Source organism: Streptomyces sp. NPDC058291 (genome assembly GCF_042880855.1).
Taxonomy (GTDB): Bacteria; Actinomycetota; Actinomycetes; order Streptomycetales; family Streptomycetaceae; genus Streptomyces.
The window spans coordinates 28,102-84,073 of sequence record NZ_JBHVYK010000007.1 but is presented as its reverse complement, the minus strand read 5'-3'; the positions used below and the strand labels follow the sequence as shown (position 1 = coordinate 84,073).

Annotated in this window: 53 protein-coding genes; 37 read left to right on the top strand and 16 right to left on the bottom strand. The window is 73.3% G+C overall.

The genetic code is table 11. The features are described from left to right. The first annotated feature begins 289 nt into the window (after positions 1–289). The 5 genes from ACFVYK_RS05600 to ACFVYK_RS05580 all read left to right on the top strand — a co-directional run bounded on the left by ACFVYK_RS05600 (position 290) and on the right by ACFVYK_RS05580 (position 4,975). Entirely contained in the window at positions 290–1,915 is a 1,626-nt protein-coding gene (locus tag ACFVYK_RS05600; protein ID WP_389768878.1) for a sensor histidine kinase, read from the top strand. Beyond that, positions 1,912–2,319 (top strand): roadblock/LC7 domain-containing protein, encoded by a 408-nt coding sequence (locus ACFVYK_RS05595; protein ID WP_256909876.1) that lies wholly within the window; start codon positions 1,912–1,914, stop codon positions 2,317–2,319. The genes ACFVYK_RS05600 and ACFVYK_RS05595 overlap by 4 nt, the downstream gene beginning before the upstream one ends. Further along, a complete protein-coding gene (locus tag ACFVYK_RS05590) occupies positions 2,316–2,774 on the top strand; it encodes a DUF742 domain-containing protein (protein ID WP_389768875.1) in 459 nt (152 codons plus the stop codon). Before ACFVYK_RS05595 ends, ACFVYK_RS05590 begins: the two co-directional genes overlap by 4 nt. Beyond that, a complete protein-coding gene (locus tag ACFVYK_RS05585; RefSeq protein ID WP_389768872.1) occupies positions 2,755–3,375 on the top strand; it encodes an ATP/GTP-binding protein in 621 nt (206 codons plus the stop codon). The genes ACFVYK_RS05590 and ACFVYK_RS05585 overlap by 20 nt, the downstream gene beginning before the upstream one ends. 76 nt (positions 3,376–3,451) lie before the next feature. Next, entirely contained in the window at positions 3,452–4,975 is a 1,524-nt protein-coding gene (locus tag ACFVYK_RS05580; protein WP_389768868.1) for a cytochrome P450, read from the top strand. Here the strand turns inward: ACFVYK_RS05580 and ACFVYK_RS05575 are convergent. Then, positions 4,969–5,961, bottom strand: a complete 993-nt coding sequence (locus ACFVYK_RS05575; protein ID WP_389768866.1) for an RluA family pseudouridine synthase — start codon at positions 5,959–5,961, stop codon at positions 4,969–4,971. The genes ACFVYK_RS05580 and ACFVYK_RS05575 overlap by 7 nt on opposite strands. Before the next feature lie 67 nt (positions 5,962–6,028). Here ACFVYK_RS05575 and ACFVYK_RS05570 point away from each other — a divergent pair, with 67 nt between their 5' ends. Next, positions 6,029–6,610 (top strand): GNAT family N-acetyltransferase, encoded by a 582-nt coding sequence (locus ACFVYK_RS05570; protein ID WP_389768863.1) that lies wholly within the window; start codon positions 6,029–6,031, stop codon positions 6,608–6,610. A 364-nt stretch (positions 6,611–6,974) separates the two neighbouring features. On the opposite strand, the gene ACFVYK_RS05565 is transcribed toward ACFVYK_RS05570, so the two are convergent. Continuing rightward, the gene (locus ACFVYK_RS05565) at positions 6,975–8,543 is read right to left on the bottom strand and encodes an amino acid permease (RefSeq protein WP_389768860.1); all 1,569 of its coding nucleotides are present in this window, start codon (positions 8,541–8,543) and stop codon (positions 6,975–6,977) included. Between the two features lie 216 nt (positions 8,544–8,759). On the opposite strand from ACFVYK_RS05565, the gene ACFVYK_RS05560 reads away from it, so the two are divergent. The 3 genes from ACFVYK_RS05560 (at position 8,760) to ACFVYK_RS05550 (ending at position 11,351) form a co-directional block, all read left to right on the top strand. Next, on the top strand, positions 8,760–9,383 hold the full coding sequence (locus ACFVYK_RS05560) for a PadR family transcriptional regulator (RefSeq protein ID WP_389768857.1): 624 nt from the start codon (positions 8,760–8,762) through the stop codon (positions 9,381–9,383). A 169-nt stretch (positions 9,384–9,552) separates the two neighbouring features. Next, complete coding sequence (locus ACFVYK_RS05555; protein ID WP_389768854.1) at positions 9,553–10,578, top strand: ATP-binding cassette domain-containing protein; 1,026 nt, start codon at positions 9,553–9,555, stop codon at positions 10,576–10,578. Next, the gene (locus ACFVYK_RS05550) at positions 10,575–11,351 is read left to right on the top strand and encodes an ABC transporter permease (protein ID WP_389768852.1); all 777 of its coding nucleotides are present in this window, start codon (positions 10,575–10,577) and stop codon (positions 11,349–11,351) included. The genes ACFVYK_RS05555 and ACFVYK_RS05550 overlap by 4 nt, the downstream gene beginning before the upstream one ends. A 137-nt stretch (positions 11,352–11,488) precedes the next feature. On the opposite strand, the gene ACFVYK_RS05545 is transcribed toward ACFVYK_RS05550, so the two are convergent. Beyond that, a complete protein-coding gene (locus tag ACFVYK_RS05545) occupies positions 11,489–12,346 on the bottom strand; it encodes a siderophore-interacting protein (protein ID WP_389768850.1) in 858 nt (285 codons plus the stop codon). A gap of 67 nt (positions 12,347–12,413) precedes the next feature. Continuing rightward, positions 12,414–13,319: a 5'-3' exonuclease H3TH domain-containing protein gene (locus ACFVYK_RS05540; RefSeq protein WP_389769023.1), complete on the bottom strand. Its 906-nt coding sequence runs from the start codon at positions 13,317–13,319 to the stop codon at positions 12,414–12,416. Between the two features lie 630 nt (positions 13,320–13,949). Here ACFVYK_RS05540 and ACFVYK_RS05535 point away from each other — a divergent pair. Together ACFVYK_RS05535 and ACFVYK_RS05530 are read left to right on the top strand one after the other, a co-directional pair. Then, a complete protein-coding gene (locus ACFVYK_RS05535; protein ID WP_389768847.1) occupies positions 13,950–14,546 on the top strand; it encodes a helix-turn-helix domain-containing protein in 597 nt (198 codons plus the stop codon). Further along, entirely contained in the window at positions 14,546–15,265 is a 720-nt protein-coding gene (locus ACFVYK_RS05530; RefSeq protein ID WP_389768844.1) for a helical backbone metal receptor, read from the top strand. Before ACFVYK_RS05535 ends, ACFVYK_RS05530 begins: the two co-directional genes overlap by 1 nt. Here the strand turns inward: ACFVYK_RS05530 and ACFVYK_RS05525 are convergent. Further along, positions 15,177–16,343: a TDT family transporter gene (locus ACFVYK_RS05525; protein ID WP_389768842.1), complete on the bottom strand. Its 1,167-nt coding sequence runs from the start codon at positions 16,341–16,343 to the stop codon at positions 15,177–15,179. The genes ACFVYK_RS05530 and ACFVYK_RS05525 overlap by 89 nt on opposite strands. A 76-nt stretch (positions 16,344–16,419) precedes the next feature. On the opposite strand from ACFVYK_RS05525, the gene ACFVYK_RS05520 reads away from it, so the two are divergent. Continuing rightward, positions 16,420–17,343, top strand: a complete 924-nt coding sequence (locus ACFVYK_RS05520) for a LysR family transcriptional regulator (RefSeq protein WP_389768840.1) — start codon at positions 16,420–16,422, stop codon at positions 17,341–17,343. A 101-nt stretch (positions 17,344–17,444) separates the two neighbouring features. Here ACFVYK_RS05520 and ACFVYK_RS05515 read toward each other — a convergent pair whose 3' ends face one another. Then, complete coding sequence (locus ACFVYK_RS05515; protein WP_389768837.1) at positions 17,445–18,209, bottom strand: gamma-glutamyl-gamma-aminobutyrate hydrolase family protein; 765 nt, start codon at positions 18,207–18,209, stop codon at positions 17,445–17,447. Positions 18,210–18,272: 63 nt separating this feature from the next. After that, positions 18,273–19,007 carry a FadR/GntR family transcriptional regulator gene (locus tag ACFVYK_RS05510; RefSeq protein WP_389768835.1) on the bottom strand — a complete coding sequence of 245 codons (735 nt, stop codon included), beginning with the start codon at positions 19,005–19,007 and terminating at the stop codon, positions 18,273–18,275. A gap of 146 nt (positions 19,008–19,153) precedes the next feature. Between ACFVYK_RS05510 and ACFVYK_RS05505 the strand changes: the two genes are divergently transcribed. From ACFVYK_RS05505 to ACFVYK_RS05495, 3 genes are read left to right on the top strand one after another with little or no spacing between them, the layout of a single operon-like run. Continuing rightward, positions 19,154–20,524, top strand: coding sequence for a glutamine synthetase family protein (locus ACFVYK_RS05505; protein WP_389768832.1), 1,371 nt, complete (start codon positions 19,154–19,156; stop codon positions 20,522–20,524). Positions 20,525–20,535: 11 nt separating this feature from the next. Further along, positions 20,536–21,909, top strand: coding sequence for an aldehyde dehydrogenase family protein (locus ACFVYK_RS05500; protein WP_389768830.1), 1,374 nt, complete (start codon positions 20,536–20,538; stop codon positions 21,907–21,909). Then, positions 21,906–22,688, top strand: a complete 783-nt coding sequence (locus tag ACFVYK_RS05495) for a 3-oxoacyl-ACP reductase (protein WP_389768827.1) — start codon at positions 21,906–21,908, stop codon at positions 22,686–22,688. Before ACFVYK_RS05500 ends, ACFVYK_RS05495 begins: the two co-directional genes overlap by 4 nt. A gap of 13 nt (positions 22,689–22,701) precedes the next feature. Here the strand turns inward: ACFVYK_RS05495 and ACFVYK_RS05490 are convergent, their stop codons facing one another. Then, a complete protein-coding gene (locus ACFVYK_RS05490) occupies positions 22,702–23,904 on the bottom strand; it encodes an amino acid deaminase/aldolase (RefSeq protein ID WP_389768824.1) in 1,203 nt (400 codons plus the stop codon). 280 nt (positions 23,905–24,184) lie between these two features. Between ACFVYK_RS05490 and ACFVYK_RS05485 the strand changes: the two genes are divergently transcribed. The 3 genes from ACFVYK_RS05485 (at position 24,185) to ACFVYK_RS05475 (ending at position 28,449) form a co-directional block, all read left to right on the top strand. Next, positions 24,185–26,158 carry a hypothetical protein gene (locus ACFVYK_RS05485; protein ID WP_389768821.1) on the top strand — a complete coding sequence of 658 codons (1,974 nt, stop codon included), beginning with the start codon at positions 24,185–24,187 and terminating at the stop codon, positions 26,156–26,158. Next, complete coding sequence (gene mycP / locus ACFVYK_RS05480; RefSeq protein ID WP_389768818.1) at positions 26,155–27,372, top strand: type VII secretion-associated serine protease mycosin; 1,218 nt, start codon at positions 26,155–26,157, stop codon at positions 27,370–27,372. The genes ACFVYK_RS05485 and mycP overlap by 4 nt, the downstream gene beginning before the upstream one ends. Positions 27,373–27,714: 342 nt before the next feature. Next, positions 27,715–28,449 carry an SseB family protein gene (locus tag ACFVYK_RS05475; protein ID WP_389768816.1) on the top strand — a complete coding sequence of 245 codons (735 nt, stop codon included), beginning with the start codon at positions 27,715–27,717 and terminating at the stop codon, positions 28,447–28,449. Between the two features lie 38 nt (positions 28,450–28,487). On the opposite strand, the gene ACFVYK_RS05470 is transcribed toward ACFVYK_RS05475, so the two are convergent. Next, positions 28,488–28,874: a DUF1844 domain-containing protein gene (locus ACFVYK_RS05470; RefSeq protein WP_389768813.1), complete on the bottom strand. Its 387-nt coding sequence runs from the start codon at positions 28,872–28,874 to the stop codon at positions 28,488–28,490. A gap of 371 nt (positions 28,875–29,245) precedes the next feature. Between ACFVYK_RS05470 and infC the strand changes: the two genes are divergently transcribed. The 9 genes from infC (at position 29,246) to ACFVYK_RS05425 (ending at position 39,349) form a co-directional block, all read left to right on the top strand. Beyond that, positions 29,246–29,971 (top strand): translation initiation factor IF-3, encoded by a 726-nt coding sequence (gene infC, locus ACFVYK_RS05465; protein WP_389769021.1) that lies wholly within the window; start codon positions 29,246–29,248, stop codon positions 29,969–29,971. A 107-nt stretch (positions 29,972–30,078) separates the two neighbouring features. Beyond that, positions 30,079–30,273 carry a 50S ribosomal protein L35 gene (gene rpmI / locus ACFVYK_RS05460; RefSeq protein WP_003977225.1) on the top strand — a complete coding sequence of 65 codons (195 nt, stop codon included), beginning with the start codon at positions 30,079–30,081 and terminating at the stop codon, positions 30,271–30,273. A gap of 96 nt (positions 30,274–30,369) precedes the next feature. Further along, positions 30,370–30,753, top strand: coding sequence for a 50S ribosomal protein L20 (gene rplT / locus ACFVYK_RS05455; RefSeq protein ID WP_057580434.1), 384 nt, complete (start codon positions 30,370–30,372; stop codon positions 30,751–30,753). Between the two features lie 219 nt (positions 30,754–30,972). Continuing rightward, positions 30,973–31,833, top strand: a complete 861-nt coding sequence (locus tag ACFVYK_RS05450) for a TrmH family RNA methyltransferase (RefSeq protein WP_389768811.1) — start codon at positions 30,973–30,975, stop codon at positions 31,831–31,833. Between the two features lie 54 nt (positions 31,834–31,887). Next, the gene (locus ACFVYK_RS05445) at positions 31,888–33,003 is read left to right on the top strand and encodes an ATP-binding protein (RefSeq protein ID WP_389768809.1); all 1,116 of its coding nucleotides are present in this window, start codon (positions 31,888–31,890) and stop codon (positions 33,001–33,003) included. 150 nt (positions 33,004–33,153) lie between these two features. Then, positions 33,154–34,275: a phenylalanine--tRNA ligase subunit alpha gene (pheS, locus tag ACFVYK_RS05440; protein WP_389768806.1), complete on the top strand. Its 1,122-nt coding sequence runs from the start codon at positions 33,154–33,156 to the stop codon at positions 34,273–34,275. Next, on the top strand, positions 34,275–36,797 hold the full coding sequence (gene pheT / locus ACFVYK_RS05435; protein ID WP_389768803.1) for a phenylalanine--tRNA ligase subunit beta: 2,523 nt from the start codon (positions 34,275–34,277) through the stop codon (positions 36,795–36,797). Before pheS ends, pheT begins: the two co-directional genes overlap by 1 nt. 557 nt (positions 36,798–37,354) lie before the next feature. Then, positions 37,355–38,695 carry a transcriptional regulator gene (locus tag ACFVYK_RS05430; RefSeq protein WP_389768800.1) on the top strand — a complete coding sequence of 447 codons (1,341 nt, stop codon included), beginning with the start codon at positions 37,355–37,357 and terminating at the stop codon, positions 38,693–38,695. A 123-nt stretch (positions 38,696–38,818) separates the two neighbouring features. Further along, on the top strand, positions 38,819–39,349 hold the full coding sequence (locus ACFVYK_RS05425) for an NUDIX hydrolase (protein ID WP_389768798.1): 531 nt from the start codon (positions 38,819–38,821) through the stop codon (positions 39,347–39,349). A 21-nt stretch (positions 39,350–39,370) separates the two neighbouring features. On the opposite strand, the gene ACFVYK_RS05420 is transcribed toward ACFVYK_RS05425, so the two are convergent. Together ACFVYK_RS05420 and ACFVYK_RS05415 are read right to left on the bottom strand one after the other, a co-directional pair. Then, positions 39,371–39,628 (bottom strand): hypothetical protein, encoded by a 258-nt coding sequence (locus ACFVYK_RS05420; protein ID WP_389768795.1) that lies wholly within the window; start codon positions 39,626–39,628, stop codon positions 39,371–39,373. Positions 39,629–39,833: 205 nt separating this feature from the next. Beyond that, positions 39,834–40,691 carry a 3-hydroxybutyryl-CoA dehydrogenase gene (locus ACFVYK_RS05415; RefSeq protein ID WP_389768792.1) on the bottom strand — a complete coding sequence of 286 codons (858 nt, stop codon included), beginning with the start codon at positions 40,689–40,691 and terminating at the stop codon, positions 39,834–39,836. Positions 40,692–40,874: 183 nt separating this feature from the next. Between ACFVYK_RS05415 and ACFVYK_RS05410 the strand changes: the two genes are divergently transcribed. Next, entirely contained in the window at positions 40,875–42,095 is a 1,221-nt protein-coding gene (locus tag ACFVYK_RS05410) for a glycoside hydrolase family 10 protein (RefSeq protein WP_389768790.1), read from the top strand. Positions 42,096–42,312: 217 nt separating this feature from the next. Here the strand turns inward: ACFVYK_RS05410 and ACFVYK_RS05405 are convergent, their stop codons facing one another. After that, positions 42,313–42,516 carry a DUF1918 domain-containing protein gene (locus ACFVYK_RS05405; RefSeq protein ID WP_389768787.1) on the bottom strand — a complete coding sequence of 68 codons (204 nt, stop codon included), beginning with the start codon at positions 42,514–42,516 and terminating at the stop codon, positions 42,313–42,315. A gap of 87 nt (positions 42,517–42,603) precedes the next feature. Continuing rightward, positions 42,604–43,530: a DMT family transporter gene (locus ACFVYK_RS05400; protein ID WP_389768784.1), complete on the bottom strand. Its 927-nt coding sequence runs from the start codon at positions 43,528–43,530 to the stop codon at positions 42,604–42,606. Between ACFVYK_RS05400 and ACFVYK_RS05395 the strand changes: the two genes are divergently transcribed. The 3 genes from ACFVYK_RS05395 to ACFVYK_RS05385 all read left to right on the top strand — a co-directional run bounded on the left by ACFVYK_RS05395 (position 43,529) and on the right by ACFVYK_RS05385 (position 46,152). Next, positions 43,529–44,983, top strand: a complete 1,455-nt coding sequence (locus ACFVYK_RS05395) for a PLP-dependent aminotransferase family protein (protein WP_389768781.1) — start codon at positions 43,529–43,531, stop codon at positions 44,981–44,983. The genes ACFVYK_RS05400 and ACFVYK_RS05395 overlap by 2 nt on opposite strands. A gap of 27 nt (positions 44,984–45,010) precedes the next feature. Then, the gene (locus ACFVYK_RS05390; RefSeq protein ID WP_389768778.1) at positions 45,011–45,448 is read left to right on the top strand and encodes a GNAT family N-acetyltransferase; all 438 of its coding nucleotides are present in this window, start codon (positions 45,011–45,013) and stop codon (positions 45,446–45,448) included. Positions 45,449–45,552: 104 nt separating this feature from the next. After that, positions 45,553–46,152 (top strand): histidine phosphatase family protein, encoded by a 600-nt coding sequence (locus ACFVYK_RS05385; RefSeq protein ID WP_389768775.1) that lies wholly within the window; start codon positions 45,553–45,555, stop codon positions 46,150–46,152. A 6-nt stretch (positions 46,153–46,158) separates the two neighbouring features. Here the strand turns inward: ACFVYK_RS05385 and ACFVYK_RS05380 are convergent, their stop codons facing one another. Beyond that, positions 46,159–46,638, bottom strand: coding sequence for a DUF6314 family protein (locus tag ACFVYK_RS05380; RefSeq protein ID WP_389768773.1), 480 nt, complete (start codon positions 46,636–46,638; stop codon positions 46,159–46,161). Positions 46,639–46,774: 136 nt separating this feature from the next. Here ACFVYK_RS05380 and ACFVYK_RS05375 point away from each other — a divergent pair, with 136 nt between their 5' ends. From ACFVYK_RS05375 to ACFVYK_RS05350, 6 genes are all read left to right on the top strand, one after another. Continuing rightward, the gene (locus ACFVYK_RS05375) at positions 46,775–49,258 is read left to right on the top strand and encodes an alpha-L-arabinofuranosidase C-terminal domain-containing protein (RefSeq protein ID WP_389768770.1); all 2,484 of its coding nucleotides are present in this window, start codon (positions 46,775–46,777) and stop codon (positions 49,256–49,258) included. Between the two features lie 157 nt (positions 49,259–49,415). Continuing rightward, a complete protein-coding gene (gene argC / locus ACFVYK_RS05370) occupies positions 49,416–50,444 on the top strand; it encodes an N-acetyl-gamma-glutamyl-phosphate reductase (RefSeq protein WP_389768767.1) in 1,029 nt (342 codons plus the stop codon). 88 nt (positions 50,445–50,532) lie between these two features. After that, the gene (gene argJ / locus ACFVYK_RS05365; RefSeq protein ID WP_389768764.1) at positions 50,533–51,684 is read left to right on the top strand and encodes a bifunctional glutamate N-acetyltransferase/amino-acid acetyltransferase ArgJ; all 1,152 of its coding nucleotides are present in this window, start codon (positions 50,533–50,535) and stop codon (positions 51,682–51,684) included. Beyond that, positions 51,681–52,586 carry an acetylglutamate kinase gene (gene argB, locus ACFVYK_RS05360; RefSeq protein WP_389768761.1) on the top strand — a complete coding sequence of 302 codons (906 nt, stop codon included), beginning with the start codon at positions 51,681–51,683 and terminating at the stop codon, positions 52,584–52,586. Before argJ ends, argB begins: the two co-directional genes overlap by 4 nt. After that, a complete protein-coding gene (locus ACFVYK_RS05355; protein ID WP_389768758.1) occupies positions 52,583–53,782 on the top strand; it encodes an acetylornithine transaminase in 1,200 nt (399 codons plus the stop codon). The genes argB and ACFVYK_RS05355 overlap by 4 nt, the downstream gene beginning before the upstream one ends. Before the next feature lie 7 nt (positions 53,783–53,789). After that, the gene (locus tag ACFVYK_RS05350; RefSeq protein WP_389768755.1) at positions 53,790–54,335 is read left to right on the top strand and encodes an arginine repressor; all 546 of its coding nucleotides are present in this window, start codon (positions 53,790–53,792) and stop codon (positions 54,333–54,335) included. 396 nt (positions 54,336–54,731) lie between these two features. Here ACFVYK_RS05350 and ACFVYK_RS05345 read toward each other — a convergent pair whose 3' ends face one another. Then, positions 54,732–55,532 carry an FAD:protein FMN transferase gene (locus tag ACFVYK_RS05345; protein WP_389768752.1) on the bottom strand — a complete coding sequence of 267 codons (801 nt, stop codon included), beginning with the start codon at positions 55,530–55,532 and terminating at the stop codon, positions 54,732–54,734. Continuing rightward, positions 55,525–55,972, bottom strand: a 448-nt coding sequence (locus tag ACFVYK_RS05340; protein ID WP_389768749.1) for an FMN-binding protein, incomplete at its 5' end; no start/stop codon positions are given. The genes ACFVYK_RS05340 and ACFVYK_RS05345, both read right to left, overlap by 8 nt.

The following is a 55,972-nucleotide window of genomic DNA, read 5'->3' as shown; positions in this document are numbered from 1 at the left end:
AGCGGCCCGGCCGCGGCGGGTGAGCGCCGGTGGGCGGTCGCCTCATCCGTCCCGGTGAATCCTCGCGCACAACCGTTCGTCGTCACCGAGCGCGTTCGAAAGATTGCGGAACGTGCAAACGGTCGAGGTTACTCCACGTACAGGAGTGGTTTCAGGCGGTTGCCGAATATGACACGGCGATGATCCTGTCGGACTAAGCTCGCCCGCGGCGCACCGAGTTGAGGCGTATTCGTGCGCTTGTTCCCCAATATCCCGAAGATGCCGACAGATCCCTACAGAGGGTGCCCACATGGTGAGTGTTCAGTCCCCACCCGGTCGCCGAGAACTGCCCTACGCGCGCGTGCTGCTGCTCCCGGCGATACTGATGGCCGCGGCGACCGGAGCCGCCGTCGCCCTGGTGGCGATGCCGGCCCGGCTCGCCGTCGGCGTCTGCGGAGCCGTCGCGACGCTCCTGGTGACCGCGGCGGGAGCCGAGTCCGTCCGCCGCGGCAGGCGACTTCGGGAACTGCGCGCGAAGACCGACCGGCACATCGCCTATCTGGAAGGGCGCGTCGCCGACCACGCGGAGGAGAACCGCCGCCTCGCCCGGGAGCACGTGCCGAGCGCCGTGGCCTGGCTGCGCGCCGGCAATTCCCCCAGAGAGGTGATGCGCGACCTCAGTCAGAGCGATCCGGCCTTCCGCGCGCTCGACGACGCGCAGCGCGCCGTGGTCCGCAAGATCCTCGACATCGTCGACCACGAGGAGTCCCTGCGCGACTCCGCCCAGCGCTCCTTCGTCAGCATCGCCCGCCGCATGCAGGCCATCGTCCACCAACAGGCGGCGGAACTGCGGGAGATGGAGGAGGACCACGGACGCAACCCCGAGGTCTTCGACGACCTGCTGCGCATCGACCACGGCACCGCGCTGATCGGCCGCCTCGCCGACTCCATCGGCGTGCTCGGCGGCGGCCGCCCCAGCCGCAACTGGCCCCAGCCCGTCCCGCTGTACAGCGTGCTGCGCGGCGCCATGTCCCGGATCCTGGACTACCGGCGCATCCAGCTGGACTCCATCGCCAAGGTCAACATCCGCGGCCTCTCCGTCGAGCCGCTCATCCACGCGCTCGCCGAACTCCTCGACAACGCCACCCGCTACTCGCCTCCGAACAGCAAGGTGCACGTCAACGCCGTCGAGGTGCAGACCGGCATCGCCGTCGAGATCGAGGACGCCGGCGTCAGCCTCAGCGAAGAGGCCCGCGCCAAGGCCGAACGCATGCTGGAGCAGGCCATGGCGGGCGTCGACATCCAGGACGTCGGCGGCACCCCGCGGCTGGGCCTCGCGGTCGTCGGCCGTCTGTGCACGTCCTTCAACCTGCAGGTCTCGCTGCGCACCTCGGCCTACGGCGGCGTCCGGGCCGTCCTCATCGTGCCGAGCGAGATGCAGACCTCCGATCCCGCCCCCGGCTTCGCGCACGGCATCGGCGCCACCGCCGTGCCGCAGATCGACCTCAGCCAGATCGGCGAGGGCCCCAAGCGCCCGCCGAAGAAGCGCCGCCCCACCAACGCGCGCATCCCCGCCGGAGTGTCCCTGACCGACGACGAGGTCCCCGAGGTCACCGAGTGGACCGAGCAGGGCCTGCCGCAACGCCGCAGCAAGACGACGATCTCCATCGCCCAGCGCTACCGGGAGGCCTACGCCGCCCAGGACGCCGCACGCGAGGGCAAGCCCGACCCGTTCGCACGGCCCGAGCCGGAGCCGCAGCCCGAGCAGCCGAAGCGCGAGCCCGGCCTGGCGTTCGAGGCCTTCTGGGAGGGCCTGGTGAAGGCCGCCCCGCCGGGAGCGCACCCCACCGACTTCACCCGCAACCCCACCGCCTACCTGCACCTGCTCGAAGACAAGGCCGAGACCGAGGCCGACGATGAAGGGGACCTCACGTGATCCAGCAGCGCCAAAACTTCGACTGGCTGCTCAAGGAGCTCTATGACGGGGTCCCCGGCATCGAGATGATCGTCGTGCTCTCGGCCGACGGACTGCGCATCGCCCGCTACGCCGGCGACCCCGACGCCGCCGACCGGGTCGCCGCCGCCTGCGCGGGCCTGCAGAGCCTGGCCGCCGCCGTCGGCCAGGAGATCCACTCCAGCAGCGGCGAGATGGACATGGTCGTCATCGACCTGAGCGGCGGCTACTTCTACATGATGTCGGCCGGCGCCAACGCCTACCTCGCCGTCCTCGCCGACGTGCGCTGCGAGGCCGGCCGGATGAGCGGCATGATGCGCGACCTGGTGGTCCGCATCGGCGCCCACCTGACCAGCCCGCCCCGCCGCAACGGGCAGAGCGTATGACCCCTCCGCAACGCCGTCGGCGACAACCCCTCCCGCAGCCCTCCCCACCGCCCCCGCCGGTCCCGCAGGCCGCGCCGGTCCCGCAGTCCGCGCCGTCCCCGACCCAGGGCAAGGACGCGGGCGAGGGGGAGGGCAAGAACCCCGAGCGGCTGTACATCATCACGGGCGCGGACGGCGAACGCGCGCCCGTCGACCTCGTCACCCTGATCGTGGCGCGTGCCGAACCGCCCTCGTCGGCCACCCCCGAGCAGACGGCGGTGCTGCGGATGTGCGCCGCCCCGCTGTCCGTGGCCGAGATCTCGGCCTATCTGCGCCTGCCGTTCAGCGTGGTGACGGTGCTGCTCACCGAGATGCTGGCGGCCGAACTCGTCCAGGCGCGGGCCCCCATCGTCCGGCAGCAGCTCCCCGACCGTTCCCTTCTCGAAGCGGTGATGCATGGACTTCAACGGCTCTGACACGATTCCCGGCCCACGCGCCGAGGACCAGCTGCCGCACACCACCACGGCCGCGGCGAAGATCGTCATCGTGGGCGGCTTCGGCGTGGGCAAGACCACCATGGTCGGCTCCGTCAGCGAGATCAGGCCGCTGACCACCGAGGAGACCATGACCCAGGCGGGCATCGGGGTCGACGACAACTACGGCTCGGAGACCAAGACCGCCACCACCGTGGCCATGGACTTCGGCCGCATCCGGATCACCGAACAGGTCGTCCTCTACCTCTTCGGCACGCCCGGCCAGGAACGCTTCTGGTTCCTGTGGAACGGGCTGTTCGAGGGCGCGCTCGGCGCGGTCGTCCTGGTCGACACCCGCCGCATCGAGGTCAGCTTCGAGGTGATGGGCCGGCTGGAGGAGGGCGGCGTGCCCTTCGTCGTCGCCGTCAACACCTTCCCCGACGGGCCCCGTTACCCCCTCGACGACCTGCGGGCCGCGCTCGACCTGCCGCCCGAGATCCCGATCGTGGAGTGCGACGTCCGCCGCCGCGCCTCCAGCCGGGACGTCCTGATGACCCTCATGCGCTTCCTGCACTCCCTGGCCCTGAGCCGCAGCCTCACCTGACCCCGCCCGGCACCCCATCCATCGACACCCGATCCGGCGCGACACCGGATTCGGCACAGTTGCGGAGCGACCCCCTGTGACTCCCGAACACCCCGCCCCCACCGGCCGGCACGACCTCGCCCTCGACCTGCCGCCCGGCTGCCCCGCGCACGTCCGGGGCCCCGGCGGACTGGCCCGCCTCTACGGCCCCGGCGCCGAGGACCTGAACGAACTGTACGAGCGGCTGCGCGAGGAACACGGCCCCGTGGCGCCGGTCCTGATCCACGACGACCTGCCGATGTGGATGGTCCTCGGACACGCCGAGAACCTGCGCATGGTCCGCACGCCCTCGCAGTTCACCAAGGACAGCCGCATCTGGTCGCAACTGCTGCAGGGCAGGGTCCGGCCCGACCACCCGCTGATGCCGCACATCGCCTGGCAGCCCATCTGCGCCCACGCCGAGGGCGACGAGCACCGGCGGCTGCGGGGCGCGGTCACGGCGGCCATGGCGACCATCGACGACCGCAGCGTGCGCCGCTACATCAACCGCTCCAGTCAGCGCCTGGTCAACCGCTTCTGCGAGCAGGGCCGGGCCGAACTGGTCGGCGACTTCGCCGAGCACCTCCCCATGGCCGTGATGTGCCACGTCCTCGGCATGCCCGACGAGTACAACGACAAGATGGTGCACGCGGCCCGCGACGCCCTCAAGGGCAGCGAGACCGCCCTCGCCAGCCACGAGTACGTGGTCGGGGCCCTCGCCCGGCTCACCGCCCGCCGCCGCGCCGAGCCCGAGGACGACTTCACCAGCCACCTCGTCACCCACCCGGCCGCCCTCACCGACGACGAGGTCCGCGAGCACCTGCGCCTGGTCCTCTTCGCCGCCTACGAGAACACGGTCAACCTGCTCTCCAACGTGCTGCGCATGGTCCTCACCGACCCGCGCTTCCTCGCCCGGCTCAACGGCGGGCAGATGACGGTCGCCGAGGCGGTCGAGCAGTCCCTGTGGGACGAGCCCCCGTTCAGCACCATCTTCGGCTACTTCGCCAAGCAGGACACGGAGTTGGGCGGCCAGCGCATCCGCCGCGGCGACGGCCTGTTCTTCGCGCCCGCCCCCGGCAACGTGGACCCCCGGGTGCGCCCCGACCTCTCCGCCCACATGCGGGGCAACCGCTCCCACCTGGCCTTCGGCAGCGGTCCGCACGAGTGCCCCGGCCAGGACATCGGCCGAGCGATCGCCGACGTCGGCGTCGACGCGCTGCTGACGCGGCTCCCCGACGTGCAACTCGACTGCGCCGAGGACGAGTTGCGGTGGACGATGTCGATCGCCTCGCGGCACCTGGTGGCGCTGCCGGTCCGGTTCGAGCCCAAGGACCAGCAGGACGTCAAGCACAAGCCGAGCCATGCCCCGATCCCGCCGCAGCGCCCGACCCGGCCGGTGAGCGCGCCCCCGCGGCCCGCGCCCGAGTCCGTCCGCGAGCCGGTGGCCACCGCCTCGACGCCTGCGCCGACAGCGGCACCGACACCGGCACCTGCGTCCGCGCCGCCCGCCCCGCAGCAGACCGGACCGGCGCGCCGGCCGAACGCCTGGCGGCGCTTCCTGGCCTGGTGGCGCGGCTACTGAACGACCCCGCCCGGCCGCCGGCCGTCCGGCGGCCGGGAAGCGGCGGCCCAGCGCTCGTACGACGCCCAGGCGTCCAGGACGCGCCCGCTGCGCAGCCGGTGCTCCCTCCCCGTGACCGGATCGGTGAACTCCAGCTCCCGCGCCAGCAGTTGCAGCGGACGCCGGAAGTCGCCGGCCGGCACGGGGGCGGCCACCTCGGGGTACAGCGGATCGCCGAGGATCGGCACGCCGAGCGCGTTCAGGTGGACGCGCAGCTGATGGGTCTGGCCGGTGGCGGGCAGCAGCCGGTACCGGCCGAGCCCCCGCTCACCGTGCTCGACGAGCTCGACGCGGGTCACCGCGTTCGGCTCGCCCGCCACCTCGTAGGCGGCCAGGATCCCGCGTTCCTTGACGATCCGGCTGCGTACGGTCCGGGGCAGCGCCAGCCCGGGGGCGTACGGCGCGATCGCCTCGTACACCTTGCGCACCCGGCGGTCCCGGAACAGCGACTGGTAGGCGCCGCGCTCCTCGGGCCGCACGACGAACAGCACGAGCCCGGCGGTGAGCCGGTCCAGCCGGTGGGCGGCGCCCAGCGCGGGGACGCCCAGCTCCCGCCGCAACCGGGCCAGCGCGGTCTCCACGACATGGCTGCCGCGCGGGGTGGTGGCGAGGAAGTGCGGCTTGTCGGCGACGACGACGTGCTCGTCGCGGTACACGATCTCCAGCGGGAACGGCACGGGCGTCTCAAGCGGCAGCTCGCGGTGGTACCAGAGGAACGCCCCCGGCGCGTACGCCGTCCGCGCCGTCACCGCCCGGCCGTCGGCGTCGACGACCTGCCCGGCGTCCAGCATCGCGTCCACGATGCCGGCGCGCGCCGCGCCGATCCGCTCCACCAGGTGGTCGCGCACGGTGGCCCAGGAGCCCTCGCCCGGCAGTCGCACCCGCACCGGGTCGATCCCCTCGCGCTGCGGCAGGGGAGAGGGCGGGGGAGGCGTACGGCGTCTCATCGGGGCCAAGGGTACGGCGGCCGGAAACCCGGTTGACTCCTCGCCCGCCGTTGGCAGGATGCCGATCATGCCCTACACCGCCGGCCCCGTCCTGCCCGCCCGAACCCTCTCGGACATCGCGCAACCCGTTCTCCGCACCGGCGACGGGCTCCTCCTGCGCCCCTGGCGGGACGAGGACGCCCCCGCCGTCCACGCCGCCTTCCAGGACCCCGCGCTGCACCAGTGGCACGTCCGGTCCGCCGACTCCGTGGAAGAGGCGGCCGGCTGGATCACGCAGTGGCGCGCGGCCTGGGAGGAGGAGCGCAGCGCCCAGTGGGCCGTCGTCGACTCCGTCGCCGGCGAGCTGCTGGGCCGGGTGGCGCTGCGCGGCATCCTCCTCGACGAGGGCATCGCCGAGATCGCCTACTGGACGACGCGGGCGGCCCGCGGCCAGGGTGTGGCCCCCCGGGCCACGACCGCCCTCACCCACTGGGCCCTGGACGAGATCGGCTTCCACCGTCTTGAACTCACGCACGCCACCGCCAACGAGGCCTCCTGCCGCGTCGCCGCCAAGGCCGGGTTCGCCCTGGAGGGCACCAAGCGCAGCGCCGGCCTCCACCCGGACGGCTGGCACGACATGCACCTGCACGCGCGCGTGCAGGGCGACTGAGAAGGGCGCGCGCCTGCCGCTCCGTTGCGGACCTCGGCGTGACCTCCGGGCCTTGGCGTCGGTGCGGGACCCACCGGCTCCGAGCGCGGATCAGGGATGGTGTGGTAGCCGACGCGCAGCGCCGAGTGGGACGCGCCGTCAACGCGGTGGCGGGAGGGCCGTCCGATCGTCACCGTTCCCCGGCACATCTGGACGTCCGGGGGCCGACGCCTGGCGCGCCGGTGGGCCTCGGACCGCACGCCTCGTCGCGCCACGGCGGCAACAGGACTCGGATCGCTCGTCCGCCTGCTGCCGCCTGGCCTCCGAGGACGCAGGCAGCCGATGCCAGGCCGAGGTCGACACCAGGGCGTGACCGTGGGCGCGGTCAGGCGGATGCCACGGGCACCGCCGGGAGCGGTCCTCCCGAGGCCGCGTCCCCCCGTCGTGCCCTCACAGCCCGGTACAGGGCACCCGCTCCCACGGTGACCAGCAGGAACAGCACGGTGAACCACTGGAAGTACCAGTGGCCGCCCGTCGGGTCGTACACCGCCGCGCGGGGCCAGGCCAGGTTGACCGTCATCAGCAGGCCGTACAGGAGGGCGAGGGCGTTCACCGGGACGCCCCAGCGGCCCAGGGAGAACAGACGGGCGCCCGTCTCGTCGGCGCCGACCGGGGCGAATCCGCCGCGCAGCCGGCGCAACAGCAGCGGGCCGGTGACCATCGCGTAGGCCAGGTACAGCATCACGATGCAGGTGGTGCCGATGGCCAGGAAGGCGTCCGGCGAGGCGAAGTTCAGCAGCAGCAGGGCCGCGGCGAGGACGCCGACGACCAGCGCGGGGGCGCTCGGCATGCCGGTGCGGGGGTTCACGCGCGCCAGACGGGCGGAGAACGGGAGCTGACCGTCGCGGGCCATCGAGAACAGCATCCGGCAGGCCGCCGTCTGAATGGCGAGCGTGGCCACCGCGATCGCGACCACCACGTCCGCCAGCAGCGCCTTGCCGACCCCGTCGCCGAGGCTGCTGGTGAGGACGTAGCTGAGCCCGTCGACGCCGAGCCGTCCGTCGGTCAGGCTGGGCGCGGCCAGCAGTCCGCCCAGCACGATCAGCCCGCCGAGCAGGCCGGCCGCGGCGAGCGCCGTGAGGATCGTGCGGGGCGCGGTGCGCCTCGGGTGGTGCGTCTCCTCGCTCATCTCGCCCGCGCTGTCGAAGCCGATCATCACGTACGCCGCCGTGAACGAGCCCACGAGCAGCGCCCCGAACAGACCGCTCTGCGCGGCCCCCGCGGTGTGGAAGGTGATGCCCGGGGTGCGCTCGGAGTGGGTGAGCAGCAGGACGACGATGAGCACCGCGCCGATGATCTCGGCGGTCACGCCTACCCGGTTGATCACGGACATCACGCGGTTGTCCAGGACGTTCACCAGCGTCGTCAGCGCCAGCAGGAGGACGCCGAGCAGCGCCGCGTTGGCCGCGCCGTCCGACGAGGTGGGCGCCGGGTCGGAGCCGATCAGCTGGAATCCGGACCAGATGGCCGGCAGCACCATCTGCAGCGCCAGCGCGGCCGCGGCGACCACGACGATCTGCCCGATCACCATGATCCAGCCGGCGAACCAACCGAACGCGGGCGTCGACAGCCGCGAGGACCACTGGTAGACGGCGCCCGAGATCGGATAGCGCGCCGCCAGTTCCGCGAAGCACGCGGCGACCAGCAACTGGCCGGCCAGCACGGCCGGCCAGGCCCAGAAGAAGACGGGCCCGCCGAAGGCGTAGCCGAAGGCGAAGAACTGGAAGACGGTGGTCAGGACGGAGATGAAGGAGAAACCGGCGGCGAACGAGGCGTACCGGCCCAGGCTGCGGTGCAGTTCCTGGCGGTAGCCGAACTCGGTGAGCGAGCCGTCGCCGGAGTCGGGGGAGTGCGGCGGGTCGGGGCGTACGTCGGTGGGTGTCGTTGTCGTCACGGCGGAACCTGCCTTGGCCCAGGGGACGGTAATTCCTGTCGGGCGACAGAAATTAGGGACGCGCTGTTTCGTCCGCGTCACGCCGTCGTGTCCGGGGCGGGCCCAAGTCCTCACGCCGTCACCGAGGTCACCCGATCGCGTTATGTCGCGTCTCTTGTCTGGGTGCAAGGAACGCGATATGTTCGGCACCGGATATCCGGAAGCGAGGTGGTCGTCGTGGCGAGGAAACGCCGCAAGCTCAGCAACCCGTTGGCGCTCGCCGTGATGACGACGCTCTGGCAGAAGCCGATGCATCCCTACGAGATCGCCCAGACCTTGCGCAGCCAGGGCAAGGACACCAGCACCAAGACGAACTACGGCTCGCTCTACACCGTCGTGCAGAACCTGGAGAAGCACGGCTTCGTCGAGGTGACCGGGGTGGAGCGGCAGGGCAACCGGCCCGAGCGCACGGTCTACGGGCTCACCGACGCCGGGCGGGAGGAGACCGCCGAGTGGCTGTCCGACCTCCTCGCGATCCCGGCCGAGGAGTACCCGCTCTTCGAGACCGCGCTCTCGCTGATGGCGGCGCTGCCGCCCGACGAGGTGGTGCGTCTGCTGCAGGCGCGGCTGACGGCGCTGGAGCTCCAGGTGGCCGGCGGCCGAGGCGTGCTGGAGAAGGCCTACGAGACGGTGCCGAGGCTGTTCCTCGTCGAGACGGAGTACCAGTTGCACATGGTCGAGGCGCAGGCGCGATGGGTCGGCGGTTTCCTCGACGAGGTCAGGAGCGGCTCGCTGCCCGGAGTGGAGCAGTGGCACCGCTTCCACGAGACGGAGGAGTCGCCCCAGGAAGCCGGTAGCTGAGAAAGACCCCGGCAGGACTGCTGGAACAGTCCCGCCGGGGTCTCGAACCCCGAACCGAACCCGCCGTGAGGCAGCTCCAGGCCATCGAGGTGCGGCACACCCAGGATAGCCCGGTGCTCTTCAGGCGGATCAGCAGTCATGTCCGCTGACCCAGGAGAGCAGAATCGCCATGAGCACGACTCGTGCGCCCGCAGTGCAGGCGCGTCATCTCGTCAAGACCTACCCCGGTCAGGTCACCGCCCTGAACGGCCTCGACATCACCGTGGAGAGCGGCACCGTCTTCGGGCTGCTCGGCCCCAACGGCGCCGGAAAGTCCACCGCCGTCAAGATCCTCACCACCCTCGCCCGCCCCGACTCGGGCTCCGCCACCGTCGCCGGCCACGACGTGCTGCGCCACCCGGACCGGGTGCGCCGGGCGATCGGCGTCGTCGCGCAGAACTCCGGCGCCGACCCGGTCGCCACCGGCCGCGACAACCTCCGCCTCCAGGGCAGGCTCTACGGCGTGCAGGCGGCCGTCCTGGATCGCCGGGTGGACGAACTGCTCGAACGCTTCGCGCTCACCGAGGCCGCCCGGCGCCAGGTCAAGAGCTACTCCGGCGGCATGCGACGCCGGCTCGACGTGGCGCTCGGCCTGGTGCACCGGCCCGAGGTGCTCTTCCTCGACGAGCCCACCACCGGCCTGGACCCGCAGGTCCGCGGTGCGATGTGGGACGAGATCGGCCGGCTGGCCGACGAGGAGGGGCTGACGATCCTGCTCACCACGCACTATCTGGAGGAGGCCGACCGGCTCGCCGAGCGGGTCGCCATCGTCGACCGGGGACGTGTCGTCGTCACCGGCACGCCCGACGCCCTCAAGGGCGAACTCCGCGGCGACGCGGTGCATGTGGAACTGCGCACCGCCCTCGGCGACACCGGACGCGTGCTCGTGGAGGGCGCCCTGAGCGCTCTGCCGGGCGTGTCCGAGGTGATGGTCGACGGGCCGCGGATCAGCGTGCGCGCCCAGGACGGAGCGGCCGCGGTGCCCGCCCTGCTCGGCGCGCTGGAGCGGGCCGGGGTCGCCGTCGCCACCGCGACCGTCGCCCGGCCCTCGCTCGACGACGTCTACCTGCGGTACGCGGGCCGGCGCTACGCCGAGGCCGGGAGCCGGACCGCCGGGACCGCCGGCACCCTCGCGCCCGCCGGGGGTGCGCGATGAGCTCCGCGATCGCGCAGACCTGGTACATGACCCAACGTCAGCTGATGGTGTTCGCCCGTCAGCCCGCGTACGCGGTGATCACGTTGATCCAGCCGGTCATCTGGCTGTTCCTCTTCGGCAGCCTCTTCAAGAGCGTCGTCGAGCTCGGCGGCTTCGGCACGGGCTCCTACCTGGACTACCTGGTGCCGGGCGTGGTGGTGATGAGCGCCCTCGCCTCCAACCTGTGGGCGGGCATGGGCACACTGGAGGAGATCCAGCGCGGCACCCTGGACCGCTTCCTCACCACCCCGGCCAGCCGGGCGGCGCTGATGAACGGCAACGTCGTCCACAACGGCGTCGTCACCGCCCTGCAGTCGACCGTCATCGTGCTGCTCGGCCTGGCGGGCGGGGCGGACTACCCCGGCGGGGTCGCGGGCGTCGCCGTGCTGGTCGTCGCCTCGGTGCTGCTCGGCACGGTCTTCGGGGCGCTGTCCAACGCCCTGGGCATGCTGGTGCGGGAGCGGGAGTCGATCATCGGCGTCAACACGTTCCTGCTGCTGCCCCTGACGTTCCTGTCCAGCGCGTTCATGGCGCCGGAGCGGATGCCCGGCTGGATGCGTCACGTGGCCCGCTTCAACCCGCTGGACTGGGCGATGACGGCGGGCCGTTCGGCCCTGTCCGCGAACGCCGAATGGGGCGCGGTGCTCGTCCGCGGCGGGGCGCTGCTCGCGCTCGCGGTGGCGGCCGTGTGGCTGTCGATACGCACGTTCCGCTCGTACCAGCGGTCGGTCTGACCGCGCGGGCGCGCCGCGGTCGGACGGTTCGGCGGGCGCTCGGGCCGGTGCGGCGGTGGTGACTCGGCGGTGGTGATTCGGCGGTGGTGACTCGGCGGGCGGCGCGCTCCAGGGGAGCGGGTCGCCGTCCGCCGGGTTCACGCGGTCGGCGCCACGCCCTGCCGCTCCTGCTCCTGCTCCTGCTCCACGCGGGCGTTCCACTCCCGCTTGGACGCCTGCCAGCCGTCCTCGTTGTGGCCGAGCCGCCAGTAGCCGGAGATCGACAGGTCCTCGCGCGGGACCTGGAGCTCGACGCGCAGGAACTTGCGCAGCTCCTTCACGCAGGCCGCCTCGCCGTGCACGAACGCGTGCAGACGGCCCTCGGGGAACGGCAGCGCCCGTACGGCCTCGACGAGCATCTCGCCTATCGGCCGCTCGCCGCGGTGCAGCCAGACGACCTCGACGTCGGACTCGATCTTCTGCTCCTCCTCGGGGCCGGCCACCTCGACGAAGGCGTGCGCGACGGCGCCGGCGGGCAGCGACTCCAGGGCGGCCGCGATGGCGGGCAGGGCGCTCTCGTCGCCGGCCAGCAGATGCCAGTCGGCGGCCGTGTCGGGCCTGTAGGCGCCGCCGGGGCCCATGAAGCGGACGGTCTCGCCGGGCCGGACGCGCGCCGCCCACGGTCCGGCCAGGCCCTCGTCGCCGTGGATCACGAAGTCCAACGTCAGCTCGCGGTGTTCGGCGTCCCAGCGGCGCACGGTGTACGTCCGGGTGACGGGCCACTGCTCACGGGGGAACTCGGCCCGGATCCGCTCCACGTCGAACGGCTCCGGATAGGTCACTCCCTCGGGGCCGAAGAGCAGTTTCACGTAGTGGTCGGTGCACGTCCCCGCGGTGAAGTCCGCCAGGCCGTCGCCGCCGAGCACGACGCGGTGCATGTACGGGGTGAGCCGTTCGGTGCGGACGACCTGCGCGGAGTGAGGCTTGCGCGGCTTCCGTGCCGGACGTTCTGCCATGACGGCCTCCCATGTCGATGTAGTTAGGTTCACCTAAGTTAGCATCGTCCCGCGGTGACGCCCCCGTTCAGGGCGCCAGGGTCGTCAGCAGGCGCTGCAGCGAGCCGCCGAGCCCCCAGCGCTGCGCCAGTTCCTCCAGTGTCGCCCCGTCCCGCGGCGTGCGGGGCAGTGCGGTGGTCACCTGCGGCAGCGGTACGTCGTCGGCGACCTTGACCACCTTCGGCGCCACGGACACGTAGGGCCGCGCCTCGTCCAGTCGCTTGCGCTGGGACGGCGTCAGCTTCGCGGCGGGGTCGTCCACCGCCGCCATGATCCCGGCCAGATCCCCGAACTCGGCCAGCAGCTTGGCCGCGGTCTTCTCCCCGATGCCCGGCACGCCCGGCAGCCCGTCGCTCGGGTCGCCGCGCAGCAGCGCCAGATCGGCGTACCCGCGCCCGTCGACGCCGTACTTCCCGCGCAGCCACGCCTCGTCCGTCAGCTGCAGCGTGCCGACGCCCTTCAGCGGGTACAGCACGCGCACCCCGCGCGCGTCGTCCACCAGCTGGTAGAGATCCCGGTCGCCCGTGACGATGTCCACCGGGCCCTTCGCGACGCCGGTGAACGTGCCGATCACGTCGTCCGCCTCGTAGCCCGGCACACCCACGCGCGCGATGCCGAGCGCTTCCAGGACCGCCTCGATGATCGGCACCTGCGGCGAGAGCGTGTCCGGCACCTCCTCCGCGTCCGGCCCCGTATCGCGCTCCTCGGCGACGCGGTGCGCCTTGTAGGAGGGGATCAGATCGACCCGCCACTGCGGCCGCCAGTCGGCGTCCATGCAGGCCACGAGCTCGTCCGGCCGGTGGTCCTTCACCAGCCGGTCGATGAAGTCCAGCAGCCCGCGCACCGCGTTCACCGGAGTGCCGTCCGGCGCCCGCACGGAGTCCGGGACGCCGAAGTAGGCGCGGAAGTAGAGCGAGGCGGTGTCGAGGAGCATCAGTCGTCCGGTCACGCCACGCATCATGCCGCACGAGTGCCCGGGTGACCGGTGCGCACGCACTCCCGTGGCACGCGCGGTACGCCGCGGGCGGGTGAGCCGGGCCACTCACGCGTTTGCCGCTGACCGGCCGGGGCAGGTACGGGAGCCGGGCGACCCGGTGACCTGACAGCACCGCGGCCGTCCCCGCCGAGGGGCGGGCGCCGGCGCCCGGCCTCACGGCCCGCGCCGGGGCCCGCCCCTCGCTCTGTACACACCCCCAGGCCATGGGAAGCCGCGGGAGGCCGTGGGAAACCACGGGGGGAAGATTTCGGCCAACCACGCAGAGCTACACTCGTCCCCGAGCCGGGCTCCCGGCGAAGCCGGGGACGAGCGGGAACACATGGGGCCGCTCGCGCATTGAACCGGACGACGGGAGGGCGGCGCAGCGCCCGCCGCCCCGGGGCTCCGGTCGACTGGCGTGAACTGTGAGGTCGCGCGTCACCCCGTGTGTCCTCGATGTGACGGGCCCGTGAAACGGTTTGCCGAACATGCGTAGGGTGCAGAGAACTCACCACAGGACGCACGAAGGACGGGCCCGAGGACGCACCGGGCACGCGGCGCGGACGAGCTAAGGAGGGAGCCGGAGCGATGGGCGACCACAAAGAACAGCCCCTGCGGGTGGGCGCGGCCGTGCGGCGCCGGCGCCGCTCCCTGGAGCTCACCCTCGCCGTCGTCGCCGAGCGCAGCGGCCTGTCCGTGCCCTTCCTGAGCCAGATCGAGAACGACCGCGCGCGCCCCAGCACCGGCTCCCTGGAGAAGGTCGCCGACGCGCTGCGCACCACCGCCGTCGAACTCCTCGCCGCCGCCGACCCGGCGTGCAGCGTCGACGTCGTGCGCGCCGAGGTCGTCGAACAGGTCCGGGGGCAGGAACCCGACGCCGAGCCCCGCTCCCGCTCCCTGGTGCGCGGCCACCATCAGATGCACGCCTCCGAGTTCACCGGCGACCACGACGCGGGACGCGAATTCCAGTACCGCAACGACCAGTTGATGTACGTCGCCGACGGCGCGGTGGAGATCGAGGCGGAGGGCCGCGCCTACCGGCTCGGCCGCGGCGACACCCTGTACCTCACCGGCGGCGTCCGCCACCGCTGGCGGGCGACCGTGGCGGACACCCGGGTGGTCGTCGTCGCGGTGGCCGAGCACATCGAGGCGGTACGGGACCGTGACCGGGGGCGGAAGCGGTAGTGCGGGTCGTCTCCCTGGTCCCGTCGCTCACCGAGGCCGTGGCCGCCACCGTGCCCGGCGTCCTGGTCGGGGCCACCGACTGGTGCAGCCACCCGGCGGACCTCGACGTCGTGCGGATCGGCGGGACCAAGAACCCCGCCGTGGACCGGATCGTCGCCCTCGCCCCCGAACTGGTGATCGCCAACGAGGAGGAAAACCGGGAACCGGACCTGTCGGCCCTGCGGGCGGCCGGACTGCGGGTCCTGGTGACGGAGGTCCGGGACGTCCCGCAGGCCTTCCATGAGCTGGCCCGGGTCCTCGACGCCTGCGGAGCGCCGTCGCCGCCGCACTGGCTCACGGAGGCCGAGGCGGCCTGGGCGGCGCCGCCGCCTCTCGCCGAGCCCCGGACGGCCGTCGTGCCGATCTGGCGCCGCCCGTGGATGGTGCTGGGCCGCGACACCTTCGCCGGGGACGTGCTCGCCCGGCTCGGCGTCGACCATCTCCACGCCGCGCACCCCGAGCGCTATCCGCGGATCCCGGTCGAGGAACTGCGGGCGGCCGCGCCGGACCTGGTCGTGCTGCCCGACGAGCCCTACCGGTTCACCGCCGACGACGGCCCCGAGGCCTTCCCCGGACTGCCCTGCGCGCTCGTCAGCGGACGGCACCTGACGTGGTACGGCCCCTCGCTCGCCGAGGCCCGCGAGGCGCTGGGCGAGGCCCTGCGAGCAGCGTGCCGCTGAGCAGCCCGTGCGCGGTGTGCGCGGCGACGACGCCCCACGCGGCGACCAGCACGAGGTACAGCGCGCAGGCGAGCAGGTCGAGGACGACGAGCCCGGTGTGCCGGGCCAGGGCCGCGCACCCGGTCACACAGGTGCCGACCGGGAAGGTGAACGCCCACCACGTCATCGTGAACCCCATCCCGTGCCGGCGGGCCCGTGCCACGTGCGCGACGGCCAGACACAGCCACAGCAGCGCGAAGCCCATGACGGGCGCCCCGTAGAGCACCGCGAGCACGCCGAGGCCGAGGCCGTCCGGTCCGGGCAGGACCTGCGGGGCGACGTCGGCGAAGTTCCCGGCGGCGGTCGTGGACTGCCCGAGCGGACCGAGGACGAGGACGAGGGTCGGCGCGAGCGCCAGGGGCGGCGGTCCGCCGGTCAACAGCCGCCCGAACACCAGCGGCAGCATGACGAACGTGGCCAGCAGGCTCAGCCCGAACAGCGCGAGGCACGCGAGCAGCAGCGTCTGCCGAGGCTGCCCGGCCGGCAGGTGCGGCGACAGCAGCGGGCCGAGCGCGGCGGACACCATCGGCGCGACGAGCGGCAGCAGCCACACCGGCGTGGCCTGCGCCGCCGTCACCCGGTGGCGCACGGCCATCAGGTACGGGACGGCGACGGCGGCCGCGAGGGCGACGACCGTGCCGGCGGTGAACAGCACCGCGTCGAGGGCGACCGCGGCGTCCAGGCCGATCCAGTCCCGGCCCGTGGTGAGCGCGCCGCCCCCGACGGCGAGCAGCGCCATCGCGAGGCAGCCGTAGAAGGGCGCCGTCGCCGGGTCGAGGAGATGCGCGCGGGCCTGGTCGCGGTGGTGGCGCCAGTGCAGGGCGCGGGCGGCGAGCAGCGCTGCCAGGAGCAGCAGGGAGAGCGCCCAGAAGGCCGCGCACAGCGGCCGCAGCCCCGGGACACGGACCGGCAGCGCGGCTCCCGCCGTGGCGACGATCGCGGTGCCCATGACCGTGGCGTACCAGTTCGGTCCGAGGTGACGGACGGCGGCGGCGCGCGGGCGGGGCAGGACGTACAGGGGCTGGGCGGCGGTGACCATGCCACCACGGTCGCCCCGGGCCGCGGCCGCGACCAGGGAGGATGTCTCTATGGGGGCATAAACTGGGCTTATGGGCATGGGGAGCGCGAACGAAGAGCGACAGGGCGGCGGCTCGGTCGCGCACCGCGTCCCGGATCTGGGCGCGCTGGAACTGCTGCTGGCGGTGGCCCGGCTGGGCAGTCTCGGCGCGGCCGCCCGGGAGCTCGGCATCACCCAGCCCGCCGCGAGCAGCCGGATCCGTTCCATGGAGCGCCAGTTGGGCGTGGCCCTGGTGGACCGGTCGCCGCGCGGCTCCCGGCTCACCGACGCGGGCGCGCTGGTCACCGACTGGGCGGGGCGGATCGTGGAGGCGGCGCGGGCGTTCGACGCGGGGGCGCAGGCGCTGCGGGACCGGCGGGACTCGCGGCTGCGGGTGGCGGCGAGCATGACGATCGCGGAGTACCTGCTGCCCGGCTGGCTGCTCGCGCTGCGCGCCGCGCGGCCGGACACGGCGGTGTCGCTGCTCGCGGGCAACTCGGCGGCCGTCGCCGAGCGGCTGCTGACGGGGGAGGCGGACCTCGGCTTCGTGGAGGGGCTCACGGCGCCGGCCGGCCTGGACTCCGCCGTGATAGCGCACGACCGCCTCGTGGTCGTCGTCGCGCCCGGGCACCCGTGGGCCCGCCGCCGGCGGCCGCTGCCGGCGTCCGAGCTGGCGTCGACGCCGTTGATCCTGCGGGAGAGGGGCTCCGGCACCCGCCAGGTCCTCGACACGGCCCTGGGCGGCCTGGCCCGGCCGTTGATCGAGCTGTCCTCGACGACGGCGGTGAAGGCCGCGGCGGTGAGCGGGGCCGGCCCGGCGGTGCTGAGCGAGCTGGCGGTGGGGGAGGAGCTGGCGCTGCGGCGGCTGGTGGCGGTACCGGTGGACGGCGTGTCGCTGGCCCGCGACCTGCGCGCGGTCTGGCCCACCGGCCACCGCCCCACGGGCCCGGCACGGGACCTGCTGACACTGACCCGGGACTAGGGACTGTCGTTTGCATCACCCCGCAGACGCGGGGGCCGGCACGCACATCTGCGGCGTTGTCGTCGGTTGCCGACTCCCCCGCTCTCGGCCCGGCCGCGCCCCTAGGGGAGGTCGGGTGTCGGCGTGGCGCGGGCGGCGGGCCGCGAGGCGGCGGTGACCAGGGCGCGCATGACGCGGACGTCCTCGCCCATCTCCGGATGCCACTGCACGCCCAGCACCCAGCCGGCGGACGGCGCTTCGACGGCCTCCACGGTGCCGTCCGCCGCGTGGGCCGACGCGACCAGGCCCACGCCCAGACGGTCCACCGCCTGGTGGTGGTAGGTGGGCACGGACGTCTCCTGCGGGACCACCCGCGCGTACAGCGTGCCCGGGACCGGCCGGACGGGGTGGCGGCCGACGACGCCCACGGCCTCGACGTGCCCCTCGACGTGCTGGGTCAGGGTGCCGCCGAGCGCGACGTTCAGCAGCTGCATGCCCCGGCAGATGCCGAGCAGCGGCAGGCCGGCCGACAGCGCCGCCTCGATCAGGGCCAGCTCCCACGCGTCGCGCTCGCGCGCCGGGGGCCCGGTGCGGGGGTCCGGCCGGGCGCCGTAGCGGCCGGGCTCGACGTCGGGACCGCCCGCGATCACCAGCCCGTCGAGACGGGCCACCGTCGCCGCCGCGTGTCCGGACGCGTCCGGCGGGAGCATCGCGGCCAGTCCGCCGGCCCGCTGCACGAGCCGGGGGTACCCGGCGGGCAGCAGGGCCGCGTCCAGCTCCCACACGCCCCAGCGCACACCGGGCTCCAGATACGTGCTGACGCCGATCAGCGGCCTGCCGCCCGCCGCGCCGGTCCCGGACGCCGCAGCCCGCGCCGTCACCGTCATGTGCCCTCCGACCGCTCAATGGGCCGCCTTCATACCATTACGCGGCCTCGTCGTGCGCGCTGCTCAGGTGAGGAAGCCCCGGAGCAGGGCCGCCGTCCCGGCGCAGTGCTCCCTCATCATCTCCCGCGCGCCGTCCGCGTCGCCGTCCAGCACCGCCTCCACCAGCGCGGCGTGCTGGCGCTGGGAGTGCTCCAGGTTGCGCACGAGCAGCGGTATGCAGTCCAGCAGGTCGTTCACCGTGGCCCGCACCGCCGCGTACCGCGCCGTCAGCGAGGGGGAGCCGCACAGCTCGGCCAGGGTGAGGTGGAGCATCGTGTCCCGGCGGCGGTAGTCGGCCAGCGGCGCGTCCGCCGTGCGGGCCAGGGCCGCGCGCAGCCGCTCCGCCCGCTCGTCCGACAGACTGTGCGCGGCGCACAGGCCCGCCGCGCCGACCTCCAGCACCTCCCGGAAGCGCAGCACGTCCTCGACGTCGGTCCCCGCCACGCGCCGCCGCAGTTCGTCCTCGCCGCCGGCGTCCGTCCGCGGCAGCACGAACGTCCCGCCGTACCGGCCCCGGCGGGCCTCGACCAGCCCCTGGTCCTGGAGGACCTTCAGCACCTCGCGCAACGTCACCCGGCTGATGCCGAGCCGTTCCGCGAGCTCCCGCTCGGCCGGCAGCCGCTCTCCCGCCGGCACCAGGCCCAGCCGCACGACCTGCAGGATCTGCTCCAGCGCCTCCTCGAAGCCGTTCCCGGCCCGCACCGGCCGCAGCACCGGCGTCAACCGGTCGTCCGGTGCGCCGTCAGCGTTCACCGACATCAGGTCGTGCCCCCTTCCCAAGCAATGGTTCTCGGCAATACCTTATGGCCACCGGCCACCGGCCGCCGACCCTCAGAAGACGACAGACGACAGACGACAGACGACAGACGACGACAGAAGCCGAGGAAGCCTGAGGAGGCCCTCCCGTGGCAGACCGCACACCCCCGCTCCCCGTCGAGGAACTGCGCGCCCTCGTCGCGAGCGGTGAGATCGACACCGTCGTCCTCGCCTTCCCCGACATGCAAGGACGTCTCCAGGGCAAGCGGTTCGCCGCCGGGTTCTTCCTCGACGAGGTCCTCCCGCACGGCACCGAGGGCTGCAACTACCTCCTCGCCGTCGACACGGAGATGAACACGGTCGACGGCTACGCCATGTCCTCCTGGGAGAGCGGCTACGGCGACTTCGCCATGCGTCCCGACCTGTCCACCCTGCGACGCGTGCCCTGGAACGCCGGCACGGCGATGCTGATCGCCGACCTCGCCTGGCACGACGGCTCGCCCGTGATCGCGGCCCCCCGCCAGATCCTGCGCCGCCAGCTGGAGCGCCTGGCCGAGCACGGCCTCACCGCCCAGGTCGGCACCGAGCTGGAGTTCATCGTGTTCAAGGACACCTACGAGGCCGCCTGGGACGCGAACTACCGGGACCTCACGCCGGTCAACCAGTACAACGTCGACTACTCGGTCCTCGGCACCGGCCGGGTGGAGCCGCTGCTGCGCCGCATCCGCAACGAGATGGCGGGCGCCGGTCTGACCGTCGAGTCCGCCAAGGGCGAGTGCAACCCCGGCCAGCACGAGATCGCCTTCCGCTACGACGAGGCCCTGGTCACCTGCGACCAGCACGCCGTCTACAAGACCGGCGCCAAGGAGATCGCCGCCCAGGAGGGCGTCTCGCTCACCTTCATGGCCAAGTACAACGAGCGCGAGGGCAACTCCTGCCACATCCACCTCTCGCTCACCGACGCCGACGGCACGAACGTCATGGCCGGCACAGCCCAGGACCCGGACGGCATGTCCGAGGTCATGCGGCACTTCCTCGCCGGACAGCTCGCCGCCCTGCGCGACCTCTCCCTCCTCTACGCCCCCAACGTCAACTCCTACAAGCGCTTCCAGCCGGGCTCCTTCGCCCCGACCGCCGTCGCCTGGGGGCACGACAACCGCACCTGCGCGCTGCGGGTCGTCGGCCACGGCCGCTCCCTGCGCTTCGAGAACCGGCTGCCCGGCGGCGACGTCAACCCGCATCTCGCGGTGGCCGCACTGGTCGCCGCGGGCCTGTACGGCGTCGAGCGGAAACTGGAACTGCCCGAGGCCTGCGCCGGCAACGCCTACACCGCCGACTACGCCCACGTGCCCACCACCTTGCGCGAGGCCGCCGAGCTCTGGGGGAACAGCCCGATCGCGCGCGCCGCCTTCGGCGAGGAGGTCGTCGCCCACTACCGCAACATGGCCCGCGTCGAGCTCGCCGCCTTCGACGCCGCGGTCACCGACTGGGAACTGCGCCGCTCCTTCGAACGCCTGTGAAAGGTCACCCCTTGTCCGACCCGCATGAGCTCGTCGTCCTCAACCCGGCCACCGAGGAGGTCGTGGCCACCGTCCCCGCCGCCGACGCGGCCGACGTGGACACGGCCGTCCTGCGCGCCACCGCGGCGCAGGCCACGTGGGCCGCCCTGGCGCCCGCCGACCGGGCGCGGCTGCTGCGCCGCTTCGCCGACGTCGTCGACGCCCACGTCGAGGAACTGGCGCTGCTGGAGGTCCGCGAGGCCGGCCATCTCCTCGGCAACGCCCGCTGGGAGGCCGGCAACGCCCGCGACCTGCTGCTGTACGCGGCCGGCGGCGTGGAGCGGCTCCTGGGCGGCCAGATCCCCGCTCCCGGCGGCTGGAACGTCACCTTCCACGAGCCGCTCGGCGTGGTCGGCGTGATCGCCCCCTGGAACTTCCCCATGCCGATCGCCGCCTGGGGCGCCTTCCCGGCCCTCGCCGCCGGCAACGCCGTCGTCCTCAAGCCCGCCGAGACCACCCCCCTCACCGCCCTGCGCCTGGCCGAACTCGCCCGGGAGGCGGGCCTGCCCGAGCATCTCTTCCAGGTCCTGCCCGGCTACGGCCCGGTCGCCGGACGGGCGCTCGTCGAGCACCCCGGCGTCGCGAAGATCGTGTTCACCGGGTCCACCCGCACCGGCCGCGAGGTGATGGAGCGCTGCGCCGGCCAGGTCAAGCCGGTCACCCTCGAACTCGGCGGCAAGAGCCCCAACGTCGTCTTCGCGGACGCCGACCTGAAAGCCGCCGTCGACCCCTTCTCCTTTCTCGACAACTCCGGCCAGGACTGCTGCGCCCGCACCCGCATCCTCGTCCAGGAGTCGGTGTACGACGAGGTCGTCGAGCACCTGGCGCGCGAACTGGCCGCCGTCGTGGTCGGCGACCCGGCCGACGAGGGCACCCGGATGGGCCCGCTGATCTCCCGTCAGCAGGTCGACCGCGTACGGTCGTTCGTGCCCCACGGCGTCCAGGCGCTGCGCGGCCGCGCGCCCGAGGGCCCCGGTTTCTGGTTCCCGCCGACCGTCCTCACCGGCGTCGCGCCCGACTCGCCCGCCGCCCGCGAGGAGATCTTCGGACCCGTGGCCGTCCTGCTCCCCTTCACCGACGAGGCGGACGCGATCCGGCTCGCCAACGACACCCCCTACGGCCTCTCCGGCTCCATCTGGACCCGGGACGTGGGCCGCGCGCTGCGCGTCTCGCAGGCCGTGCGCGCCGGAAACCTGTCCGTCAACTCCCACTCCAGCGTCCGCTACTGGACCCCCTTCGGCGGCTTCAAGCAGTCCGGCGTGGGCCGTGAGCTGGGTCCGGACGCCCTGACCGCCTTCACCGAGACCAAGAACGTCTTCATCAGCACGGAGGGCCCCGCACAGTGACCAGAGAGATCGTCTGCCGTCGGCTCGTGGGCCGTACCGCCGTCGTCACCGGAGCCGGCAGCGGCATCGGCCTAGCCGGCGCCCGCCGGCTCGCCTCCGAGGGCGCGCACGTGGTCTGCGGCGACGTGGACGAGCCCCGCGGCGCGGCCGCCGCCGAGGAGATCGGCGGCGTCTTCGTGAAGGTCGACGTCACCGACCCCGAACAGGTCGAAGCGCTGTTCAGGACCGCGTACGACACCTACGGCAGCGTCGATGTCGCGTTCAACAACGCCGGGATCTCCCCGCCCGACGACGACTCCATCCTGGAGACCGGCCTGGAGGCCTGGAAGCGGGTGCAAGAGGTCAACCTGACCTCCGTCTACCTGTGTTGCAAGGCCGCCATCCCCTACATGCGGCGCCAGGGCAGGGGCTCCATCATCAACACGGCGTCGTTCGTGGCCAGGATGGGCGCGGCGACCTCGCAGATCTCGTACACGGCGTCCAAGGGCGGCGTCCTGGCCATGTCCCGCGAGCTGGGCGTGCAGTTCGCCCGGGAGGGCATCCGGGTGAACGCCCTGTGCCCGGGGCCGGTCAACACCCCGCTGCTGCAGGAGCTGTTCGCCAAGGACCCGGAGCGGGCCGCCCGCCGCCTGGTCCACATCCCCCTGGGCCGGTTCGCCGAGGCCGAGGAGATCGCCGCCGCCGTCGCCTTCCTGGCCAGCGACGACTCCTCGTTCGTCAACGCCACCGACTTCCTGGTGGACGGCGGGATCTCCGGCGCCTACGTGACACCCCTGTAGGGCGCGTGCCAGGTCAGAGGAACGTGCGGCCCTCGCCCCGGTAGGTCGGCACGGTCGCCGTCACCGCGTCCCCCTCGACGAGGTGCAGCACGTCGAACCGCTCGCACAGCTCACCGGCCTTCGCGTGCCGGAACCACACCTTGTCGCCGATCAGCAGATCGTCGGCCGGGGAGCCGATGAGCGGGGTCTGCACCTCGCCGGGGCCCTCCTGGGGGTCGTAGCGCAGCCCCTCGGGCAGATACGGCACGGGCAGCCGGTCGGGCCCGGCGGCGCCGGAGGCGGGGTAGCCGCCGCCGAGGACGGTCACGATCCCCACCCCGGGCCGCCGCACGACGGGCTGGGCGAACAGCGCGGCCGGACGCCCGCTGAACGACGTGTAGTTGTCGAACAGACGCGGGACGTACAGCCCCGACCCGGCCGCGATCTCCGTGACCGCGTCCTCGGCGGCGGTGTGCTGCACACTGCCGGTGCCGCCGCCGTTGACGTACTCCAGGTCCGGCGCGACGGCGCGCACCGCGCGCACCACCGCGGCGCGCCGTTCCGCCAGCTCGCGCCGGGCGGCGGCCTGCATCAGCCGGATCGCGCGGGAGCGGAAGGGACGCCCGGCGACGGCGTCCCCGACCCCGGCGATGTGCCCCTCGTACGCCATGATCCCCACCAGCTTGAAGCCCGGCCGCCGGACCACCGCCCGTGCCACGTCCACGACTTGGGCGGGGGAGTGCAGCGGGGAGCGCAGGGCGCCGACCCGCAGCCGGCCGCCGAGCAGCTTGAGCGCGGTGTCCAACTCCAGGCAGACGCGGATCACTTCGCCGCCTTCGCCGCGCGCCGCGTCGATGAGGTCCAGTTGGGCGACGTCGTCGACCATGACCGTGACGGCGGCGGCCAGCTTGGGGTCGGCGGCCAGTTCGGCGAAGGCGCCGCGGTCGGCCGACGGGTAGGCGAGCAGGATGTCCTCGAACCCCGACCGGGCCAGCCACAGGGACTCGGCGAGGGTGAACGACATGATCCCGGCGAAGCCGTCCTTCGCCAGCACGCGTTCCAGCAGGGTCCGGCAGCGCACCGACTTGCTGGCGACGCGGATCGGCTTCCCGCCCGCCCGGCGCACCAGATCATCGGCGTTGGCGTCGAAGGCCTCCAGGTCCACGAGGGCGAGAGGGGCGTCGAGATGGGCGGTGGCCCGGTCGTAACGGGCCCGGTCGGCGGCGCGCGCAGTCATGAGCGCAGCCTGCCAGACAGGATTACCGCAGGGTAGGGGGACGTTCCGGGCAGAAGCCCCGGGGGGCGCGGACGGTTCCCGTTTGCCGGGCGACAAGCCGTAGAGTGACGCGCACGCACGGAGGGACGGCTCCGGCCGGACACCCGCGTCGGGATGCCGCTCCGCCCCTGCGGGTATGCGTGCCCGAACGGATCGCCGCGTCCGGACGGGCCGCCCGGGCGACGAGAACGACGGCCCGCGTACCAGAACGACGGCCCGGGGACGAGGAAACGGGGGGCGCATGAGCACGGAAGCACGCCGCGCCTCGGTCCCCCCGCGTCCCGACGTGCCTCCCCAGCCCGGTGTGCCCCCGCGTCCGACGGCACCGCCTCGCCCCTCCCGGCCCCCGGCGCCGGACGCCGCCCCGGCGAACCCCACGGACCCGGCCGGCGCCGAAGCCTTCGAGACGGCCCGTCCCGCGAGCGGCGGCCGCCCGGAGCGCAATCCCGCCCCGCGCCCCGCGTCCGGCCGCCCGGAGCGCGCCTCCGCGCACCGGACGACGCCCGCCGCGACGGAGCCGGATCCCGCACCCCGGACGTCCGCCGGCCGGGTCGGGCCGCCGGTCGCCGAGGACCCCACGGGGGTCGGCGCCGCCTCCGACACCGCCGACCCCCCCTCACGCACCGCCCCCCGCTTCGTCAGGCTGCGGGCCCAGCACACGGACGCCATGCCCCCGCCGCCCGCCTCGGCACGCTTCCCGGACATCCCGCCGCGGCCGCCCCGCCCCGCCCCGCCCCGGCCGGACGACACCGGCACGCCCGCGCGCGCCGAGGAGCGCCCGCCGGCCCCGAACGTCCCGCGCCCCAGCCCCCCGCACGACTTCCGCCGCCCCCCGCGGCCCGCCAGGCCGGCCCCCCGTCCCGCGGACGCCCCGGGCGCCGCCGACGCGGCCGGGCCCCGGCCCTCCGGCGCGCCTCCGTCCCGTCGGCAGGGCCCGGTGGCCGGGGCCGGCCGGCCCGGAGCCGGTGCGACCGCTCCCGACGGCCTCGCAGCGGGCGCGGCTCGTCCCGCCCACGGCGTGGGCGCCGAACCCCGTTCCGCCGGTCCGGACGACGCACCTGGTTCCACGGCCTCCGCGGACCACGTCTCCGAGCGGGCCTGGTCGCCCCTGCCCCGGGGCTGGATGCCCACGCCCGGCACCGCCCGGCCCGAGACACGGCCCGAGACACGGCCCGAGACACGATCGGGGGGCGCCGGGGCCCGACCGCGCGGCGACTGCCGTCCGGGACCGGCGGCGGACGAAGCGCCGGCCTGGAGTCCCGCGGCGACCGTGCGGCGACCCGACTTCACCCCCGCCCCCGCACAGGAGGCCCCCCGACGGCCCGACGCCGCCGCGGGCACGGCGGGCGCCCCCGATCCGGCGCTGTCCTGGAGCGCCCCCATGACCCCCGGCGGCTCCCCGGGCGCCACCCGGCCCGTGGTCACGTTCGCCCGCCCCGAGGGATACACGCCCCGCCTCCTCGGCAGACGCGGCCGCACCGCCGCGGCCGCCGCCTGCGTCGTCCTCGGACTGGGCCTCATCGGTGGCGCCGTCACCGGCAGTTGGCTCGTCGGCGGCCCGGGGGAGGGCACCGAGCGCAGCGCCTACACGACCGCCGGCGGCCTGTGGCACAACCTGCCCGTCGACCAGCTGTTCCCGCGCACCGTGGACGGGCAGGGCGCCGGCCCCGGCGGCGCCGACCGCACCTGGACGCGCATCGCCGTCGCCCCGGACGGCGGCTGCGCCGGCGCCTTCGACCCGCTGCTGCTGAAGGCGCTCGCCCCCGTCGGCTGCCGTCGCCTTCTGCGCGCTACGTACACCGACGCCACCCAGAGCCATGTGACCACCGTCGGCCTGCTGTTCACCGAGGCGGACGCCGCCGCCATGCGCGCCCTCGACACCCGTTTCGCCAAGGAGGGCCTCGCCCAGCGGGCGGATCTGATGCCCCGCCCGTACGCGGCCGAGGGCACGGTGGCCGCCGGGTTCGGCGACCGGCAGCGCGCCGCGTGGACGGTCTCGATCCTCACGGACGCGCCCGTCGTCGTCTACGCCGTCTCCGGCTGGGCCGACGGCCGGACCGTCGCCGCCCCGCAGCCCGCCTCCCGGGCCACCGCGACCGGCGCCACCACGGCTCCCGCGCAGGCCGGCCTCGGCAACGAGGCGCAGGGCCTCGCCGACCGCGTCGAACGCGGCCTGCGCAGGACCGCCGCCGCACCCTCGGAGCAGCCCTCATGAGCACCCGCGCGACCCGGACGAGGCGCACGTCCCACAGGGCCGGGCTCCTCGGCTGCCTCCTCGCCGTCGTCGTCGCCCTGACGCCGCCCTCCCTCGCCCACGCCGACAGCATCCGCGCCCAGCAGTGGGCTTTGGACGCCCTGCACACCCAGCAGGTCTGGCAGACCACCAAGGGCCGCGGCATCACCGTCGCCGTCCTGGACACCGGCGTCGAGGCCGACCACCCCGACCTCGCCGGCAACGTCCTCGCCGGCAAGGACATGGTGGGCTTCGGGGCGCAGCCCGGCGACCGCGCCTGGGCCCGCCACGGGACCGCGATGGCCAGCATCATCGCCGGTCACGGGCACGGCGCCGACAACGGCGACGGGGTGCTCGGGATCGCCCCCGAGGTGAAGATCCTTCCCGTCCGCGTGATCCTGGAGGACGGCGACCCGCAGCGCACCAAGGCCCGCAACACCCGCGGCAACGCCCTCGCCGACGGCATCCGCTGGGCCGCCGACCAGGGCGCCGACGTCATCAACCTCTCCCTGGGCGACGACTCCGCCTCCGCCCATCCCGAGCCCGCCGAGGACGAGGCCGTCCAGTACGCGCTGAAGAAGGGCTCGGTCGTCGTCGCCTCGGCCGGCAACGGCGGCGAGAAGGGCGACCACATCTCCTACCCGGCCGCCTACCCGGGCGTCATCGCCGCGACCGCCGTCGACCGCTACGGCACGCGCGCCTCGTTCTCCACCCGCCGCTGGTACGCGACCGTCAGCGCGCCCGGCGTCGACGTCGTCATCGCCGATCCGGATCACAAGTACTACCAGGGCTGGGGGACCAGCGCCGCCTCCGCCTTCGTCTCGGGAGCCGTCGCGCTCGTCAAGGCGGCCCATCCCGGTCTGACCCCGGCGCAGATCAAGAAGCTCCTGGAGGACACGGCCCGCAACGCTCCCACCGGCGGCCGCGACGACTCCCGCGGCTACGGCTTCATCGACCCGGCCGCCGCCGTCCGGGCGGCCACCGCCCTCGAGCCGCAGGGCCTGCAGTCCGCCGCCTACGGCGAGCGGTACTTCGGCTCCGGCCCGGACAAGGCGAAGGCGGACGACGACCCGTCGAGCTGGGCGGGCCTGCTCGCGGGCGGCTCCGGCGGAGTGCTGCTGCTGACGGCGGTCGTCCTGTGGCGCGGCCGCCGCGAACGCGACCGGCACGAGGCCTACGAGGGGTACGAAGCCTAGGGGGACGCCTCTCCGGCGGCCGGGCCGCTCACCCGGCGGCGCAGGACGTGGGCGACGAGGCGGGCGAGGCCGGCGCCTGGGCGGTCCGGCTGCACGAGGTCCGCGCGACGGCGGACGCCGTACGGGTCGCGCGAGCCGTGCAAGGGGCGGGCGCGGCGGCCGCGACGTGCTCCGGGGGTCCATGACCGCGATGATCGGGGCGGCCGCTGTGCGGGCCGTCGGACGGGCGTGAGCGCCGGGTCAGGGGACCGGCGTCCACCTGAGAATCCCGTGAAGGACGTCGCCACCGCGAGCCGGGCCCCGCACCGGCCGGCCGGCGCGGCCCCGATAGGGTCGACGACCGTGGCGAACAAGAACATCCCCGACCCCGGCTTCTCCGACGACGACGGCTCCGCGGACCCCCGGCTGAGCGCGGCGCTCGCCGCCTGGGCCGAGGACCGCACCGCCGTGGCGCCGGTCCTGGCGGCCCTCAAGGGCGCCCGGCTCCTCGTCCCCGTGGTGGCCGTGCTGGGCGAGGTCGAGGAGGACGAGCACGGGCTGCGCCGCGAGAAGACCAGCGACATGGCCGTCCCCACGCTGAAGGCGGGCTCGCGCACCGCGCTGCCCGCCTTCACCTCCACCGACTCCCTCGCCCGCTGGGATCCGCAGGCCCGCCCCGTCGCCGTCCCGCTGCACCAGGCGCTGCAGGCGGCCGCGCACGAGAAGGCCGACACGGTCGTCCTGGACCTGGCCGGGCCGGTGGCCTTCGAGCTGACCGGCCCTGCGCTGCTGGCGCTGGCCGAGGGCCGCACCTCCTCCGATCCGCTCGACGACCCGGCGGTCGTCGCGGCCGTGCGGTCCGCCGTGGCCGCCGAACCGGAGGTCCTCAGCGCCCACCTCGGGCCCGGACAGGCCGACGGCACCCTCGCCCTCGTCCTCGACCCGGCGGCCGCCCCCGCCGAGACGGCCCGTGCCGTGGCCCGCCGCCTCGCCGCCGACGAGACGCTGAGGGCCCGCCTGGTGCGCGGTCTCGACCTGGCGCTGCTGCCGGCCGGGACGACGCCTCCGGGCGAGCCCCTGTACGTGAGGACTCCGTGAAGGGCTGAGGCACGGGGGCCGGGCCCTCCGCGCCCGGCTCAGCCGTAGACCGGGCCCGTGTACTTCTCGCCCGGGCCCTGGCCCGGCTCGTCCGCGACGATCGACGCCTCGCGGAACGCCAGCTGCAGCGACTTCAGGCCGTCGCGCAGCGGGGCCGCGTGGAAGGAGCTGATCTCCGTCGCGGACGCGTCCAGCAGACCGGCCAGGGCCGTCACCAGCTTGCGGGCCTCGTCGAGGTCCTTGTACTTGTCGCCCGCCCCCTCTTCCGGGGCCAGACCGAGCTTCACCGCGGCGGCGCTCATCAGGTTGACGGCGACCGTCACGATCACCTCGACGGCCGGGACCTCGGCGATGTCGCGGGTCATCTCGTCGAAGTCGGGGGTCTCGGGCGTCCCGGCGGAGCCGGCGGGGGAGGTGTCACTCATGCAGGACACGATAGGCGCAGGCCGCACCGGGTCCGGTGGCGAGGCTCGATTGGCCGTTCGCGGCGGGGGCTGGTAATCTCGGTTTACGACCGGTCGGACACGCGTGCCCCTCAGCAGGCGGGCCCGGCCCACAAGTGGAGACTCCGAGCTCCCACCCGACTGTCCTCGCGGACGGCGGGTCACCCCGGTCAGGCGGTCACCATCGTTCCGTACGGACGATGGAATCGCCCGGTAGCGCGCCCCGCGATCCTTGCGGCGGTGCTCCGGTAGTGCTTGGAGCCCCGCATGTGATCGTTCGGGGCATTTTTTGTGCTTCGACGTGGTTGTCGAACATCGAACACAGACGTTACGCGGCCGTCCGCCAGACTGCCGTGTGGTGCTACCAAGGAGGATCCATCAGCACCGAGCCCCGCATCAACGACCGGATTCGCGTTCCCGAAGTGCGACTTGTCGGTCCCAGTGGCGAGCAGGTCGGCATCGTGCCGCTGGCCAAGGCCCTGGAGCTTGCGCAGGAGTACGACCTCGACCTGGTCGAGGTGGCGGCGAGCGCACGCCCGCCGGTCTGCAAGCTCATGGACTACGGGAAGTTCAAGTACGAGTCGGCCATGAAGGCCCGTGAGGCGCGCAAGAACCAGGCGCACACGGTCATCAAGGAAATGAAGCTCCGGCCGAAGATCGATCCGCACGACTACGACACCAAAAAGGGTCACGTCGTCCGGTTCCTCAAGGCGGGCGACAAGGTCAAGATCACGATCATGTTCCGTGGTCGCGAGCAGTCCCGGCCGGAGCTCGGCTTCCGGCTGCTGCAGCGTCTCGCGTCGGACGTCGAGGACCTCGGCTTCATCGAGTCGAACCCGAAGCAGGACGGCCGGAACATGATCATGGTTCTCGGTCCGCACAAGAAGAAGACCGAGGCCATGGCCGAGGCTCGGCAGGCGCAGGAGGCCCGCAAGGCCGAGGCGAAGGCCAACCCCGGTCGCTCGCAGAACGCCGCGGACGCCGACGCCGTGAACGCCGAGGGCGACGCAGAGGTCGAGGCGACCGACGCCGAGGCGGCTGACGCCGAGGCTCCTGCCGAGGCTTCCGCCGAGGCGTGATCCGAGGGGCGAGAGTCCCGCGGACATAACCGATACCAGCGACGTTCCGCCGTGCCCGGTTTCACGACCGGGCACCGGAACGCCACCGACGAGGAGAGAACGGCGCTATGCCGAAGAACAAGTCGCACAGCGGTGCCAGCAAGCGCTTCAAGATCACCGGCTCCGGCAAGGTGCTCCGCGAGCGTGCCGGCAAGCGCCACCTGCTCGAGCACAAGTCGTCCCGCGTGACGCGCCGCCTCACCGGCAACGCCGAGATGGCCCCGGGCGACGCCGCGAAGATCAAGAAGCTTCTCGGCAAGTGACGTCGGGCGCAAGCGTCGCGCCTGACCTCTGACCGGGACCCAATCGTTTCCGGGTTGTGTGAGTCCAACCACGGCCCCGCTACAAGGAGTTAACAAGTGGCACGCGTCAAGCGGGCAGTCAACGCCCACAAGAAGCGCCGGGCGATCCTCGAGGCGGCCTCCGGCTACCGCGGTCAGCGTTCGCGCCTGTACCGCAAGGCCAAGGAGCAGGTCACCCACTCGCTGGTCTACAACTACAACGACCGCAAGAAGCGCAAGGGCGACTTCCGTCAGCTGTGGATCCAGCGCATCAACGCTGCGGCCCGCCAGAACGGCATGACGTACAACCGCCTCATCCAGGGTCTCAAGGCCGCGAACATCGAGGTCGACCGCAAGATCCTGGCCGAGCTGGCCGTGAACGACGCCACCGCGTTCGCCGCGCTGGTCGAGGTCGCGCAGAAGGCACTCCCGGCGGACGTGAACGCGCCCAAGGCCGCGTGACGCTGCGCCGGCGTCAGCCGACGTGACCGAAGGACCCGCAGGTTCAGCCTGCGGGTCCTTCGCTGCTGACGCCCGCCGGGTCCGTCGTCCGGACGCCGGCCGCCCGTGGCCGGGCGCGCCCACGCGGCGGAGCCGCACCTCGACGCAGCCCCGCGCCCCTCGGGGGCTGCAGTCGCCCCCGCTGCCGAGCCGGCCGCACAGCTACCGAAGGTGAACCCCATGCCCTCCGCCGCCCCCGAGCTGATCTCCCCCCGTTCTCCCCGGGTGTCCGCCGCGCGGCGGCTCGCCAGGCGGAACTTCCGGGGCAAGGAACGGCTGTTCCTCGCGGAGGGGCCGCAGGCCGTGCGGGAGGCCGTGGCGCACCGCGCCGACGGACAGGCGACGCTCGTGGAGCTGTTCGCCACCGTCGAGGCCGCCGAACGCCACGCCGACGTCATCGCCGGGGCGCGCTCGGCCGGCGCCCGGGTCCATCTCGCCGACGAACAGGTCATCGCGGACGTCTCCACCACCGTCACCCCGCAGGGACTCGTCGGGATCTGCCGGTTCCTGGACACGCCCTTCGAGCGGATCCTCGCCGCCCGGCCCCGGCTCGTCGCCGTCCTCGCCCATGTGCGCGACCCCGGCAACGCGGGCACCGTGCTGCGGTGCGCCGACGCCGCCGGCGCCGACGCCGTCGTCCTCACCGACGCCTCCGTCGACCTCTACAACCCCAAGGCCGTCCGCGCCTCCGTCGGCTCCCACTTCCACCTGCCCGTCGCCGTCGGCGTCCCCGTCGAACAGGCCGTGGCGGGGCTCAGGGACGCCGGCGTGCGGATCCTCGCCGCCGACGGCGCGGGGAACGACGACCTCGACGACGAGCTGGACCAGGGCACCATGGGCGGCCCCACCGCGTGGGTGTTCGGGAACGAGGCCTGGGGGCTCCCCGAGGAGACCCGCGCGCTCGCGGACGCCGTCGTGCGCGTCCCGATCCACGGAAAGGCCGAGAGTCTGAACCTGGCGACCGCCGCCGCCGTATGTCTCTACGCGTCGGCCCGTGCACAGCGCGCCTCCGGAGGGTGCCGCTCCGTCACCGACAGCTAGTAGGGTGACGAGTTCGCGGGCCTGTTCCGGGAGGACGGGAGGTGGGGTACGGGGATGAGCGTCGGCATGAACAGCGCACCGGGAGCGGCCCGATCCGCCGGTGACCTGGCCGAACTCGGCATCGACCCCGACGACCTGCCCGACGGGCTCGTCGTCGCCGACGAGCACGGGCACGTGATCTGCTTCAACGCAGCCGCCCGCCGCATCACCGCCGTCGCCGCCGAGAACGCCCTCGGACAGCGCCTCGACAAGGCCCTGCCGCTGGAGGACCTCGAGGGCCGCCGCTGGTGGCAGCTGACCGACCCCTACGGCGGCCTCGCGATCCGCGTCGGCCAGCCCGAGCGCAACCTCCTGCTGCCCGGCGGACGTGAGGTGCTCGTCTCCGCCCGGTACGTCCGCGCCGAGCCCACCGGTCCCGTCCGCCGCGTCGTCGTCTCGATCCGCGACACCGAGGCCCGCCGCCGCACCGAACGCAGCCACGCCGAGCTGATCGCCACCGTGGCCCACGAACTGCGCTCCCCGCTCACCTCCGTCAAGGGCTTCACCGCCACGCTGCTCGCCAAGTGGTCGCGCTTCACCGACGACCAGAAGCGGCTGATGCTGGAGACCGTCGACGCCGACGCGGACCGGGTCACCCGCCTCATCGCCGAACTGCTCGACATCTCGCGCATCGACTCCGGACGGCTGGAGGTGCGACGCCAGCCCGTCGACATGGGCGCGGCCGTGGGACGCCACATCCAGGCCTATGTGGCCGCCGGGCAGCCCGCCGACCGGTTCCTGCTGCGCATCGAGCAGCCGCTGCCCGCCCTGTGGGCCGACCCCGACAAGGTCGACCAGGTCCTCAGCAACCTCCTCGAAAATGCGGTGCGCCACGGCGAGGGAACCGTCACGATCGACGTGACGCCCGCCGCGTCCCCCCGCGAAGGGGAGGACACCGGCACATCGGTCACCGTGAGCGACGAGGGCGCAGGCATCCCGGAGGAGTCCATGAACCGCGTCTTCACCCGCTTCTGGCGGGGCAGCAAGCGCGGCGGCACCGGCCTCGGGCTGTACATCGTCAAGGGCATCGTCGAGGCCCACGGCGGCGCCATCACGGTCGGCCGCGCCCCCGCCGGCGGCGCCGAGTTCCGATTTACGCTGCCCGTGGCCGCCCCGGCGTATCTCACCTGAGAGCCGGCCGGGCGCCCGCGGGCGCATCCGCACACCTCCACCCCGTTAGACTCGGCCTTTGGCACCCTTGTGTCCCATGGACGGCCCTCTGACCTCTGCGTGAGTCGGTGACGGGGACCTTCAGCCAGCTAATCGGAAGCACGGGAAGAGATGTCGGCACCGAATAAGTCGTACGACCCGGTCGAGGTCGAGGCCTTGAAACCGGAAGAGATCGAGCGCATGCGGGACGAGGCGCTCGCCGCCTTCGCCGCCGCGGACTCGCTCGACGCGCTCCAGGAGGCCAAGGTCGCCCACACCGGCGGCACCTCCCCGCTCGCCCTCGCCAACCGTGAGATCGGCGCCCTGCCCCCGCACGCCAAGGCAGCCGCCGGCAAGCTCGTCGGCCAGGCCCGCGGCACCGTGAACAAGGGCCTCGCCGCCCGCCAGGAGGAGCTGGAGGCCGAGCGCGACGCACGGGTGCTGGTCGAGGAGGCGGTGGACGTCACCCTGCCCTACGACCGCGTCCCGGCAGGCGCCCGCCACCCGCTGACCACGCTGTCGGAGCGCATCGAGGACGTCTTCGTGGCCATGGGCTACGAGGTCGCCGAGGGCCCGCAGGTCGAGGCCGAGTGGTTCAACTTCGACGCCCTCAACATCGGCCCGGACCACCCGGCCCGCGGCGAGGCCGACACGTTCTTCGTGCAGGGCCCGCAGGGCGGCACCGAGTCCGGCGTCGTGCTGCGCACCCACACCTCGCCGGTCCAGATCCGCTCGCTGCTCGGCCGTGAGCTGCCGGTGTACGTGATCTGCCCCGGCCGCGTGTACCGCACCGACGAGCTGGACGCCACGCACACCCCGGTCTTCCACCAGGTCGAGCTGCTCGCCGTGGACGAGGGCCTGACCATGGCCGACCTCAAGGGCACCCTGGACCACATGGTCCAGTCGCTGTTCGGCGAGGGCATGAAGACCCGGCTGCGGCCCAACTTCTTCCCCTTCACCGAGCCGTCCGCCGAGATGGACATGGTGTGCTACGTCTGCCGCGGCGAGTCCGTCGGCAACCCCGACCGCCCCTGCCGCACCTGCTCCAGCGAGGGCTGGATCGAGCTCGGCGGCTGCGGCATGGTCAACCCCAAGGTGCTGGCCGCCTGCGGTGTGGACCCGGAGAAGTACAGCGGCTTCGCCTTCGGGTTCGGGATCGAGCGGATCGCGATGTTCCGCCACAACGTCGAAGACATGCGAGACATGGTCGAGGGTGACGTCCGGTTCACCCGGCCGTTCGGGATGGAGATCTGATGCGGATCCCGCTTTCGTGGCTGCGGGAGTACGTCGACCTGCCGGCCACCGAGACCGGCCGTGACGTGCAGGCCAAGCTCGTCTCCGCGGGCCTGGAGGTCGAGACCGTCGAGCACCTCGGCGCCGACCTGAAGGGCCCCCTCGTCGTCGGTCAGGTGCTGACCGTCGAGGAGCTGGAGGGCTTCAAGAAGCCGATCCGCTTCTGTACGGTCGACGTCGGCACCGCCAACGGCACCGGTGAGCCGCAGGAGATCGTCTGCGGCGCCCGTAACTTCGCCGTCGGCGACAAGGTCGTCGTGGTCCTCCCGGGCGCGGTCCTGCCCGGCGGATTCGCGATCGCCGCGCGCAAGACGTACGGCAAGACCTCCCACGGCATGATCTGCTCCAGCGACGAGCTGGGCATGGGCGACGACGGCGCCAACGGCATCATCGTGCTGCCCCCCGAGACCGAGGTCGGCAAGGACGCCGTCGAGCTCCTCGAACTGGTCGACGAGGTCCTGGACATCGCCGTCACCGCCAACCGCGGCGACTGCCTCTCGATCCGGGGTGTGGCCCGCGAGGTCGCCATCGCCTACGGTCTGCCGCTGAGCGACCCGGCCCTGATCGACGTGCCGGCCCCGAACGCCTTCGGCTACCCGGTGCAGGTCTCCGAGCCGATGGGCTGCGACCGCTTCACCGCCCGCACCGTCTCCGGGCTGAGCCCCGAGGCGCGCTCCCCGATCTGGCTGAAGCGTCGGCTGCAGAAGGTCGGCATGCGTCCGATCTCGCTCGCCGTCGACGTCACCAACTACGTGATGATGGAGCTCGGGCAGCCGCTGCACGCCTACGACCGCAGCCAGGTCCAGGGCACGATCGGCGTGCGGCGGGCCGCGGAGGGCGAGCAGATCGTCACCCTCGACGGCGTGACCCGCGAGCTGCACGCCGAGGACCTGGTCATCACCGACGACCGCGGTCCCATCGGCCTCGCGGGCGTCATGGGCGGCGCCGACACCGAGATCGCCGATCACGAGGCCGCCGAGAACGGGGGCGCCTCGACGACCGACGTGGTCATCGAGGCGGCCCACTTCAACGCCGTGTCGATCGCACGGACGGCGCGTCGCCACAAGCTGTCCTCCGAGGCGTCCCGGCGCTTCGAGCGCGGCGTCGACCCGCAGGCCGCGGCGGCCGCCGCGCAGCGCACCGTCGACCTGCTGGTGCTGCTCGCCGGCGGCACCGCCGACGCGGGCGTCACGGAGATCATCGCGCCGTCCGCGCCGCACACCGTCAGCGTCCCCGCGGACCACCCGGACAAGGTCGCGGGCGTGGTGTACGGACGGGAGACCGTCGTGCGCCGGCTGCAGGAGATCGGCTGTGACGTCTACGGGCAGGACGAGCTGATCGTCACCGTCCCGTCCTGGCGGCCCGACCTCGCCGAGGCCAACGACCTGGCGGAGGAGGTCATCCGGCTGGAGGGCTACGAGAACCTGCCCTCCACGCTGCCCAAGCCGCCCTCGGGCCGCGGGCTCACCCACCGCCAGCGCCTGCACCGCCGCGTCGGTCGCGCGCTGGCCGGAGCCGGTTACGTGGAGGCGCCGAACTACCCGTTCGTCAGCGAGCAGGTCTTCGACCAGCTCGGCCTGGACGCCGACGACCCGGCCCGCCGCGTCGTGAAGCTCACCAACCCGCTGAACGACGAGGAGCCCGCGCTGCGCACGTCGCTGCTGCCGGGTCTGCTGGGCGCGCTGCGGCGCAACGACGGCCGGGGCTCGCACGATCTGGCGCTCTTCGAGACCGGCCTGGTCTTCCTCCCCCGCGAGGAGCAGGGCGTCGCCGGACACCTGCCCGTCGACCGCCGTCCCACCGACGCGGAGCTGGCGTCCCTGGACGCCGTGCTGCCCGAGCAGCCGCGCCATGTCGCCGTCGTCCTCGCGGGCGCCCGCGAGCAGGCCGGCTGGTGGGGCAAGGGCCGTCCGGCGGACTGGGCCGACGCGGTCGAGGCCGGCCGCACGGTGGCGCGGGAGGCCGGCGTCGAGCTGACCGTCCGCAACGGCCGCTACGGGCCGTGGCACCCCGGGCGCTGCGCCGAGTTCGTCGTGACCGTCGACGGCGCCGAGCGGGTCGTCGGCCACGCGGGCGAGCTGCACCCCCGGGTGCTGAAGGCGCTGGGTCTGCCCGCCCGCACCTCGGCCATGGAGCTGGACCTGGACGTCCTGGAGCGGGTCGGCGACGACACGCCCCGGGCGCCGAGCATCTCCACGTTCCCGGTGGCCACCCAGGACGTCGCCCTCGTCGTCGACCGGCTCGTGCCGCACGCCGACGTCGAGGCCGCGCTGCGCGAAGGCGCGGGCGAACTGCTGGAGGGGATCCGGCTGTTCGACGTCTACGAGAACGCGGAGCAGCTCGGCGAGGCCAAGAAGTCGCTGGCGTACGCGCTGCGCTTCCGCGCGGGCGACCGGACGCTGACCGTCGACGAGGCGTCGGCCGCCCGCGACGCGGCGGTCGCCCTGGCGGGCGAGCGGACGGGAGCGGTCCTGCGGGGCTGAGGCAGATCGCGCAGTTCCCCGCGCCCCTGGGGGTGCGGGGCTGCGCCCTGCACCCGGTCGTGCGCCGGGGAGCGGTTGTGTGTCGGCTGCGGGTCCGTTCGGGCTGGTCGCGCAGTTCCCCGCGCCCCTGAGGGTGTGGGCTGTGCCCCTGCCCCCTGGGCACCCGGGGTGTGGCTGCGTAGTCGGCTGCGGGTCCGCTGTGGCTGGTCGCGCAGTTCCCCGCGCCCCTGAGGGTGCGGGGCTCCGCCCCTGCACCCCGCTGCGCCGCTCCGGCGGGTAGTTTGCCGTGCCCCGGAGGGGTGCAGTCAGTTTCTCCGGCGGCTGACCGGGGGTCGCGGAGTGGCGGCTATCTGCTGAAGCCGCGGAGCGCTTCGCCGGGCCGTCGCTTTTCGAGGGGGAGCCGACGGCCCGGCGAATCTCTTGCGAGGCGTTCCAGTCAACCGGCCGTGAGCGCCCGGCGACAGCGCGCACATCCCGCGAACGCGGGCGCTGCGTTCACACCCCGTGTGAAGAGGGAGCCACTAGTCTGACGGCACCCAGGCACCCGGGGGGCACCCATGCAGCCCAACACTCTGCTCGACGCGATCCTCGACGAGGCGGGCATCTCGCACGCGGGCCTCGCCGCCCACGTCAACCAGGCCGGGCGGGCCCGCGGGCTCGCCCTGCGGTACGAGCACACGGCGGTGGCCCGCTGGCTGAAGGGTCAGCGGCCGCGCGGTCAGGTGCCCGACCTGATCTGCGAGGTGCTGGCGGCGCGGCTGCGCCGGCCGGTCACCCTCGACGACATCGGCCTCGGCGTCCCGGGCGAGCCGTCCAGCCCGCACGGCGCCTCGCTCTCCGGCTTCGTCGAGCGGGCCACCGCCCTGTGGCGCTCCGACGAGCAGCAGCGCCCGCACATCCTGGGCGCGCCCGCCGTCACCGGCACGCCCGCCGTGATGCCGGTGTGGGAGTGGGAGAACCCGCCGGAGGACGTGGACGTCTCCCGCGGCGGCCGGCACCGCGTCACCACGGCCGACATCGCGATGCTGCGCGCCGCCCGCGCCCACTACGAGCAGATGTACCGCAAGGCGGGCGGCATCGCGACCCGCAGCCGGGTCGTCGGCTTCCTCAACGCCGAGACCGCTCCTCTGCTGCGAGGCAGCTACAGCGATGAGACGGGGCGTCAACTGCACCGCGCCACCGGTGGGTTGGTGGCGGTCGCGGGCATCTGCGCGTACGACTCCGACGCGCACGGCCTCGCCCAGCGCTACTTCCACCAGGCGCTCAGACTGGCCAAGGCCAGCGGCGACCGGGGCCTCGGGGCGTACGTCATCGCCCTGCTGGTCAACCAGTCGCTGTTCATGCGGGAGTACCGGCAGGCCGTCGCCTTCGCGGAGGCGGCGCTGCGGGCGGCGGGCAGGCACATCACGCCCGCTCTAGCCTCCGACCTGTACGCGATGCAGGCCAAGGCGTACGCGCATCTGGGAGACGGCACGAGCGCCCTGTCGTGCATCAGCCGGGCCGAGACGGCCGCCGACCACATCCGGCCCGGACACGAGCCCGACGAGACCGGCTACGTCCAGCCCGGCCTGGTCAACGTCCAGGTGGCGGAGGCGCTGCTCAGCCTCGGCGATCTCGCCGCGGCCGCGGAGCACGCGGCGGCCGCCGTGGACACCCCGGCGCACGACCGGGGCCGGGTGCACCGGCTCGCCATGCTCAGCACGATCGAGTTGCGTCAGGGCAACGTCGACAAGGCGGTGGACACCGCGGTGCGGATGGCGGAGCAGGCCCGCGGGACGGAGTCCCAGCGGTTGCGCGACAGGCTGCGGACGGTGCGCGAGCACCTGGTGCGCAGCGACCACGCGGGCACCGCCGAGGCGGCCGAACTCATCGACGCGGCCTTGCGCGTCCCGCTGTGAGGCCGGGCGCCACGGGCCGGCCGGTCCACGACGCCCGCCGGGGCGCCGCCGCCGTCCTCGTCGCCGACACTGCAGGGTTCCTGCTGCGATATTGCCACTTACTCGACGGAAGGTGGCAGAACCGTGCAGTGGACGAAACAGAACGAGCAAACTGTGTATGAAAACCGCTGGTTCAGCGTCAACCTGGCAGATGTGGAGCTGCCCGACGGCCGGCACCTCGACCACTTCCTCATACGGCTGAGGCCCGTCGCCGTGGCGACCGTCGTCAACGAGGCGAACGAGGTCCTCCTGCTGTGGCGGCACCGCTTCATCACCGACAGCTGGGGGTGGGAGCTCGCCGCCGGCGTGGTCGAGGACGGCGAGGACGTCGCCCGGGCGGCCGCCCGGGAACTGGAGGAGGAGACCGGCTGGCGGCCGGGGCCCCTGCACCACCTGATGAGCGTGGAGCCCTCCAACGGGCTCACCGACGCCGTCCACCACGTCTACTGGTCGGGCGAGGCCGAGTACACGGGGCACCCGGTGGACGACTTCGAGTCGGACCGCCGGGAATGGGTCTCCCTCAAGCTCGTTCCCGATCTGGTCGCCCGAGGGGAGGTCCCGGCCGCCAACATGGCGGCCGCGTTGATGCTCTTGCACCACATCAGGCTCGGATGAACCCGCGAGGCCCTGCGGGCGCTAGCGTCCCAGGGTCTGCCAGACCGTCACGACCAGTGCGCCCACGGCGGTGAGGGCGGCCACGGCCGGCAGCGGCCAGCGCGCGTGCTCCAACCTCACGACGCGGGCGCCCAGTTCGTCGAGCTCCTTGGCGGTCTCCTCGGTGCGGTGCGTCAGCAGGGCCAGCCCGCCTTCGACGCGGGCGTACGCCACGTCCAGCCGGCGACGTAACTCCGCGAGTTCTCCCTGGGCGACGGGATGCTCGGAATCGGTGGTCACGTGTCCGCTCCTCTCGGTAGTCGCCTTCCGTCCCTTGCGCGCATGATGAGTGAACCCGCAGGGTGGACCGTCCGGGAGAGTGTGCGCTTGGCATATGCGGGCCCGGCGTGCACACGGCGTGTGAAGGAAACGGGCCCGGCGCTCCGCGGAGCGCCGGGCCCGTGGCCGACGGGCGAGGGGGACCCTGGTGACCTGGGTCGGCGGGTCAGTACGTGTAGAAGCCCGAGCCGGTCTTGCGGCCCAGCCGGCCCGCGTCCACCATGCGCTGCAGCAGCGGGGGAGCGGCGTAGAGCGGCTCCTTGTACTCCTCGTACATCGAGAACGCGACCGAGGCGACCGTGTCCAGGCCGATCAGGTCGGACAGCTTGAGCGGGCCCATCGGGTGGGCGCAGCCCATCTCCATGCCGTTGTCGATGTCCTCGCGGCTGGCGATGCCCGTCTCGAACATCCGGATCGCGGACAGCAGGTAGGGGATCAGCAGCGCGTTGACCACGAAGCCGGAGCGGTCCTGGGCGCGGATCGCGTGCTTGCCCAGCACCTTCTCGGCGAACAGCTGCGCCCGGCCGAGCGTGCCCTCGGAGGTGGTCAGCGCCGGGATCAGCTCGACGAGCTGCTGCACCGGGGCCGGGTTGAAGAAGTGGATGCCGACGACCTGGTCGGGCCGCGAGGTGGCGACCGCCAGCTTCACCAGCGGGATGGAGGAGGTGTTGGAGGCGAGGATCGCGTCCGGGCGGGTCACCACCTGGTCGAGGACCTGGAAGATCTCGGTCTTGACCTGCTCGTTCTCGACCACCGCCTCGACGACCAGGTCGCGGTCGGCGAACTCGCCGAGGTCCGTGGTGAAGCTCAGGCGCCCCAGTGCGGCATCCCGCTCCTCCTCGGAGATCTTGCCGCGCTCGGCGGCCTTGGCCAGGGAGTTGAGCAGCCGGGTCCGGCCGATCTCCAGGGCTTCGCCGTTGGTCTCGGCGACCTTGACGTCGAGGCCGGCGCGGGCGCAGACCTCGGCGATGCCCGCCCCCATCTGGCCGCAGCCCACCACTCCGACCCGTTCGATGTCGGTCACATCGCACCTTTCGCCGCGCTGACTGTGTTTGGCAGTGGCAGGTCTGGCCGGGTTCCGGTCGGCCTGCTCCGATCGTGCACGTTACTAGCAAGTATCGATGATCGATCGTCGGGGTGGGGGCATGCTGGGGCCCGAAACGATCCGTGACCGAGCGGATCCGCAGAGTATGTGGGGATGTGTGCGATGGGGCGACTGACCCGGCGGGCCTTCGCGCTGGCAGCGCTGTCGGCGTTCACCACCACGGGTGCGGCGGCCGCTTCCGGCGGGGAGCGGCGCGCGAGCACCGAGATGCGGGGGATGTGGCTGGCGACCGTCTCCAACCGTGACTGGCCGTCCCGGCCGGGCCTGACCGCGGCCGCCCAGCGCGCCGAACTGATCGCGTTGCTGGACGCGGCGGTGCGCAGGCGGCTCAACACGGTGATCCTCCAGGTGCGGCCCACGGCCGACGCGCTGTGGCCCTCGCCGTACGAGCCGTGGTCCCAGGTGCTCACCGGCGTCCAGGGCAGGGCGCCGGGCTGGGACCCGCTGGGCACCGCCGTGGCGGAGGCCCACGCCCGCGGCCTGCAGCTGCACGCCTGGTTCAACCCCTACCGGATCGCGACCCACGACGACCCCTCACGGCTGGTCGCGGCCCATCCGGCGCGCCGGCACCCCGGCTGGGTGGTGCCGTTCGGCGGCAGGCTCTACTACAACCCCGGCCTGCCCGAGGTCCGTGCCTTCGTGCAGGACGCGATCCTCGACGCGGTGGCCAAGTACCCCCTGGACGCAGTGCACTTCGACGACTACTTCTACCCCTACCCGGTGGCCGGCCAGACCTTCGACGACGACGAGGCCTACGACGCCCACGGCGGCGCCTTCGCCACCCGGGCCGCCTGGCGGCGCGACAACGTCGACCGGCTGGTGCTGGAGACGGCCGCCCGGATCAAGGCCACCCGGCCGGGCACGCAGTTCGGGATCAGCCCGTTCGGCGTGTGGCGCAACGCCTCCACCGACTCGCGCGGCTCGGACACCCGGGCCCTGCAGTCCTACGACGACATCCACGCCGACACCCGCACGTGGGTGCGGGAGGGCTGGATCGACTACGTCGTGCCCCAGCTGTACTGGAACATCGGGCTGTCGGCCGCCGACTACGCCAAGCTCGTGCCCTGGTGGGCGGAGGTGGCGAAGGGCAGCCGCACCCGGCTGTACATCGGCGAGGCCCTGTACCGGGCGGGCGATCCCACCCAGCCGGCGGCCTGGCAGGACCCGGCCGAGCTGTCGGCCCACCTCGATCTGGCCGCCGGGCACCCGCAGGTGCGCGGGCACGTCTTCTTCGCCGCCCAGGACGTCAAGACGGACCGGATCGGGGCGATGGCCCGGCTGGTGGCCGATCACTACCGGCAGCCGGCCGAACCTCCGCGCTGAGCCCTCGCGGCGAGAGCCTTCGGGAGAGCCGGGTCCCGCCGACCGGGTCCCGGCGACCGAGCCGACCGGGTCCCGCCGACCGAGCCGACCGGTTCCCGGCGACCGGGTCTCGCGGGCCGGGGCTCGGCGGGACTCGTCGTGCGGGTCGGCAGGTCGTGCACGTCGTGCGGGTCGCTCAGGTCAGGTCGTGTCAGAGTCGCCGTTCGTCCAGGTCGTGTCAGAGTCGCCGTTCGCCGGGCGGCCGGCGCCGGATCTCGGTGTCGGGGCCGGGCGAGCACACGCCCACGTGCCCGTCCTCGAAGCGGACGCGGTACGGAGGGTCGCCGCCCTGGCCCAGTACCTCGACGATCTCGCCGACTTTGTCGTGTTGTCCGACCACCCTGCCGTGCTGGACAAGCTGGTCGCCCGTGGTAGCGCGCATCTGGGGCCTCCTCACCGTGCCGGAGCGGCGGTACTGCCGGGGAGTACGTGATCCTCGGGTCCGTCGCGGGCGGCCGTCGGCTCGCGGTCAGCCGCGCGCCCGCTGTGTGACGGCGATGCAGACGACGACGGCCGCGGCCGTCAGCGGCGCGGCGGGCGTGAGGTGCTCGCCCAGCAGCAGCACCGACCACACCAGTGTGAGCAGCGGCTGGGCCAACTGCAACTGGCTGGCCCGGGGGACGCCGATGGCCGCCATGCCCCGGTACCAGACGACCAGACCGAGGAACTGCGAGCCCGCGGCGACCCACAGCAGTCCGGCCACGCTGTGGGCGGTCAGGCGGACGGGTTCCACGGCCAGGGCGAACGCGGCGGCGGGCAGCGTGAGGGGCAGGCAGAGCACCAGCGCCCAGCCGATGACCTGCCACCCCGGCATGACCCGCGCCAGCCGGCCGCCCTCGGTGTAGCCGGCCGCGCACACCAGCAGCGCCCCGAACAGGTAGAGGTCGGCGGTGGTCAGGGCCCCTCCGCTCTGCTGCGCGGTGAAGGCCGCCACCGCGCCCGCGCCGGCCAGGGCCGCCGCCCAGAAGGCGCGTGGTGGGCGGGCGCCCGTGCGCAGGGCGGACAGCAGCGCGGTCGTCAGCGGCAGCAGGCCGACGACCACGGCCGCGTGCGAGGTCGTCGACGTCCGCAGCGCGAGCGTGGTCAGCAGGGGAAAGCCGACGACGACCCCGGCGGCCACGACGGCCAGTCCCGCCCAGTGCCGCCGCGCGGGCGGCGGGATCCTCGACGCGAGCAGACACGCGGCGGCGATCAGGGCGGCCAGGACGCTGCGCACCGCGACAAGCGACCAGGGGCCGAAGCCCTCCAGGCCCCACGCGGTGGCGGGAAAGGTCAGGGAGAAGGCGACGACACCGAGGGCGGCCTGGAGGGTGCCGGGGCCGTTGCGCCGGTCGGCGAGATCCGGAGTGCTGACCGCTATCGCCGAGGGGGAGATAGCGCTACTGTGTGTCTTCATGCATGAGCGTAGCAGTGTGGCTGAACTGGCGGAACGGCTGCGTAGGGAGTTCGACCGCTACTCGCCGGGTGGAAAGCTCCCGTCGAGCCGGGCACTGGTCGAGAGATATCGGGTGAGCCCCGTGACCGTTTCGCGGGCGCTCGCGCACCTGGCCGCCGAGGGACTGGTGGTCACCCGCCCCGGCGCGGGCGCCTTCCGGGCCCGGCCGTCGCACGCCGCCGCCGCTGCCGTCGGCGACACCTCCTGGCAGGAGGTCGCCCTGAGCGCGGACGGCGCGGGCGACCTCGTCCCGCGCTCGGTGGACGCCTCGGGCGTCACGGTGTCGCTCTCCGCCCCGCCGCCCGGAGTGATCGAGTTCAACGGCGGCTACCTCCACCCCGCCCTGCAGCCGGAGCGGGCGATGGCCGCGGCCCTGGCACGGGCGGGGCGCCGGCCCGGCGCCTGGGGGAGGCCGCCGATGGAGGGACTGCCTGAGCTGCGCGAGTGGTTCGCGCGCACCGTCGGCGGCCCGGTCACCGCGGCCGAGGTGCTGGTCAGCGGCGGCGGCCAGGCCTCGCTGACCACCGCGCTGCGTGCCCTGGCCCCGCCCGGCGCGCCGGTGCTGGTGGAGTCGCCGACCTACCCCGGCATGCTCGCGATCGCCCGGTCGGCCGGGCTGCGGCCCGTCCCGGTCCCGGTCGACGCGGACGGCGTCCGGCCGGAGCTGCTCGCCGACGCGTTCCGGGCGAGCGGCGCCCGCCTCTTCGTCTGCCAGCCGCTGTTCCAGAACCCGACCGGGGCCGTCCTCGCCGCCGAGCGGCGCGTCCAGGTGCTGCGCATCGCCCGGGAGGCGGGCGCGTTCGTCGTGGAGGACGACTTCGTGCGCCGGCTCGCGCACGAGGACGCGGGCCCGCTGCCGCGTCCGCTCGCCGCCGAGGACCCCGACGGCGTCGTCGTCCATGTCGGATCGCTGACCAAGGCGACCTCGCCGAGCTTCCGGGTCAGCGCCCTGGTCGCCCGCGGCCCGGTGCTGGAACGGCTGCGCGCCATCCAGGTCGTCGACAGCTTCTTCGTGCCCCGCCCGCTGCAGGAGGCGGCCCTCGAACTCGTCGGCTCACCGGCCTGGCCCCGCCATCTGCGCTCCGTGGCCGCGGAGTTGAGGGCCCGGCGGGACGCGATGACCTCCGCTCTGCGGCTGCGCCTGCCCCGGCTGGCCCTGCCGCACATCCCGTCCGGCGGCTACCACCTGTGGCTACGGCTGCCCGACGGCACGGACGAGGCGGCGTTCACCGCCGCCGCCCTGCGCGCCGGCGTCGCCCTCACCCCCGGCCGCCCCTACTTCAGCGCCGAACCCCCGGCCGCCCACGTCCGGCTGAGCTTCGCCGCCGTCGCCGGGACGGAGGAGATCGCGGAGGGGGTGCGGCGGCTGGGCGCCGCGTGCGAGGAGGCGCTGCCCGCAAACCGGTCGACATGACGCGCCCGCTGCTGTGAGGATCCGGCCATGACCGACAGAGCGGGCCTGGCCGACGGCTACGAGTTCTCCACCGACCCCGACCGCATCGACGTCGAGCGCGTGCATCGCTGGCTGTCGACCGACGCGTACTGGGCGATCGGGCGGAGCCGCCTCAAGCAGGAGCGGGCGATTGCGGGGTCGCTGAACTTCGGGGCGTACGACACGGCCTCCGGGGAGCAGGTCGCGTACGCCCGGGTGGTGACCGACCGGGCCACCTTCGCCTGGCTGTGTGACGTGTACGTGGACCCGGCCGTGCGCGGCAAGGGGATCGGCACGGCGATGACCCGGGCGGTGCGGGACCACCTCCAGCCGTACGGACTGCGCCGCATCCTGCTCGCCACCCACGACGCGCACGAGGTGTACGAGAAGGCCGGATTCCGGCCGCTCGCCGCGCCCGAGCGGTGGATGGCGCTCCTTTTCGAGTGACTTGCCCTGCGGTGTCCAGAGCTGCCGCCAAGGTTTGGCGCAGTTGTGACAACCAGCAGGTAACACCCCTTGACCTGCCCACTTCCGCGGCTCACCATCACCGCATGCCACTTCGGGTCACGTTCGTCGCCGCGGCTCGCAGCTCGCCGCTGCTCGCGGAACGCTTCGAGGACGACCGCCCGCTGGACCAGCCGGGCTGGGACGAGGTGCAGCGGGCGGTCCCCGACCTCCTGCCGCTCGCCGCCGCCGAACTGCGCTACTGCTCGCCCACCCCGCGCAGCCGCGCGACCGGCGACGCCCTCGGGTACGCCCCGCTGGTGCAGCTCGCGCTGCGGGACTGCGACATGGGCCGCTGGCGCGGTCTCACGCTCGGTGAGGCGATGGCCCGCGAGCCACAGGCCGTGGACGCCTGGCTGGCCGACCCGCTGGCCACCCCGCACGGCGGCGAGGCCCTGCTCGACTTCGTCACGCGGGTGGGCGACTGGCTCGACACCCGGCCGATCGGCGACGGCGACCGCGACAGGATCGACGCGGTCGCCGAGCCCAGCGTGATCCGTGCCGCGGTGGTCTACGCGCTCAAGGCGCCGCCGGCGACCTACTGGAACATCGATGTGCGCCCCCTGTCGACGACGACCCTCACCGGCCGCGGCGGGCGCTGGAACCTGCGCCTCGAAGGAGTGCCGGTTCAGCCCACGCGCGTGTAGTCCGTCTCAGCCCACGCGCGTGTAGTCCGTCGTCAGCAGCAGGTCCTTGGCGGGGCCGCCCACCCGCCACACGGTCCGCCAGCGGTCCGCGTCCGCGACGGTGAACTCGCCCCGGTAGTGGTCGGCCGCGCACGGGTGGTCGGCCCCGTGCCGTCCGGTGGTCAGGTCCAGGTCGTGGAAGGGGCGGCCGTCGGCGAACCGGACGTCGGCCGTGCCGGGCGTAGGCCCCGGCAGGAAGCGCAGCGTGCGCTCGGCGGGCCGGGCGACGCCCCGCCAGGTGAACGTGCCGGTCTCCAGGTGCAGCAGCCCGCCCTCGTCGAGCGGCTCGCTCTCGTCGAGCGGCTCGCTCTCGTCGAGCGGCGTGAAGACGGTCGTGCCCGTGAACGTGCCCGTGTCCCCGCCCGTGAGGTCCCGCACGGACCGTTCCACCCGCCAACTTCCGGCCAGGTAGGCCAGCACATCCGAGACCGGCCAGAACTCGCCCATCGCCGTTCACTCCCGAAACTTCCGCTGCCGCGCGACCCATTGACGCCTTCCGGCCCCCTCCCTATCTTGCCGTTCGAAGGGCTGATCAGCGTTCGGCATGTCGAACGTATCGTGCACACTGAGCCTCGGAGCATTCATGTCACGCAGCACCACCCGACTGAGACTCGGTCTCGGGGCGAGCGCCTTCCTGCTGGCCGCGGGACTGGTCCCGGCCCCCGCGCAGGCCGCCGACACCACCGACTACGCCCTCACCGTGAGCCCCGCGGCCAAGGGCGCGAAGATCGACGACACGATGTACGGCGTCTTCTTCGAGGACATCAACCGGGCGGCGGACGGCGGTCTGTACGCCGAGCTCGTGCAGAACAGGTCCTTCGAGTACTCGGCGGTCGACAACCGGTCGTACACCCCGCTGACCTCCTGGACGGTCGACGGCTCCGCCCAGGTGCTGAACGACGCCGGGCGGCTGAACGACCGCAACCGCTCCTACCTCTCCCTGGGCGCCGGTTCGTCCGTCACCAACGCCGGCTACAACACCGGCGTCCGCGTCGAGCAGGGCAAGCGGTACGACTTCTCGGTCTGGGCCCGCGCCGAGAGCGGCGGCACGCTCACCGTGAGCCTCCAGGACGCCGCCGGCGCGCTCGCCACGGCCCGCAGGGTGGCCGTGCGCGCGGGAGGCTGGGCGCAGTACCGGACGGCCTTCACCGCCACCCGCGCCGGCGGCGACGGCCGTCTGACCGTCGCCTCCTCCGGCGCGGTCGCGCTCGACATGGTGTCCCTGTTCCCCCGCGACACCTACAAGCACGAGCCCAACGGTCTGCGCAAGGACCTCGCCGAGAAGATCGCCGCCCTGAAGCCGGGCTTCGTGCGCTTCCCCGGCGGCTGCCTGGTCAACACCGGCTCCATGCAGGACTACAGCGAGGCCTCCGGCTGGCAGCGCGCCCGCTCCTACCAGTGGAAGGACACCGTCGGCCCCGTCGAGCAGCGGGCGACCAACGCCGACTTCTGGGGCTACAACCAGAGTTACGGCCTGGGCTACTACGAGTACTTCCGCCTCGCCGAGGACGTCGGCGCGATGCCCCTGCCCGTCGTCCCGGCCCTGGTGACCGGCTGCGGCCAGAACCAGGCCGTCGTGGACGAGGCGCTGCTCGAGCGGCACGTCCAGGACACCCTGGACCTGATCGAGTTCGCCAACGGCCCCGTCACGTCGACGTGGGGCAGGAAGCGCGCCCTGATGGGCCACCCCCGGCCCTTCCACCTCACCCACATCGAGGTCGGCAACGAGGAGAACCTGCCCGCCGAGTTCCTCGCCCGCTTCACGCGGTTCCGCGCGGCCGTCGAGGCGAAGTACCCGGACGTCACGGTGATCTCCAACTCCGGCCCGGACGACTCCGGTCCGACCTTCGACACGGCCTGGCAGCTCAACCGGGACGCCAAGGTCGACATGGTCGACGAGCACTACTACAACAGCCCGCAGTGGTTTCTGCAGAACAACGACCGCTACGACGCCTACGACCGCGGCGGCCCGAAGGTCTTCCTCGGCGAGTACGCCTCGCAGGGCAACGCCTTCAAAAACGGCCTGGCCGAGGCCGCCTACATGACCGGCCTGGAGCGCAACGCCGACGTCGTCAAACTCGCCTCCTACGCCCCGCTGTTCGCCAACGAGGACTACGTGCAGTGGCGTCCGGACCTGGTGTGGTTCAACAACCACGCCTCCTGGAACTCCGCCAACTACGAGGTGCAGAAGCTGTTCATGACCAACGTCGGCGACCGCGTGGTCCCCTCCACGGCCACCGGCACCCCGTCCCTGCAGGCCCCGATCGCCGGCGCCGTCGGACTCTCCACCTGGGCGACCAGCGCGGCGTACGACGATGTGCGGGTGACGGACGCGGAGGGCGCCACGCTGCTGAGCGACGACTTCTCCGGCGACGCCTCGCGGTGGACGCACACCGGCGGCGGCACCTGGTCGGTCCAGGACGGCCGGTACACGCAGACCGACACCGCCGCCGAGAACACCATGGTCTCGGCCGGCGACGTCGCCTGGCACGACTACGACCTGCACGTGAAGGCCACCAAGAAGTCCGGCAAGGAGGGCTTCCTCGTCGCCTTCGGCGTCAAGGACACCGGGAACTACTACTGGTGGAACATCGGCGGCTGGAACAACACCCAGTCCGCCGTCGAGCAGGCCGTCGACGGCGCCAAGTCGACGCTGATCTCCCGGGCCGGTTCCGTCGAGACGGGTCGCTCCTACGACGTCGACGTCAAGGTGCGGGGCCGCCAGGTCAGCCTCTACCTCGACGGCCGGGAATGGGGCAGCTTCACCGACGACCGGCCGGCCGAGCCGTTCCGGCAGGTCGTCACCCGGGACGAGAAGACCGGCGACCTGATCGTCAAGGTCGTCAACGCCCAGTCCGCCGCCGCCCGCACCGCGATCGACCTGGGCGGGGCGAAGCCGGCCTCCCGGGCCCGGGTGACCACGCTGGCGGCCGCGCCGGACGCGGTCAACTCGGAGGCGGCGACCACGGTCGCGCCGGTGACCTCGACGTTCGCCGGGGTCGCCGGGAAGTTCACGTACACCTTCCCGGCGAACTCGATCACCTTCCTGCGGATCAGGCAGAAGTAGCCGACCCCGCCGACGGGCGTGGGCGGCCGCCGCCCGCGCCCGTCAGGCGCCCTCGCGCCGGAACCGGCCCCGCCTGGCCGGCGGCAGGCGACGGTCCTCCATGGATTGCATAAACCTGCGGCGAAACGTATAGTCATGCCATCCAGGAGGAGGAGTCATGACGGTACGTGCGGCGGTGGCCGGAGCGAGCGGGTACGCGGGCGGAGAGCTGCTGCGTCTGCTCCTCGCGCACCCCGAGATCGAGATCGGCGCCCTGACCGGCCATTCCCACGCCGGTCAGCGACTGGGCGCCGTCCAGCCGCACCTGCTGCCGCTGGCCGACCGCGTGCTGACGGAGACCACCTCCGAGGCGCTCGCCGGACACGACGTCGTCTTCCTCGCCCTGCCGCACGGCCAGTCCGCCGCCGTCGCCGAGCAACTCGGCCCCGACGTCCTCGTCGTCGACATGGGCGCCGACTTCCGGCTGAAGGACCCGGCCGACTGGGAGAGGTTCTACGGCTCCGCGCACGCCGGGACCTGGCCCTACGGCCTCCCCGAACTGCCGGGCGGCCGCGCCGCGCTGGAGGGGTCCAAACGCATCGCGGTCCCCGGTTGCTACCCCACGGCCGTCTCGCTGGCCCTGTTCCCCGCGTACGCCGCCGCGATCGCCGAGAACGAGGCCGTGATCGTCGCCGCGTCCGGCACCTCCGGCGCGGGCAAGGCGGCCAGGACGCACCTGCTGGGCTCCGAGGTCATGGGCTCCATGTCTCCGTACGGCGTGGGCGGCGGACACCGGCACACCCCCGAGATGATCCAGAACCTCAGCGCGGCGGCGGGCGAGCCGGTCTCGGTGTCCTTCACCCCGACCCTGGCGCCCATGTCCCGCGGCATCCTCGCCACCTGCAGCGCCAAGGCCCGGCCCGGCGTGGGCGCGGAGGCCGCCCGCGCCGCCTACGCCAAGGCCTTCGCCGACGAACCGTTCGTCCACCTCCTCCCCGAGGGGCAGTGGCCCGCCACGGCGTCCGTCTACGGTTCCAACGCCGTTCAGGTGCAGGTCGCGTACGACGAGGCCGCGGGCCGCATCATCGCGGTCAGCGCCATCGACAACCTGACCAAGGGCACCGCGGGCGGCGCGCTGCAGAGCATGAACATCGCCCTCGGACTCGACGAGAGCACCGGGCTTTCCACGGTCGGAGTCGCACCGTGAGCGACGCACGCGCGGCCACCGGGCCGCAGACGACGACGATTGCCGCACCGCTGCACCGCGCGGGCGGAGAAGCGAACGAGGAGATGCAGTGAGCGTCACGGCAGCCAAGGGATTCACGGCGGCGGGCATCGCCGCCGGGATCAAGCAGAACGGCAACCCGGACCTGGCCCTCGTGGTCAACACCGGGCCCCGCCGCGCGGCCGCGGGCGTCTTCACCTCCAACCGCGTCAAGGCCGCGCCCGTCCTGTGGTCGGAACAGGTCCTCAAGGGCGGTCGGGTGACCGCGGTGATCCTCAACTCCGGCGGCGCCAACGCCTGCACGGGACCGAAGGGCTTCCAGGACACCCACGCGACCGCCGAGAAGGTCGCGGACGTGCTCGGGCACAACGCGGCCGAGGTCGCCGTCGCCTCGACCGGCCTCATCGGCGTCCTGCTGCCGATGGACAAGCTGCTCCCGGGCGTCGAGACCGCCGCCGGCCGGCTCTCCGAGCACGGCGGCGAGAAGGCCGCCATCGCCATCAAGACCACCGACACCGTCCACAAGACGTCCGTGGCCGGCGGGGACGGCTGGACCGTCGGCGGCATGGCCAAGGGCGCGGGCATGCTCGCCCCCGGCCTCGCCACCATGCTGGTCGTCCTCACCACCGACGCCGACGTCGACGCCGAGAGCCTGGACAAGGCGCTGCGCGCCGCCACCGCGGTCACCTTCGACCGGGTCGACTCCGACGGCTGCATGTCCACCAACGACACCGTGCTGCTGCTCGCCTCCGGCGCCTCGCACGTCACCCCGCCCTACGAGGAGTTCGCCGAGGCCGTACGCCGGGTCTGCGACGACCTCGGCCAGCAGCTCATCCGCGACGCCGAGGGCGCGAGCAAGGACATCAAGGTCGAGGTGGTGGGCGCGGCCAGCGAGGACGACGCCGTCGAGGTGGGCCGCTCCATCGCCCGCAACAACCTCCTCAAGTGCGCGATCCACGGCGAGGACCCCAACTGGGGCCGTGTGCTCTCCGCGATCGGCACGACGAAGGCCGCCTTCGAGCCGGACCGGCTGAACGTCGCCATCAACGGCGTCTGGGTCTGCAAGAACGGCGGCGTCGGCGAGGACCGCGACAAGGTCGACATGCGCTACCGCGAGGTGCACATCGTCGCCGACCTGGCCGCCGGCGCCGAGACGGCCACGATCTGGACCAACGACCTGACCGCCGACTACGTCCACGAGAACAGCGCCTACTCCTCATGAGCAACGTGACCCGCAAACACACCGCGCTTCCCAAGGCCCAGATCCTCATCGAGGCGCTGCCCTGGCTGGTCCGCCACAACGGCCGGACCGTCGTCATCAAGTTCGGCGGCAACGCCATGATCGACGAGGACCTCAAGGCCGCCTTCGCCCAGGACGTCGTCTTCCTGCACCACGCCGGCCTCAAGCCGGTCGTCGTGCACGGCGGCGGCCCGCAGATCAGCGCCGCCCTCGACAAGCACGGCATCGTCAGCGAGTTCAAGGCCGGCCTGCGCGTCACCACCGAGGAGGCGATGGACGTCGTGCGCATGGTGCTCGCCGGGCAGGTCCAGCGCGAGCTGGTCGGCCTGCTCAACCAGCACGGGCCGCTCGCCGTCGGACTGACCGGCGAGGACGCCCACACCATCACCGCCACCAAGCACCAGCCCGAGATCGACGGCGAGCAGGTCGACATCGGACGGGTCGGCGAGATCACCGCGATCGACACGGGCGCCATCGAGGCCCTGCTCGCCGACGGCCGCATCCCGGTCGTCTCCTCGATCGCCCGGAGCCAGGACGACGGACATGTCTACAACGTCAATGCTGATACGGCGGCTGCGGCACTCGCTGCTGCTCTGGGCGCCGAGACCCTCATGGTCCTCACGGACGTCGAGGGCCTCTACGAGGACTGGCCCAACAGCGACGAGGTGATCAGCCGCCTCACCGCCTCCCAGCTGGAGAAGCTGCTGCCGGACCTCAGCTCCGGCATGGTCCCGAAGATGGAGGGCTGCCTGCACGCCGTACGAGGCGGCGTGAACACCGCCCGGGTCATCGACGGGCGGGTCCAGCACTCGATCCTGCTGGAGATCTTCACCGACGAAGGGATCGGCACGATGGTCGTGCCGGACGGACAGGGGGAGCCGTGAGCGACGCCAACCAGGAGCTGACCGCGCGGTGGCAGAGCGCGTTCATGCACAACTACGGCACCCCGCTGCTGCCCCTGGCGCGCGGCGCGGGCAGCCGGGTCTGGGACGCCGACGGCACGGAGTACCTCGACTTCGTCGGCGGCATCGCGGTCAACGCGCTCGGCCACGCGCACCCGGCCGTCGTGGACGCGGTGAGCCGGCAGATCGCGTCCCTCGGCCACATCTCCAACTTCTTCATGGCCGAGCCCACCGTCGCCCTCGCCGAACGGCTGCTGCGGCACTTCGGCCGCGACGGCAGGGTCTTCTTCTGCAACTCGGGCGCCGAGGCCAACGAGGCCGCCTTCAAGATCGGCAGGCTGACCGGGCGCACGCACGTCGTCGCCACCGAGGGCGCCTTCCACGGCCGCACCATGGGGGCCCTGGCGCTCACCGGCCAGCAGGGCAAGCGCGAACCGTTCCTGCCGCTGCCCGGCGACGTCACGCATGTGCCGTTCGGCGACGCGCAGGCACTGGCCGCCGCCGTCACCGAGGAGACCGCGCTGGTCGTCCTGGAGCCGGTGCAGGGCGAGCTCGGCGTCGTCGTCCCGCCCGCCGGCTACCTCAAGGCGGCCCGCGCGATCACCGCCGCGACCGGCGCGCTGCTGGTCCTGGACGAGGTGCAGACCGGCGTCGGCCGCACCGGGCACTGGTTCGAGTACCAGGCCCACGAGGGCGTCCTGCCGGACGTCGTGACGCTGGCGAAGGGCCTCGGCGGCGGACTGCCGCTGGGCGCGACCGTCGCCTTCGGGCGGGCCGCGGAGCTGCTGCAGCCCGGTCAGCACGGGACGACGTTCGGCGGAAACCCCGTCGCGTGCGCCGCCGGGCTCGCCGTGCTCGACACCATCGAGAACGAGGGGTTGCTGGAGAACGTCAAGCGGCAGAGCGAGAAGTTGCGCGACGGAATCACGGGGACGGGCCACCCGTTGATCGATGATGTCCGGGGCGCGGGTCTCCTCCTGGGTATCGTGCTCACCGAGCCCCTCGCGCCCCAGGTGCGCCAGGCGGCTCAGGAGGCCGGGTTCCTGGTGAACGCGCCCGCCCTCGACGTCGTCCGGCTGATGCCGCCGCTGAACCTCGGCGACGACGAGGTGGAGGCGTTCCTCGGGGCGCTGCCCGGCATCCTCGACGCAGTGAACGGGGCCGGATCCGGGGAATGAGACGACGATGAGCCAGGCGCAGGACCATGAGCAGGCCGGGGTCAACGGGCCTGCCGTGCCGCAGACCCGCACCGCGCGTCACCGCCGGATCGTGGACATCCTCAACCGGCAGCCGGTGCGCTCCCAGAGCCAGCTGGCGAAACTGCTGGCGGACGACGGACTGAGCGTCACCCAGGCGACGCTCTCGCGGGATCTGGACGAGCTGAACGCGGTGAAGATCCGCAACAACGACGGCGACCTGATCTACGCGGTGCCCAGCGAGGGGGGTTTCCGGACCCCCCGGGCGCCGCTGGGGGAGTCGGCGAAGGAGGAGCGGATGCGGCGGTTGTCGCAGGAGCTGCTCATCTCCGCGGAGGCGTCGGCCAACCTCGTGGTGCTGCGCACCCCGCCGGGAGCCGCCCAGTTCCTGGCCTCGGCCATCGACCAGGCCGAACTGCACGACATCCTCGGCACCATCGCCGGCGACGACACCCTGCTGCTGATCAGCAGGGAGCCCACGGGCGGACAGGCGCTGGCGGACCACTTGCTGCGACTGGCCCAGAACGGCCACTAGCGGCTGCCGCCGGGGGTGCGGAGGCGGACGGCGCGGCCTGCCCGTCCTGTGTCCGCCTGCCCGTTCGTCCGGCGCCCGTCTGGCATGCGTCCGTCTGACATGCGTCCGGCACGCCGGCGCCCGGGGTGTGGTGCGGAACCGCGTCTCCCCTCGGAGGGCTGTTCGGTGTGTGTTCGGGGTGCGGGTCGGTGGGGGCTGGTGGGGCAGTTCTCCGCGCCCCTGGGGGTGGGTGACGGTGTGTTCGGGGTGCGGGTGGTGGGGGCTGGTCGGGCAGTTCTCCGCGCCCCTGGCGGGTAGGGGTCGGGGTGTGTTTCGCGTGCGGGGGGCCGGTCGCCGGGTTCCCCGCGGCCCTGGGGAGTGCGGGTCGGGGGAGGCCAGTTCACGGGGGCGTGGACGTCAGCCCAGTCGGCGGGCCAGGCCTCCGGTGCAGCGCACCTCGTCGCCCGCCGTGATCAGGAGCGCCTCGACGTCCGGGAGCGCCTCCAGCCAGGCCAGCGCCTCCCTCGACCCCATCGCGAACGCGGCCGTGGCCCAGCAGTCCGCCCAGGTCAGCCGGGGCGTGACCACCGTGACGGCCACCAGGTCCGTCACCGCGGAGCGGCCCGTGCGGGGATCGACGATATGGGCGCCCCGTTCCGTGGTGCCCGACGTGGCGACCGCCAGTTCGTCCGCCCCCGCCGCCGAGACCACGGCCGCCAGGCCGCCCGGCCGCAGAGGATCCGACACCCCGACCCGCCACGGCCGCTCGGGCCCGGGAACGCCCAGCAGCTGCACGTCCCCGCCGCCGTTGACGCTGACCCCGTCCACGCCCGCCGCAGAGATCAGCCGGGCCGCGCGCTCGGCGGCCCAGCCCTTGACGACGCCGGTCGGGTCCAGCCGGCCCTGGTAGCGCACGCTGAACCAGCCCTCGCTGACCCGCTCCGCCTCGGCGCCCAGCGCCAGCACCTCGGCGACCTCGGGATCGCACTCCTCGACGGTCAGCTCACCGCGCGCCAGCCGGGACACCTGGCTGTCCTCGCGGTAGGTGCTGAAGACCTCGTTCACCCGGTGCAGCGAGGCGATCGCCTCCCCCAGCGCCGCCCGCACCGCGGCGGGCTCGCCGCCGCGGACGTCGAAGGAGAAGACGGTGCCCATGACGTCTTCGGCATGCCGCACCACGGCGGGGGCCGGCGCCGGCTCGGCCACGGTGTCAGCCACCGGCCTGGTCCAGCGCCGACTGCAGCGACTTCTTGTAGCCCTCGCTGGTGTAGGTGGCGCCGGAGACGGAGTCGATGTCGGCGTTGCCCGCGGCGACGGCCTCCTGGTTGAGCTTGGGGACGGACAGCTGGGTCTTCTGGTCGCTGGTGCCGCCCTTGGGCGTCTGGACGGCCTCGGCCTTGGTGATCTTCCCGCCGGCGACGGTGATCCGGACCTGGACCGGCCCGTACTGCGTCTGCTGGACGGCGCCGGTGACGGTCTTGGCCTGCGCGGCCCCCGAGGAGGAGCCCGCGCCCCCCGAGCCGGCCGCCGAGCCGCCCCCCGAGCCGGCCGCCGAGCCGGCCGCCGAGCCGGCCGCCGAGCCCGCGCCCGCCTTGGCCTTCGCCTGGTCCAGCGCCGACTGCAGCGACTTCTTGTAGCCCTCGCTGGTGTAGGTGGCG

What these genes read in the sequence shown, in the direction of transcription:
- ACFVYK_RS05375 (WP_389768770.1), top strand. Translation starts at nt 46,775, where the DNA reads ATGTCACGCAGCACCACCCGACTGAGACTCGGTCTCGGGGCGAGCGCC.
- ACFVYK_RS05380 (WP_389768773.1), bottom strand. Translation starts at nt 46,638, where the DNA reads ATGGGCGAGTTCTGGCCGGTCTCGGATGTGCTGGCCTACCTGGCCGGA.
- ACFVYK_RS05590 (WP_389768875.1), top strand. Translation starts at nt 2,316, where the DNA reads ATGACCCCTCCGCAACGCCGTCGGCGACAACCCCTCCCGCAGCCCTCC.
- rpmI (WP_003977225.1), top strand. Translation starts at nt 30,079, where the DNA reads ATGCCGAAGAACAAGTCGCACAGCGGTGCCAGCAAGCGCTTCAAGATC.
- ACFVYK_RS05515 (WP_389768837.1), bottom strand. Translation starts at nt 18,209, where the DNA reads ATGACGGTGACGGCGCGGGCTGCGGCGTCCGGGACCGGCGCGGCGGGC.
- ACFVYK_RS05550 (WP_389768852.1), top strand. Translation starts at nt 10,575, where the DNA reads ATGAGCTCCGCGATCGCGCAGACCTGGTACATGACCCAACGTCAGCTG.
- pheS (WP_389768806.1), top strand. Translation starts at nt 33,154, where the DNA reads ATGTCGGCACCGAATAAGTCGTACGACCCGGTCGAGGTCGAGGCCTTG.
- ACFVYK_RS05350 (WP_389768755.1), top strand. Translation starts at nt 53,790, where the DNA reads ATGAGCCAGGCGCAGGACCATGAGCAGGCCGGGGTCAACGGGCCTGCC.
- ACFVYK_RS05405 (WP_389768787.1), bottom strand. Translation starts at nt 42,516, where the DNA reads ATGCGCGCTACCACGGGCGACCAGCTTGTCCAGCACGGCAGGGTGGTC.
- ACFVYK_RS05570 (WP_389768863.1), top strand. Translation starts at nt 6,029, where the DNA reads ATGCCCTACACCGCCGGCCCCGTCCTGCCCGCCCGAACCCTCTCGGAC.
- ACFVYK_RS05525 (WP_389768842.1), bottom strand. Translation starts at nt 16,343, where the DNA reads ATGGTCACCGCCGCCCAGCCCCTGTACGTCCTGCCCCGCCCGCGCGCC.
- ACFVYK_RS05540 (WP_389769023.1), bottom strand. Translation starts at nt 13,319, where the DNA reads ATGCTCCTCGACACCGCCTCGCTCTACTTCCGCGCCTACTTCGGCGTC.
- argC (WP_389768767.1), top strand. Translation starts at nt 49,416, where the DNA reads ATGACGGTACGTGCGGCGGTGGCCGGAGCGAGCGGGTACGCGGGCGGA.
- ACFVYK_RS05485 (WP_389768821.1), top strand. Translation starts at nt 24,185, where the DNA reads ATGAGCACGGAAGCACGCCGCGCCTCGGTCCCCCCGCGTCCCGACGTG.
- ACFVYK_RS05385 (WP_389768775.1), top strand. Translation starts at nt 45,553, where the DNA reads ATGCCACTTCGGGTCACGTTCGTCGCCGCGGCTCGCAGCTCGCCGCTG.
- ACFVYK_RS05575 (WP_389768866.1), bottom strand. Translation starts at nt 5,961, where the DNA reads ATGAGACGCCGTACGCCTCCCCCGCCCTCTCCCCTGCCGCAGCGCGAG.
- ACFVYK_RS05585 (WP_389768872.1), top strand. Translation starts at nt 2,755, where the DNA reads ATGGACTTCAACGGCTCTGACACGATTCCCGGCCCACGCGCCGAGGAC.
- ACFVYK_RS05450 (WP_389768811.1), top strand. Translation starts at nt 30,973, where the DNA reads ATGCCCTCCGCCGCCCCCGAGCTGATCTCCCCCCGTTCTCCCCGGGTG.
- ACFVYK_RS05555 (WP_389768854.1), top strand. Translation starts at nt 9,553, where the DNA reads ATGAGCACGACTCGTGCGCCCGCAGTGCAGGCGCGTCATCTCGTCAAG.
- ACFVYK_RS05395 (WP_389768781.1), top strand. Translation starts at nt 43,529, where the DNA reads ATGCATGAGCGTAGCAGTGTGGCTGAACTGGCGGAACGGCTGCGTAGG.
- mycP (WP_389768818.1), top strand. Translation starts at nt 26,155, where the DNA reads ATGAGCACCCGCGCGACCCGGACGAGGCGCACGTCCCACAGGGCCGGG.
- ACFVYK_RS05445 (WP_389768809.1), top strand. Translation starts at nt 31,888, where the DNA reads ATGAGCGTCGGCATGAACAGCGCACCGGGAGCGGCCCGATCCGCCGGT.
- ACFVYK_RS05430 (WP_389768800.1), top strand. Translation starts at nt 37,355, where the DNA reads ATGCAGCCCAACACTCTGCTCGACGCGATCCTCGACGAGGCGGGCATC.
- ACFVYK_RS05490 (WP_389768824.1), bottom strand. Translation starts at nt 23,904, where the DNA reads ATGACTGCGCGCGCCGCCGACCGGGCCCGTTACGACCGGGCCACCGCC.
- ACFVYK_RS05600 (WP_389768878.1), top strand. Translation starts at nt 290, where the DNA reads ATGGTGAGTGTTCAGTCCCCACCCGGTCGCCGAGAACTGCCCTACGCG.
- pheT (WP_389768803.1), top strand. Translation starts at nt 34,275, where the DNA reads ATGCGGATCCCGCTTTCGTGGCTGCGGGAGTACGTCGACCTGCCGGCC.
- ACFVYK_RS05510 (WP_389768835.1), bottom strand. Translation starts at nt 19,007, where the DNA reads ATGTCGGTGAACGCTGACGGCGCACCGGACGACCGGTTGACGCCGGTG.
- ACFVYK_RS05520 (WP_389768840.1), top strand. Translation starts at nt 16,420, where the DNA reads ATGGGGAGCGCGAACGAAGAGCGACAGGGCGGCGGCTCGGTCGCGCAC.
- ACFVYK_RS05470 (WP_389768813.1), bottom strand. Translation starts at nt 28,874, where the DNA reads ATGAGTGACACCTCCCCCGCCGGCTCCGCCGGGACGCCCGAGACCCCC.
- ACFVYK_RS05410 (WP_389768790.1), top strand. Translation starts at nt 40,875, where the DNA reads ATGGGGCGACTGACCCGGCGGGCCTTCGCGCTGGCAGCGCTGTCGGCG.
- ACFVYK_RS05390 (WP_389768778.1), top strand. Translation starts at nt 45,011, where the DNA reads ATGACCGACAGAGCGGGCCTGGCCGACGGCTACGAGTTCTCCACCGAC.
- ACFVYK_RS05545 (WP_389768850.1), bottom strand. Translation starts at nt 12,346, where the DNA reads ATGGCAGAACGTCCGGCACGGAAGCCGCGCAAGCCTCACTCCGCGCAG.
- argB (WP_389768761.1), top strand. Translation starts at nt 51,681, where the DNA reads ATGAGCAACGTGACCCGCAAACACACCGCGCTTCCCAAGGCCCAGATC.
- ACFVYK_RS05535 (WP_389768847.1), top strand. Translation starts at nt 13,950, where the DNA reads ATGGGCGACCACAAAGAACAGCCCCTGCGGGTGGGCGCGGCCGTGCGG.
- ACFVYK_RS05400 (WP_389768784.1), bottom strand. Translation starts at nt 43,530, where the DNA reads ATGAAGACACACAGTAGCGCTATCTCCCCCTCGGCGATAGCGGTCAGC.